This window comes from Psychromonas arctica (assembly GCF_038155225.1).
Taxonomy (GTDB): Bacteria; Pseudomonadota; Gammaproteobacteria; order Enterobacterales; family Psychromonadaceae; genus Psychromonas; species Psychromonas arctica_B.
In genome coordinates, this window is sequence record NZ_JBAKBA010000022.1 from 1 (window position 1) to 57,671 (window position 57,671).

At 36.8% G+C, this 57,671-nt stretch carries 55 protein-coding genes (1 of these 55 running past the window's edge); 23 read left to right on the forward strand and 32 right to left on the reverse strand.

Annotation, left to right across the window (positions count from 1 at the left end):
• Positions 1-384: 384 nt before the first annotated feature.
• Complete coding sequence (gmhB, locus tag V6255_RS10415; protein WP_341628096.1) at positions 385-936, reverse strand: D-glycero-beta-D-manno-heptose 1,7-bisphosphate 7-phosphatase; 552 nt, start codon at positions 934-936, stop codon at positions 385-387.
• An 82-nt stretch (positions 937-1,018) separates the two neighbouring features.
• On the opposite strand from gmhB, the gene rcsF reads away from it, so the two are divergent.
• Together rcsF and tsaA are read left to right on the forward strand one after the other, a co-directional pair.
• Positions 1,019-1,399: an Rcs stress response system protein RcsF gene (rcsF, locus tag V6255_RS10420; protein ID WP_341628097.1), complete on the forward strand. Its 381-nt coding sequence runs from the start codon at positions 1,019-1,021 to the stop codon at positions 1,397-1,399.
• Positions 1,392-2,114 carry a tRNA (N6-threonylcarbamoyladenosine(37)-N6)-methyltransferase TrmO gene (gene tsaA / locus V6255_RS10425; protein ID WP_341628098.1) on the forward strand — a complete coding sequence of 241 codons (723 nt, stop codon included), beginning with the start codon at positions 1,392-1,394 and terminating at the stop codon, positions 2,112-2,114. Before rcsF ends, tsaA begins: the two co-directional genes overlap by 8 nt.
• A gap of 130 nt (positions 2,115-2,244) precedes the next feature.
• On the opposite strand, the gene V6255_RS10430 is transcribed toward tsaA, so the two are convergent.
• Positions 2,245-2,796 (reverse strand): rhomboid family intramembrane serine protease, encoded by a 552-nt coding sequence (locus V6255_RS10430; protein ID WP_341628099.1) that lies wholly within the window; start codon positions 2,794-2,796, stop codon positions 2,245-2,247.
• Positions 2,797-2,959: 163 nt separating this feature from the next.
• Between V6255_RS10430 and V6255_RS10435 the strand changes: the two genes are divergently transcribed.
• The 3 genes from V6255_RS10435 (at position 2,960) to V6255_RS10445 (ending at position 6,798) form a co-directional block, all read left to right on the forward strand.
• Positions 2,960-4,681 carry a proline--tRNA ligase gene (locus V6255_RS10435; RefSeq protein ID WP_341628100.1) on the forward strand — a complete coding sequence of 574 codons (1,722 nt, stop codon included), beginning with the start codon at positions 2,960-2,962 and terminating at the stop codon, positions 4,679-4,681.
• Between the two features lie 195 nt (positions 4,682-4,876).
• Positions 4,877-6,007 (forward strand): alpha/beta fold hydrolase, encoded by a 1,131-nt coding sequence (locus tag V6255_RS10440; protein ID WP_341628101.1) that lies wholly within the window; start codon positions 4,877-4,879, stop codon positions 6,005-6,007.
• A complete protein-coding gene (locus V6255_RS10445; protein WP_341628102.1) occupies positions 5,995-6,798 on the forward strand; it encodes a Cof-type HAD-IIB family hydrolase in 804 nt (267 codons plus the stop codon). Before V6255_RS10440 ends, V6255_RS10445 begins: the two co-directional genes overlap by 13 nt.
• A gap of 145 nt (positions 6,799-6,943) precedes the next feature.
• Here V6255_RS10445 and yaaA read toward each other — a convergent pair whose 3' ends face one another.
• From yaaA to V6255_RS10460, 3 genes are read right to left on the reverse strand one after another with little or no spacing between them, the layout of a single operon-like run.
• A complete protein-coding gene (gene yaaA / locus V6255_RS10450; RefSeq protein ID WP_341628103.1) occupies positions 6,944-7,720 on the reverse strand; it encodes a peroxide stress protein YaaA in 777 nt (258 codons plus the stop codon).
• A 22-nt stretch (positions 7,721-7,742) separates the two neighbouring features.
• Positions 7,743-8,846 (reverse strand): PilT/PilU family type 4a pilus ATPase, encoded by a 1,104-nt coding sequence (locus V6255_RS10455; protein WP_341628104.1) that lies wholly within the window; start codon positions 8,844-8,846, stop codon positions 7,743-7,745.
• A 9-nt stretch (positions 8,847-8,855) separates the two neighbouring features.
• On the reverse strand, positions 8,856-9,890 hold the full coding sequence (locus tag V6255_RS10460; RefSeq protein ID WP_160063966.1) for a type IV pilus twitching motility protein PilT: 1,035 nt from the start codon (positions 9,888-9,890) through the stop codon (positions 8,856-8,858).
• A gap of 19 nt (positions 9,891-9,909) precedes the next feature.
• Between V6255_RS10460 and V6255_RS10465 the strand changes: the two genes are divergently transcribed.
• The 7 genes from V6255_RS10465 to hemW all read left to right on the forward strand — a co-directional run bounded on the left by V6255_RS10465 (position 9,910) and on the right by hemW (position 14,827).
• Positions 9,910-10,602, forward strand: coding sequence for a YggS family pyridoxal phosphate-dependent enzyme (locus tag V6255_RS10465; protein ID WP_341628105.1), 693 nt, complete (start codon positions 9,910-9,912; stop codon positions 10,600-10,602).
• A gap of 24 nt (positions 10,603-10,626) precedes the next feature.
• Entirely contained in the window at positions 10,627-11,451 is an 825-nt protein-coding gene (gene proC, locus V6255_RS10470) for a pyrroline-5-carboxylate reductase (protein ID WP_341628106.1), read from the forward strand.
• 142 nt (positions 11,452-11,593) lie between these two features.
• Positions 11,594-12,139, forward strand: a complete 546-nt coding sequence (locus V6255_RS10475) for a YggT family protein (protein WP_341628107.1) — start codon at positions 11,594-11,596, stop codon at positions 12,137-12,139.
• 101 nt (positions 12,140-12,240) lie between these two features.
• The gene (yggU, locus tag V6255_RS10480) at positions 12,241-12,525 is read left to right on the forward strand and encodes a DUF167 family protein YggU (protein ID WP_341628108.1); all 285 of its coding nucleotides are present in this window, start codon (positions 12,241-12,243) and stop codon (positions 12,523-12,525) included.
• An 8-nt stretch (positions 12,526-12,533) separates the two neighbouring features.
• Positions 12,534-12,974 carry a DUF4426 domain-containing protein gene (locus tag V6255_RS10485; RefSeq protein ID WP_137297524.1) on the forward strand — a complete coding sequence of 147 codons (441 nt, stop codon included), beginning with the start codon at positions 12,534-12,536 and terminating at the stop codon, positions 12,972-12,974.
• Between the two features lie 9 nt (positions 12,975-12,983).
• A complete protein-coding gene (locus V6255_RS10490) occupies positions 12,984-13,589 on the forward strand; it encodes an XTP/dITP diphosphatase (RefSeq protein WP_341628109.1) in 606 nt (201 codons plus the stop codon).
• 95 nt (positions 13,590-13,684) lie between these two features.
• On the forward strand, positions 13,685-14,827 hold the full coding sequence (gene hemW, locus V6255_RS10495) for a radical SAM family heme chaperone HemW (protein ID WP_341628110.1): 1,143 nt from the start codon (positions 13,685-13,687) through the stop codon (positions 14,825-14,827).
• A gap of 169 nt (positions 14,828-14,996) precedes the next feature.
• Here the strand turns inward: hemW and V6255_RS10500 are convergent, their stop codons facing one another.
• Both V6255_RS10500 and V6255_RS10505 read right to left on the reverse strand, forming a co-directional pair.
• Entirely contained in the window at positions 14,997-15,977 is a 981-nt protein-coding gene (locus tag V6255_RS10500; RefSeq protein ID WP_341628111.1) for a glutathione S-transferase family protein, read from the reverse strand.
• A gap of 173 nt (positions 15,978-16,150) precedes the next feature.
• Positions 16,151-17,053, reverse strand: a complete 903-nt coding sequence (locus V6255_RS10505) for a pirin family protein (RefSeq protein ID WP_341628112.1) — start codon at positions 17,051-17,053, stop codon at positions 16,151-16,153.
• 139 nt (positions 17,054-17,192) lie between these two features.
• Between V6255_RS10505 and V6255_RS10510 the strand changes: the two genes are divergently transcribed.
• Positions 17,193-18,101, forward strand: a complete 909-nt coding sequence (locus V6255_RS10510) for a LysR family transcriptional regulator (protein WP_341628113.1) — start codon at positions 17,193-17,195, stop codon at positions 18,099-18,101.
• Between the two features lie 203 nt (positions 18,102-18,304).
• On the opposite strand, the gene V6255_RS10515 is transcribed toward V6255_RS10510, so the two are convergent.
• Entirely contained in the window at positions 18,305-18,556 is a 252-nt protein-coding gene (locus V6255_RS10515) for a putative quinol monooxygenase (RefSeq protein ID WP_341628114.1), read from the reverse strand.
• Positions 18,557-19,152: 596 nt separating this feature from the next.
• Here V6255_RS10515 and V6255_RS10520 point away from each other — a divergent pair.
• Both V6255_RS10520 and V6255_RS10525 read left to right on the forward strand, forming a co-directional pair.
• Complete coding sequence (locus tag V6255_RS10520; protein ID WP_341628115.1) at positions 19,153-19,905, forward strand: AzlC family ABC transporter permease; 753 nt, start codon at positions 19,153-19,155, stop codon at positions 19,903-19,905.
• A complete protein-coding gene (locus V6255_RS10525) occupies positions 19,902-20,219 on the forward strand; it encodes an AzlD domain-containing protein (protein WP_341628116.1) in 318 nt (105 codons plus the stop codon). Before V6255_RS10520 ends, V6255_RS10525 begins: the two co-directional genes overlap by 4 nt.
• Before the next feature lie 251 nt (positions 20,220-20,470).
• Here the strand turns inward: V6255_RS10525 and recA are convergent, their stop codons facing one another.
• Positions 20,471-21,517: a recombinase RecA gene (gene recA / locus V6255_RS10530; RefSeq protein ID WP_341628117.1), complete on the reverse strand. Its 1,047-nt coding sequence runs from the start codon at positions 21,515-21,517 to the stop codon at positions 20,471-20,473.
• 101 nt (positions 21,518-21,618) lie between these two features.
• A complete protein-coding gene (locus V6255_RS10535) occupies positions 21,619-22,119 on the reverse strand; it encodes a nicotinamide-nucleotide amidohydrolase family protein (protein WP_341628154.1) in 501 nt (166 codons plus the stop codon).
• Between the two features lie 43 nt (positions 22,120-22,162).
• Between V6255_RS10535 and mutS the strand changes: the two genes are divergently transcribed.
• Both mutS and V6255_RS10545 read left to right on the forward strand, forming a co-directional pair.
• A complete protein-coding gene (gene mutS / locus V6255_RS10540; RefSeq protein WP_341628118.1) occupies positions 22,163-24,772 on the forward strand; it encodes a DNA mismatch repair protein MutS in 2,610 nt (869 codons plus the stop codon).
• Positions 24,773-25,237: 465 nt separating this feature from the next.
• Positions 25,238-26,377, forward strand: a complete 1,140-nt coding sequence (locus V6255_RS10545) for a Na/Pi cotransporter family protein (protein WP_341628119.1) — start codon at positions 25,238-25,240, stop codon at positions 26,375-26,377.
• 168 nt (positions 26,378-26,545) lie between these two features.
• Here the strand turns inward: V6255_RS10545 and V6255_RS10550 are convergent, their stop codons facing one another.
• Positions 26,546-27,031 (reverse strand): GAF domain-containing protein, encoded by a 486-nt coding sequence (locus tag V6255_RS10550; RefSeq protein ID WP_341628120.1) that lies wholly within the window; start codon positions 27,029-27,031, stop codon positions 26,546-26,548.
• Positions 27,032-27,335: 304 nt separating this feature from the next.
• On the opposite strand from V6255_RS10550, the gene V6255_RS10555 reads away from it, so the two are divergent.
• Both V6255_RS10555 and V6255_RS10560 read left to right on the forward strand, forming a co-directional pair.
• Entirely contained in the window at positions 27,336-28,040 is a 705-nt protein-coding gene (locus V6255_RS10555) for a response regulator transcription factor (protein WP_341628121.1), read from the forward strand.
• Positions 28,041-28,181: 141 nt separating this feature from the next.
• Positions 28,182-29,339 (forward strand): HAMP domain-containing sensor histidine kinase, encoded by a 1,158-nt coding sequence (locus tag V6255_RS10560; RefSeq protein ID WP_341628122.1) that lies wholly within the window; start codon positions 28,182-28,184, stop codon positions 29,337-29,339.
• A 187-nt stretch (positions 29,340-29,526) separates the two neighbouring features.
• Here the strand turns inward: V6255_RS10560 and V6255_RS10565 are convergent, their stop codons facing one another.
• Together V6255_RS10565 and guaD are read right to left on the reverse strand one after the other, a co-directional pair.
• Complete coding sequence (locus V6255_RS10565; protein ID WP_341628123.1) at positions 29,527-30,105, reverse strand: nucleoside triphosphate pyrophosphohydrolase family protein; 579 nt, start codon at positions 30,103-30,105, stop codon at positions 29,527-29,529.
• Between the two features lie 110 nt (positions 30,106-30,215).
• Entirely contained in the window at positions 30,216-31,526 is a 1,311-nt protein-coding gene (guaD, locus tag V6255_RS10570) for a guanine deaminase (RefSeq protein WP_341628124.1), read from the reverse strand.
• 473 nt (positions 31,527-31,999) lie between these two features.
• Between guaD and V6255_RS10575 the strand changes: the two genes are divergently transcribed.
• Positions 32,000-33,460, forward strand: a complete 1,461-nt coding sequence (locus V6255_RS10575; protein ID WP_341628125.1) for a hypothetical protein — start codon at positions 32,000-32,002, stop codon at positions 33,458-33,460.
• A 204-nt stretch (positions 33,461-33,664) separates the two neighbouring features.
• Here V6255_RS10575 and V6255_RS10580 read toward each other — a convergent pair whose 3' ends face one another.
• The 14 genes from V6255_RS10580 to leuA all read right to left on the reverse strand — a co-directional run bounded on the left by V6255_RS10580 (position 33,665) and on the right by leuA (position 49,320).
• A complete protein-coding gene (locus V6255_RS10580; RefSeq protein ID WP_341628126.1) occupies positions 33,665-34,549 on the reverse strand; it encodes an ABC transporter substrate-binding protein in 885 nt (294 codons plus the stop codon).
• Positions 34,549-35,427 (reverse strand): metal ABC transporter permease, encoded by an 879-nt coding sequence (locus V6255_RS10585; protein ID WP_341628127.1) that lies wholly within the window; start codon positions 35,425-35,427, stop codon positions 34,549-34,551. Before V6255_RS10585 ends, V6255_RS10580 begins: the two co-directional genes overlap by 1 nt.
• Positions 35,427-36,179: a metal ABC transporter ATP-binding protein gene (locus V6255_RS10590; RefSeq protein ID WP_341628128.1), complete on the reverse strand. Its 753-nt coding sequence runs from the start codon at positions 36,177-36,179 to the stop codon at positions 35,427-35,429. The genes V6255_RS10585 and V6255_RS10590 overlap by 1 nt, the downstream gene beginning before the upstream one ends.
• A complete protein-coding gene (locus tag V6255_RS10595; protein ID WP_341628129.1) occupies positions 36,179-37,048 on the reverse strand; it encodes a metal ABC transporter solute-binding protein, Zn/Mn family in 870 nt (289 codons plus the stop codon). The genes V6255_RS10590 and V6255_RS10595 overlap by 1 nt, the downstream gene beginning before the upstream one ends.
• Positions 37,049-37,104: 56 nt before the next feature.
• The gene (locus V6255_RS10600) at positions 37,105-37,710 is read right to left on the reverse strand and encodes a DUF6162 family protein (protein WP_341628130.1); all 606 of its coding nucleotides are present in this window, start codon (positions 37,708-37,710) and stop codon (positions 37,105-37,107) included.
• Positions 37,707-38,042, reverse strand: a complete 336-nt coding sequence (locus tag V6255_RS10605) for a hypothetical protein (RefSeq protein WP_341628131.1) — start codon at positions 38,040-38,042, stop codon at positions 37,707-37,709. The genes V6255_RS10600 and V6255_RS10605 overlap by 4 nt, the downstream gene beginning before the upstream one ends.
• Before the next feature lie 14 nt (positions 38,043-38,056).
• Complete coding sequence (locus V6255_RS10610) at positions 38,057-38,890, reverse strand: DUF4198 domain-containing protein (RefSeq protein ID WP_341628132.1); 834 nt, start codon at positions 38,888-38,890, stop codon at positions 38,057-38,059.
• A gap of 90 nt (positions 38,891-38,980) precedes the next feature.
• Positions 38,981-39,493 (reverse strand): DUF2271 domain-containing protein, encoded by a 513-nt coding sequence (locus V6255_RS10615; protein WP_025564830.1) that lies wholly within the window; start codon positions 39,491-39,493, stop codon positions 38,981-38,983.
• Positions 39,494-39,574: 81 nt separating this feature from the next.
• On the reverse strand, positions 39,575-40,222 hold the full coding sequence (locus tag V6255_RS10620; RefSeq protein ID WP_341628133.1) for a PepSY-associated TM helix domain-containing protein: 648 nt from the start codon (positions 40,220-40,222) through the stop codon (positions 39,575-39,577).
• Positions 40,223-40,362: 140 nt separating this feature from the next.
• Positions 40,363-41,034 carry a Fe2+-dependent dioxygenase gene (locus V6255_RS10625; RefSeq protein WP_341628134.1) on the reverse strand — a complete coding sequence of 224 codons (672 nt, stop codon included), beginning with the start codon at positions 41,032-41,034 and terminating at the stop codon, positions 40,363-40,365.
• Between the two features lie 92 nt (positions 41,035-41,126).
• Entirely contained in the window at positions 41,127-43,343 is a 2,217-nt protein-coding gene (locus V6255_RS10630) for a TonB-dependent receptor (RefSeq protein ID WP_341628135.1), read from the reverse strand.
• A 401-nt stretch (positions 43,344-43,744) separates the two neighbouring features.
• Positions 43,745-45,868 carry a TonB-dependent siderophore receptor gene (locus V6255_RS10635; protein ID WP_341628136.1) on the reverse strand — a complete coding sequence of 708 codons (2,124 nt, stop codon included), beginning with the start codon at positions 45,866-45,868 and terminating at the stop codon, positions 43,745-43,747.
• 292 nt (positions 45,869-46,160) lie between these two features.
• A complete protein-coding gene (locus V6255_RS10640; protein ID WP_341628137.1) occupies positions 46,161-47,042 on the reverse strand; it encodes a winged helix-turn-helix domain-containing protein in 882 nt (293 codons plus the stop codon).
• Positions 47,043-47,583: 541 nt separating this feature from the next.
• Positions 47,584-49,320, reverse strand: coding sequence for a 2-isopropylmalate synthase (gene leuA, locus V6255_RS10645; protein WP_341628138.1), 1,737 nt, complete (start codon positions 49,318-49,320; stop codon positions 47,584-47,586).
• Between the two features lie 278 nt (positions 49,321-49,598).
• On the opposite strand from leuA, the gene V6255_RS10650 reads away from it, so the two are divergent.
• Together V6255_RS10650 and V6255_RS10655 are read left to right on the forward strand one after the other, a co-directional pair.
• On the forward strand, positions 49,599-50,075 hold the full coding sequence (locus tag V6255_RS10650; protein ID WP_341628139.1) for an Lrp/AsnC family transcriptional regulator: 477 nt from the start codon (positions 49,599-49,601) through the stop codon (positions 50,073-50,075).
• Between the two features lie 86 nt (positions 50,076-50,161).
• Entirely contained in the window at positions 50,162-50,830 is a 669-nt protein-coding gene (locus V6255_RS10655; RefSeq protein ID WP_341628140.1) for an alpha/beta hydrolase, read from the forward strand.
• 173 nt (positions 50,831-51,003) lie between these two features.
• Here V6255_RS10655 and V6255_RS10660 read toward each other — a convergent pair whose 3' ends face one another.
• The 5 genes from V6255_RS10660 to V6255_RS10680 all read right to left on the reverse strand — a co-directional run bounded on the left by V6255_RS10660 (position 51,004) and on the right by V6255_RS10680 (position 56,888).
• On the reverse strand, positions 51,004-51,696 hold the full coding sequence (locus V6255_RS10660) for a response regulator (protein WP_160064030.1): 693 nt from the start codon (positions 51,694-51,696) through the stop codon (positions 51,004-51,006).
• Entirely contained in the window at positions 51,683-53,341 is a 1,659-nt protein-coding gene (locus V6255_RS10665; RefSeq protein ID WP_341628141.1) for a sensor histidine kinase, read from the reverse strand. Before V6255_RS10665 ends, V6255_RS10660 begins: the two co-directional genes overlap by 14 nt.
• 299 nt (positions 53,342-53,640) lie before the next feature.
• Entirely contained in the window at positions 53,641-55,146 is a 1,506-nt protein-coding gene (locus tag V6255_RS10670) for a tripartite tricarboxylate transporter permease (RefSeq protein WP_341628142.1), read from the reverse strand.
• A 14-nt stretch (positions 55,147-55,160) separates the two neighbouring features.
• Positions 55,161-55,649 carry a tripartite tricarboxylate transporter TctB family protein gene (locus V6255_RS10675; protein ID WP_341628143.1) on the reverse strand — a complete coding sequence of 163 codons (489 nt, stop codon included), beginning with the start codon at positions 55,647-55,649 and terminating at the stop codon, positions 55,161-55,163.
• 252 nt (positions 55,650-55,901) lie between these two features.
• Positions 55,902-56,888, reverse strand: a complete 987-nt coding sequence (locus V6255_RS10680; RefSeq protein WP_341628144.1) for a Bug family tripartite tricarboxylate transporter substrate binding protein — start codon at positions 56,886-56,888, stop codon at positions 55,902-55,904.
• Positions 56,889-57,593: 705 nt separating this feature from the next.
• Here V6255_RS10680 and V6255_RS10685 point away from each other — a divergent pair.
• Positions 57,594-57,671 carry the 5' end (the start) of a methyl-accepting chemotaxis protein gene (locus V6255_RS10685; protein WP_341628145.1) on the forward strand. 1,809 nt of this gene lie beyond the right edge of the window, so only the first 78 of its 1,887 coding nucleotides appear in the window; its start codon is at positions 57,594-57,596; the stop codon falls past the right edge of the window.

Consider the following 57,671-nt stretch of genomic DNA (forward strand, 5'->3'; position numbering starts at 1 on the left):
ATCACATCAACAACAAGTGCTCACACAGATTGTTTGATTAAATTGTTAAAGAGCGAGCCTTTCGGCTAGGCGGCGTATACTACGCGCCTTTCGAACAATGTCAAGGCCTTATATTTAAGGTTTTATAAAAGATTATAAACCTTTTTAAAACATGAAAAACTGCCTTTAGCAAACTTGATTTCAAACCGAAGTTTGAATCGTTAAAGCGCTTCTTTTGTTCTCAGTCTTGGTTAGTGGCTTGCGCCTCAGTCCTTTTCTGTGCGGCGTATTATAGGGATTGAGATCACATTGGCAAGTGTTTTATTGCGATTAATTACAATTAATTTTTATACTTACTTTGGCCACAAGTTACACACAAAAATGACCAAGTTATCCACAGAGTTGTTAGATGGCTTTAGCAATAGCAGCAAGATCATCGAATACAGCTGTTGCTAATGTTTCACCCTGTTCAGTGATATCTTTGCCTGAACGTACTAAATAGTTAGTTTTAATCCCTGCTGCGATACCAGCTTGTAGGTCAGAAACTTTATCGCCGACCAAAATTGATGCTTCTATATCTATATTAAGGTCTTCAATAGCATTCATTAACATCCCAGGTTTTGGCTTACGGCATTCACAGTCAACTTTAAACTCACCTTGGCCTTCTTCACTATGATGAGGACAATAGTAAATACCATCTAAATCGACACCACGATCAGACATAGACCAATCCATCCATTCAGTTAATGTATTAAATTGCTCTTCAGTGAATAAACCACGTGCAATACCTGATTGGTTTGTAATGACAACTAATAGGTAACCTTTTTTCTGCAGTTCAATACAGGCTTCAATAGTGCCTTCAATAAATTCGAAGTCGTCTCTCTGTGAAACATAGCCATTATCTTTGTTAATGACACCATCTCGGTCTAAAAATACTGCGGGTTTTGCATTACTCATTTTACATCTCTATTTCAGCTTGTTTAATGATGTTATTATGCCACCCATTATTATCCCCTACTATCAATAAAGAGAGCTGACTATGAATAGACTTCTTATTATCGTTTTTATCGCCCTAGTTTCAGGCTGTAGCAATTATGAATTTCATTCTAATGTTGATAAAGAAAACTTCGATAATTACTTCAAGCCCTCTCACGTAATTGTTTATGATAAAAAACAATTATTGGATCTCGAATATACTGTTTTAGGTGCAGTAGAAGGGAGTAGTTGTCAGGAAGCTAAAATAGATGTTCCTGCAAGTGAACGAGAAGCGCGTACTAAAGCAAGATTCAATGCCGCTGATATGAATGCTAACGGTATTATATTTCACTCTTGTCTCAATATTGAACGAGATGAAACCTGTGTCAGTAATGTGATTTGTTACGGACGTGCATTAGATGTAGAAATACCTGTTGATGAATAATTTTAATCATCAGGTAATAGCAACGATTCACTCTCCCTATAAAGAGAAGTTTGCTGTACCAAGACAGCCCGGGTTAGTGCCTAGTGCAAAAGCTGAATTAGAGATATTACCGCCCTATAATGATATTAATGCTTTTAATGGGTTAGATGATTTTAGTCATTTGTGGTTAATCTTTGAATTCCATAAAAATATAGCAACCACTGATATTGAAAATGGGTGGTCTCCTACTGTGCGCCCTCCACGCTTAGGGGGTAATAAGCGACTCGGTGTATTTGCGACTCGTAGTCCAAATCGTCCTAATTCAATTGGTTTATCATTAGTAGAGTTTCATGGATTGATTCAACGCGATGGGAAGTTATTTCTTTCATTAAGTAATATAGATTTAGTCGATGGCACTCCTATTGTCGATATTAAACCTTATATTCCTTATGCAGATGCGATACCTGAGGCTAAAGCTGGCTTTGCGCAAAAATCACCAGAACTAACATTAGCAGTGAGTTTTAATGAAAAAGCTTACTTACAACTTCAAGCGTTATCTGAACAATATCAAGATTTACAACAATTCATTATTGAAGTATTACAACAAGATCCACGACCGGCTTATAAAAAACTAAAGCCTGATACAAAAGTTTATGCCATGCATCTTTCTGATTTTAATATTAAGTGGCAATGCACATTAGAGACGATCACTGTTTTATCTATTGAATTGGTTTAACTTAATTTTAAAGGCTGATTTTTAAAGAATTGGTTTTAAAGAATTAACTCTTAAAGATCCAGCGTTTAAAAACTTAGCTTGTATCGACCTAATGGTAAGCACCGTCATTACCATTAGGTCGTTCTGATTTTTATACTCTTATTTTAGACTTTGATAAAAAATAACCAATAACACCACCCGCGAAAGCACCAAATAAATGGCTTTCATAAGAGACGTTTGGCGAACTCGGTAATACACCAAAAACTAACCCTCCATATACTATTAAGACTAATACAGAGATAGTGATATCCCTAAAATGCCTTTGCCTAAATCCGTAAACAATTAAATATCCCCACATGGCATAAACTACCCCACTCATCCCAATATGAATACTGCCACCTCGAGCAAATAACCATACTAAAGTACCAGTGCTTAATATGGACAATATAAAGACAAGCCAAAAGCGCCTTAAGCTATGTAATCCAATTAAACTTGAAAAAATAACAAAAGGAAAAAAGTTACTCATCAGATGCGCCCAACCACCATGTAGAAATGGGGCGAAGAGTATTCCCGATAAATGACTCACTTCTCGCGGAGCAATACCAAAGCGATTAACGGTAAAAATACTATTAATAAGTAATAAAATGGTACAGAACAACATAATCGCTAAACTATGTTTTGCTGGTTTTAGATATCGTTGCATATAGGTTCCTCTTAAAGATTATGTAAAACTAACTAAATTTAGGATAAAAACACAACATTATTTAGATAAAACAGTTAACAGTGCTTTAGTCCATAGCAATCGACTGCTAAAATCAGCCAACTTTATATAAGCAATCGATAGAAAACTATCAACAAGGATCACCATGCGTACTACCAATTATTTATTATCCACTCAAAAAGAAGCACCAAGTGATGCAGTAATTGCCAGCCACCAGCTGATGTTACGCGCAGGTATGATCCGTAAATTAGCATCAGGTCTATACACTTGGTTGCCGACAGGTTTACGCGTTTTACGTAAAGTAGAAAACATTGTACGTGAAGAAATGGAACGTGCAGGTGTTGTTGAAATTTTAATGCCCGTCGTACAACCAGCAGATTTATGGCATGAAACAGGTCGTTGGGACAAATTCGGTGGAGAATTATTACGTATTAAAGATCGTAACAACCGTGATTTCGTTTTAGGTCCAACGCATGAAGAAGTAGTAACAGAATTAGTACGTAAAGAAGTCAATAGTTACAAACAACTACCACTTAACTTATTCCAAATTCAAACTAAATTCCGTGATGAAACTCGACCACGCTTTGGTGTGATGCGTGCACGTGAATTTACGATGAAAGATGCTTACTCTTTTCACCTTGAACAAGAATGTTTAGAAAAAACGTATCAAAATATGTTTGATGCCTATTGCCGAATCTTCGATCGTTTAGGTTTAGAGTATCGCCCAGTAATTGCTGATACAGGTAGTATTGGCGGAAGTGCGTCTCACGAATTCCACGTATTAGCACAAAGCGGTGAAGATGCGATTGTATTCTCTGACCAAAGTGATTACGCCGCAAATATTGAAAAAGCAGAAGCATTAGCACCTGCCTTTGACCGCCCAACAGCAACAGCTGAGTTAACAGTGGTTGATACGCCTAACGCACACACCATTGATGAAGTATGTGATTTACTTAATGTTGAAGCATCAAAGACAGTGAAAACATTATTAGTTGAAGGTGATGCTGAAGAAGGTGAAATGGCTCCAGTCATCGCATTAGTATTACGTGGTGATCACAACTTAAATGAAGTTAAAGTTGAACATATTGAAGGGATTGCAAGTCCATTACGTTTTGCAGGTGCTCAACAAATTTTAGATGCTGCAAATTGTGAAGCAGGTTCTATCGGCCCTAAAGGTTTAACTATTCGTACAATCGTGGATCGCAGTGCTGAAAAATTAGCAGACTTTGTTTGTGGTGCTAACGAAAATGGTAAGCATTTAACAGGCGTTAACTGGGATCGTGATATCACTGATTATGAAATTGCTGATTTACGTGAAGTGGTTGAAGGTGATCCAAGCCCATGTGGACAAGGCACACTATCAATTGCACGCGGTATCGAAGTGGGTCATATTTTCCAATTAGGTGATACATACGCAAAATCAATGAATGCAGCCGTATTAAACCAACAAGGTAAAAACCAAGTAATGACTATGGGTTGTTACGGTATTGGTATTTCACGTATCGTTGCTGCTGCTATTGAACAGAACAATGATCAAAACGGTATTATTTGGAATGATACATTAGCACCTTTCTCTGTTGTGATTGTGCCAATGAATATGAAAAAATCTCATCGTGTTTCAGATTTAGCAGAGCAATATTACGCCGAGTTAACAGCTGCTGGTATTGAAGTATTGTTAGATGACCGTAAAGAGCGCCCAGGTATTATGTTTGCTGATGCTGAACTAATCGGTATTCCACATACCTTAGTTATTGGCGATCGTAGTATTGATAATGGTGTTATTGAATATAAAGATCGTGCTTCAGGTGAAAAACAAGAAGTTAAAATTGAAGAAGTGATTGAGTTTATTAAAGCAAAATTTGCTTAAATAAAATTTAACCTCTCAATATCTATTGATTAAAACCACGCCTTTACCGCGTGGTTTTTTTTCACTAAATTTCCTTCTAGAATCACTCAGCAGCTTCCTCACTCTTTTTATTCAACTTTATTCATAGTAGATTAGCTTAATATTAATACTCTCTTAGTTAAAGCCTAGTGACCACTTAATCAAAACAGGGTTTATATGACATACTTTTTAAGGGTTTTATTATTACCTTTTCTTTTCACTTTATTACCTATAGCAGGTCAGGCTGATACCCCAATGTTAGAGAGCAAACTAAACAGTAAATTAAATAGCAGCTTAGATAATAAGTATCAACTCAATACAGAAGCGAACCTTGATAATCATTTCTCTCCTGCTATTAATACTTTTTGGGATGAACATGCTCAAATAAAAACATTCGACAGTGAAGTTGGAGGCACTATTAATACTGTTCAAATTAAAACAGGCAGTGCTAATGCGGTTGTTATCAGCCAAGGACGTAACGAGTCCGTATTAAAGTATAAAGAATTAGCTTTTGATTTAAGTAATCAAGGTTATGACGTTTTTTTAATCGATCATCGAGGGCAAGGGTTTTCTAGCCGTTTAGGTGGAGATGCTTATCGTGGGCATGTGCAAGAGTTTAATGATTATATAATAGACTTAACAACATTTATTAATTCACTACAGTTAGAAAAAAATTACCAGTCTCGCTTTATCTTAAGCCACTCGATGGGCAGTGCAATCAGTGCTTTGTATCTAGAAGAACAAACACACCCTTTTACTGCAGCTATTTTTTTTAGTCCTATGTTTTCTATTAACCTAGGAAGTATGCCTCCTTTTATTGCTAAAGCAGTCAGTTACATTAGTGATTTAGTATGTAGTTGGTTTAGTGATTTAGCCTGTTATGCACCAGGCGTAGGTCCTTACATACAAACAGCTTTTGAGCATAATATTTTAACGAGTAGCGTTAAGCGCTACCAATCTAGCTCGAGTACTTTTAACGATGCCCCTGTAACTCAATTAGGTGGTCCGACTATGCGCTGGGTAAATAAAAGCTTATTTGCAACAGAAAAAGCAATTCAACAGGCTTCGAAAATAAATATTCCTATTATGGTTATTAAAGCAGGTAGAGATACTGTTGTAACAGAACAAGGCCAAGATGCTTTTTTTGCCAATACAAAACATTATTGCAAGGGTAATAAATTGATACGTATTGAAGGTGCTAGACATGAATTACTGTTAGAGCAAGATCAATACAGAATACTAGCAATAAACGAAGCACTCGATTTCTTTCAACAATCTCAACAAGGTAAACTGTCATGTATAAAATAGCCATCTCAGATCTTGATGGAACCTTACTTGGACCTGATCATAAGGTTTCAAATAAAACTAAAGAAAGTATTCAACAATGGAAAGACACTGGTAGAAAATTCGTTATCGCCACTGGACGCCATTACATAGAGGCCAAAAAAATACAAGATGAGTTAGGAGAGTCTATTTCTCTAATTACCTCAAACGGTGCTCGCGTACATGATCAACATGGCAATATTATATTAAAACAAAACTTATCGACTGATATTGCAATAGCTATCTGTGAAAGCAGCTTCGATCCATCAGTACAAATAAACTTATTTACTGATCAAAAATGGTTCGCTAACTTTTCAATGCAAGAGCTAATTGGTATGAGCATAGATACCGACTTTTATTGTCAAACAACAGACTTAAAAGTCATTGATAAATCTAACACCATTAAAATTTTCTTTTGGGGTGATAGAGAAAAACTAGATGTAATTTATGAAACGCTAGATAAACGATTTGCCGATAGAGTTAATCTCACTTTCTCATTAGATAGATGTTTAGAAGTGATGGAAGCCAATACTAATAAAGGTGCGGCAGTGGATGCTGTATTGAAAAGAATGGGCTTAACTGCACAACAAGCTATTGCCTTTGGTGATGGAATGAATGATGTTGAAATGTTACGCGGCGTTGGTAAACCTATATTAATGGCTAACTCACAAAAAGATCTTTTAAGTGCATTACCTTATGCTGAAATCACCCAATCTTCACAAGAACACGGCGTCGCAGTTAAAATGGATGCCATTTTAAACGAGGTATTAAGTTAATGAGTAAATTTTAGAAAATACCGACTTAAAACATTAAAGCCGCATTCCATATAAATTATAGAATGGGGCTTTATATTCGTTAAACCTAAGTGAGTATAAATTAAATATACAGAACTACATGTAACCTCGATAAAATCAATCTATCTTATTGCTCATCACGCTGAAAAACTAAGTCAGTTGCTGTTGAAGCAGCTTCAACAAAGTAATAACCACCAATAGTGAAACCTTTTAATTGCTCAATATCAGTTATTTCATTTTCCATAATATAACGCGCCATTAAACCACGCGCTTTCTTCGCATAGAAACTAATCACTTTATATTGCCCATTCTTTTGGTCTTTAAAAATAGGTGTAATGACTGTCGCTTTTAATGCTTTGGTTTTAACGGCTTTAAAGTATTCATTAGAAGCAAGGTTAACTAAATACGCTGAACTTTGAGCAGCAAGTTGTTTATTTAATTGTTCGGTAATTAAATCGCCCCAGAATTGATAAAGGTTTGTACCACGCTCATTATCTAAACGAGTCCCCATTTCAAGTCTGTACGCTAGCATTAAATCTAAAGGACGTAATAAACCATACAAACCAGATAGAATGCGTAAGTTCTGTTGTGCATATTGCAATGCAGTTTCACTTAATGTTTCAGCTTCTAATCCAGTATAAACATCACCTTTAAAAGCGAATAAACATTGTTTAGCATCATTATCTAATGAAAAAGGTGTTTGCCATTGTGTAAAACGAGCCACATTTAAACCTGCAATTTTATCACTAACTTTCATTAATGAAGCGATATCTTGCATTGATAATTCTTGGCAACGGTTTATTAATAACTGACTTTGTTCTAATAAATTGGCTTCTGTAAACTCAGAAGTGGTCGCCGGTGTTTCAAAATCTAACGTTTTAGCTGGAGAAATAACAACTATCATATGTTTTCCTAATCTATCAATATCAGTTAATGGTTAAATTGCTTAAGCTGTTAAGCTTTGATTCAGTACCGATTTCTAATTTAATCATTAAACGTAAATCATTTTCTGAATCTGCATGTGCTAATGCTTCAATATAACTAATTCTACCATCTGCGTATAATTTAAATAAAGCTTGGTCGAAGGTTTGCATACCATGCTCTGTAGATGCAGCCATAATTCGCTTGAGTTCATATAATTCACCCTTACGCATTGCATTTGCAATAGTCGGTGTATTAAACAAAATTTCAAAGGCTGCTCTGCTTCCTTTACCATCAGGTGTAGGAATTAACTGTTGAGCAACAATAGCATTTAAGTTAACAGACAGATCGTATAAAAATTGTCGATGACGATCTTTAGGCACAAGATGTAAAATACGGTCTAACGCCTGGTTAGCATTATTTGCATGTAAAGTTGCCATACACAGGTGCCCTGTTCCTGCGAAGTTTAGTGCAAATTCCATTGTTTCACGCGTTCTGATTTCACCCTGTACAATAACATCAGGTGCTTGTCGTAATGAATTACGTAACGCTTCTTCGAAAGAATCGGTATCTAAACCCACTTCTCTTTGTGTAATCACTGAACGAGCATGTTCATGTATAAATTCAATAGGATCTTCAACGGTAAAAATATGACCTGAGGCATGATTATTACGATAACCAATCATTGCAGCCTGAGTGGTCGATTTACCTGCACCTGTTGCTCCAACAAATAAGATTAAACCACGTTTAGCCATACAGACTTCTTTCAGCTTTTCAGGTAATAGTAACTCATCAAATGTTGGTATTTTCTCTTGAATACGACGTATAACCATACCAGGGCTGTCTTTTTGCATGAAAGCACTAATACGAAAACGTCCAATTTCTGGACGGTGGAAAGCGAAATTAGCTTCTTTTTTACGTTTAAATTCAATGAAGCTTTCTTCATTCAACGCACTTTCTAATAAGCTATAAATATCTTCATCAATCAAATCATCTTCAGATAACGATTCTAATCGGCCATTTAATTTAATCGTCGGAGGTAGACCAACAGAAATATATAAATCAGAACCTTTATACTTATCTAAATAACCTAGTAACCTATCTAACATAACGACCTCTTAAAATGTTTTAGGATCCATCGCTTTTGATGCTGCATCTTCATAAGATGCAATTCCCTGAGCGACTAAATCTCGAAGACATTGATCAAGTGTTTGCATACCATGTATCTTACCGGTTTGAATAACCGAGTACATTTGTGCCACTTTGTCTTCACGAATTAAGTTACGGATAGCCGGAATACCGATCATTATTTCATGAGCGGCAACTCGGCCACCACCATTCTTTTTCAATAATGTTTGTGAAATTACAGCACGCAATGATTCTGATAACATCGAACGTACCATTGCTTTTTCTGCAGCAGGAAATACATCAACAATACGGCTAATTGTTTTAGCAGCAGAGGTAGTATGCAAAGTACCAAATACTAAATGTCCGGTTTCAGCGGCAGTTAATGCTAAACGAATCGTTTCGAGATCACGCATTTCACCAATTAGAATAACATCGGGATCTTCACGTAACGCACTACGTAACGCCATATCAAAACTTAAGGTATCTTTATGAATTTCACGTTGGTTAATGAGTGATTTTTTAGTGGTGTGAACAAATTCGATAGGATCTTCAATGGTTAAGATATGTTCGTTTCGAGATTCGTTAATGTAATCAACCATTGCTGCTAGTGTTGTCGATTTACCTGAACCTGTAGGTCCAGTTACCAACACTAAACCACGAGGGTAATCTGAGATATCTTTAAAGATAGCTGGGGCATTAATATCATCTAATGTTAATACTTCACTAGGGATGGTACGAAATACAGCAGCTGCACCACGGTTTTGATTAAAAGCATTAACACGAAAACGAGCTAGCTCTTTAATTTCAAAAGAAAAATCTGTTTCAAGCTCCTCTTCAAAATCCTTGCGTTGCTTATCATTCATGATGTCATATATTAAATTATGTACTTCTTTATGTTCTAATGCAGGCATATTTATTTTACGCACTTCACCATCTACACGAATCATTGGAGGAACACCCGCAGAAAGGTGTAGATCTGATGCTTTATGCTTTACACTAAAGGCTAATAATTCCGTTATATCCATAATTTAAAATCCTAATAATATGACTAATATACCTAACAATATCGTAGCTGTTGAACAAAAAATAGCTCAAGCTAGTATAAATGCACAACGCCAAGACAAAGTGCGGTTATTAGCTGTCAGTAAAACCAAACCGGTTTCATCAATTAAACAAGCATTTGCACAAGGTTTATCTCACTTTGGAGAAAACTATGTGCAAGAAAGTATAGAAAAAATTCAACACATCAAAACAGATAGTTATTTTGATAGACCAATTCATTGGTATTTTATTGGTCCACTGCAATCCAACAAGACTCGCCCAGTGGCGGAAAATTTTGATTGGGTGCAAAGTGTAGACCGTTTAAAGATAGCACAAAGACTCAATGAACAGCGCCCTGAAAACATGCCCAAGCTCAATATTTGCTTACAAGTTAATATTAGCGGAGAAGAAAGCAAATCGGGTACTACTTTATCACAAGTAATTGAATTAGCATCACAAGTGCAAGATCTTCCACGGTTAAAACTTCGTGGTATTATGGCGATTCCACAAAAGAGCGATGACCCAAAAGTTGTCGAACAACAATTTTTAGCATTACATAAAATATATCAAACATTACAACAGCAGTATCCCGATATTGATACCTTATCCATGGGTATGAGCGGCGACTTAGAAAGTGCAATTAAATGCGGCAGTACGATGGTTCGTATTGGTACTGATATTTTTGGTTCAAGATAAAAATTAATAGTAAGGAATAATAAAATGCAACATAAAAACATCACCTTCATTGGTGCAGGTAATATGGCAGGTAGCATCATTAACGGTTTAGTTAAGAGCGGTTACCCAGCAAAGCAAATTTGTGCTTCTGCGCCAAGCCTCACTAATACACAAAAACTAGCAGACGATCTTTCCATTCTAAACAGCCAAGATAATAACCAATCAGCACAATGGGCTGATGTTGTTGTATTAGGTGTTAAACCACAAATGATGGCAGCGGTTTGCCAAACTTTAGTAGATGCAGGCGTTGATTTTTCTGACAAGTTAGTTATTTCAATTGCCGCTGGTGTTTCTGTTGCACGATTACAATCAATACTAGGTGAAAATACGGCGGTGATCCGCACCATGCCAAATACACCGTCATTATTGCAAAAGGGTATGACAGGCTTATTCGCCTCACAGCAAGTATCACCAAAAGATAAAGTATTTTCAGGTGATCTTATGGCAGCAGTAGGCGAGATAGTTTGGGTAGAAGAAGAAGCTCAAATCAATGCTGTTATTGCAGCAGCAGGTTCAGCTCCTGCTTATTTCTTCTTATTTATGGAAGCAATGCAAACTAAAGCAATGGAAATGGGTTTTAGTGAAGAGGATGCACGCTTACTAGTACAACAAGCTGCTATTGGTAGTGCTGAAATGGTAAAACAAAACCCACAATTGGATTTAGCAACACTGCGTAATAACGTCATTTCAAAAGGCGGCACAACAGCAGAAGCGGTGCGTACTTTTAACGAATTAGCTTTGCCTGAGATTGTAGGGAAAGCAATGCAAGCTGCGTCAGATCGTGGCGCTGAAATGGAAAAATTGTTTTAATAGCTGTATTTAGTGGTTCTATATTTAATGGTTCTGTATTTTAAAGTCAGTATTGTAAAAACTTGAGTTTAATAACGCGGTATTTAAAGTACCGAACTTGATAAATCAAATATGTAATAGTCGTATAAAAGGTAGTAAATAAATGAATGCTGTTAATTTTTTAATCGATACTGTGTTTGACCTGTATTTAATGATTGTATTGTTACGAGTTTGGTTACAACTAGCTCGTGCGGATTTTTATAATCCATTTAGCCAATTTATCGTAAAAGCAACTCAACCGATTGTCGCGCCATTACGTCGTTTCATTCCAGGTTATGGTGGTTTAGATATTGCGACTATATTGTTTGCATTTATTGTCGCTGCGGCCAAAATATTAGTATTAAGTGCCGTACTCAATTACACAATTGATCCGATGGTCATATTGATATCAGCCTTGTTTATTTTGATCACAGCGGTGTTTAAATTATTATTCTGGGTATTAGTAATACGCGCAATATTAAGCTGGGTCAGTAAAGGTCAAAACCCGATTGAAGCAGTGATGATTCAATTAACTGAACCATTATTAAGTCCTGTTCGTCGCATTATTCCTTCAATGGGTGGTTTAGACTTATCAATGCTTGTTGTATTACTGGGGCTTCAGTTTGTAGAAAAACTAGTCACTGACTTGCTTGCACAGTTATTAGGTTAAATGACGATTAATATTCAAAGTATTAATGGTCAAAATACTAATGCTCTAAGTACTAATATTCCAGCTATTAACAAGCAAAGAATAATAATGAGCACAATTTAATGAGCGACTATTATTCATATCAAGGCGAAGATTTATTGCTTCGCCTTTATCTACAACCTAAAGCTAGCCGAGATCAATTTGTTGGCCAGCATGGTGAAGAATTGAAAATAGCGATTACAGCACCACCTGTTGATGGTAAAGCTAATGCGCATTTAGTGAAGTTTTTAAGTAAACAATTTAACGTAGCAAAAAGTGCAATTAGTGTAGAAAAAGGCTTACAAAGTCGACACAAATTAGTACGAATTAAACAGCCTAAAAAACTACCTTCACTTTTTTCACAATAAGGGATTATATGTTTCGCTCAATGATTATATTTAAAACGTTGTTTTTAAGTTTACTGTTATTAACCAGTTCAATGGTAACAGCTGAACAATTTAAAAAGTTTGCTAACCTTGAGGTTCATTACATCGCCATTCCAAGCACCTTTATTCAGCCTGAAGTTGCAACACAATACAAAATCATACGAAGTAAAAATAATGGTTTATTAAATATTTCGATACTTGATACGAGACAAAATAACCAAGCGGTAGCTGCCACGTTGAAAGGCACAGGCAAAAATTTAATTGGTCAAACTCATCAACTAACATTTACACAAATAAAAGAAGGTAAGGCGATTTATTATATTGCTGAATACCCTTTTACTAATGAAGAAATCGTTAATTTTGAAATTAACCTAAAAACAGAAACAAAATCGAATACGCTTAAATTTCAACATAAATTCTATGTTGATTAAGGAAAACACATGAAACAAAAATGGGTACTTGCCACCGGCAATCAAGGCAAAGTAAAAGAGATGAGTGAGCTATTAAACAGCTTTTCAATTGAAGTATTACCACAAAGCCAATTTAATGTGCCAGATGTCCCTGAAACAGGTACTACTTTTATAGAGAATGCGATTATCAAAGCTCGCCATGCATCAAAACTAACGGGCTTACCAGCTATTGCTGATGATTCAGGGTTAGAGGTGGATTTTCTAAATGGCCAACCGGGCATTTATTCTGCTCGTTATGCAGGTGAAACAGCAACAGACCAAGACAATATTGATAAGCTGCTTAATAAGCTTGAAGGTATTAACCCAGAACAGCGTAAAGCACGCTTCCAATGTGTTCTAGTGTACCTACGTCACGCGTTAGATCCTACGCCGATTATATGCCAAGGTACTTGGGAAGGTAGTATTACTGAAAGTGTTGAAGGTAAAAATGGGTTTGGTTATGACCCTGTGTTTTGGGTTGAAAGCGAGCAATCGACTTCAGCACAATTAGACAAGCAACGTAAAAGTGAATTAAGTCATCGCGGTAAAGCATTAACGCAATTAGTTAATTTGTTAAAAGAGCAGTTATCAGCTTAGCGTTATTGTTTTTTCTTTACACTTTGCAGTTTACATTATTAATTGCATTACATTTTGAAGCGACCATTTAGGTCGCTTTTTAGATTGGATAAATCATGTTACAGCTACCCCCTCTCAGTTTATATATTCATATTCCATGGTGCATTGAAAAATGTCCTTATTGCGACTTCAACTCTCATAAACTACGCGGTGAAATCCCAGAGAAAGAATATTTAACCGCGCTTATTGACGACCTGAGACAAGACCTCAGTTTTGTTCAAGGACGTGATTTATTCAGTATTTTTATTGGAGGAGGCACGCCTAGCTTAATATCTGCTGCGGGTATTAAATGGTTGCTAGAAAACGTTCAAAACTTGATTCCCTTTAAGGCCGATATTGAAATAACGCTAGAAGCAAATCCAGGTGCGATTGAGAATCAAAAAATTGCTGATTTTAAAGAAGCCGGTGTTAATCGTTTTTCATTTGGAGTACAAAGTTTTCAGCAAGAAAAGTTGACTAAACTAGGCCGAATACATGGTGTAGAAGAAGCAAAAACAGCGGCTAAACAAGCACATCATGTCGGCATGAAAACATTCAATCTTGATTTGATGCATGGCTTGCCAGACCAAAGTTTAGCAGATGCGATGAGCGATTTAGAAACGGCAATTGCCTTAAAACCCACTCACCTTTCATGGTACCAACTGACCATTGAACCGAATACCCAATATTTTTCACACCCTCCTACATTGCCTGATGATGAAACACTGTGGGCTATACAACTGGAAGGGGTAAAACTATTAGCTGAGCATGGTTATCAACAATATGAAATTTCTGGTTATAGCCAAGAGAACTGGGAATGTCAGCATAATTTAAATTATTGGCGCTTTGGTGATTATTTAGGTATTGGTTGTGGTGCACACGGCAAAATATCATTACCACTAGAAAACAAGATATTACGAACGACAAAGATAAAGCACCCTAAAGGATACTTAGATCCACAACGCGCTTATATGGATGATTATAATACCGTGCAAAAAGAGGATCTTGTCTTTGAATATATGATGAATCGATTGCGTTTGATGGAAGCCATTCCATTTTCAGAGTTTGAAGATTACACCGGTTTGCAACGCAGTGTATTAGACAAACAATTACAAGAAGCGATCAATAAAAATTTAATAACCGTTGCAGAGGATACCTGCCAAGTAACTCCTTTCGGACATCGATACTTAAATGAATTGTTAACCATTTTTATGGAGTAATTAGCCCTCACTAAAGAGCTTATTCTTAAACTTCCATGAGTTTTTCAGAAAAATAACCGTTACTATTTCATTCCGACCTAGTAACGGTTTTAATGATTAACGCAATGCATACTGTAAAATGACATATAAAATGTGATGCAAAATGTAATGCAAAATGTAATGCAAAACATTAAGCAAAACGAGACCGATCATGCGCTTGCATAAAGTCAACTTCAGGACCAACAGGAATAATACGAGTTGGGTTAATGGTTTCATGTGAACCATAATAATGCGCTTTGATATAATCAATATCGACGGTGCTCGCAATGCCTTCATGTTGGTATAAATCACGAACATAATTCGACAGAAAGGGATAATCAGCAATTCGCTTTTTATTACATTTAAAGTGCCCAACATAGGCAGCATCAAAACGTATTAAAGTAGTAAATAAACGCCAATCAGCTTCTGTTAACTGCTTACCCAACAAATAACGCTGTGTACTTAAACGCAACTCTACTTTATCTAACGCCTCAAATACGGCATCAACAGCTCCTTCATAAGCCGCTTGAGTGGTAGCAAAACCTGCACGGTAAACCCCATTATTAATATCTCGGTATATCCAATCGTTTACTTCATTAATCTCATCTTGAGCATGTTCAGGATAATAATCTCCTTCAGAGGCGCCAACACTATCAAATGCATTATTAAACATACGAATAATATCTGCCGACTCGTTGCTGACGATCGTTTGTTGCTGTTTATCCCATAAAATGGGTACCGTGACACGCCCTGAATAAGTTGGATCTGCCAAGGTATATAACTCATGAACCAATGAAACATGATTAACAGTATCTTTAATAACACCCGGTCCCGGCTTGAAGGTCCAACCCTGCTCAGCCATTAGAGAATTCACGACAGAGATATCAATCATTGATTGCAAACCTTTTAGCTCTCTAAAGATCAAAGTGCGATGCGCCCATGGACATGCTAACGAAACATATAAATGGTAACGCCCTGCTTCTGCTTTAAAGCCGGCTTTACCCGTTGGCCCTGCTTGACCATCTGCTGTGATCCAATTTCTAAATTGTGCTTCACTCCTCACAAACTTACCATTACTTGATTTGGTATCGTACCATTGGTTATGCCACTGCCCATCTACTAATAATCCCATGATTTACTCCTCATTATCTGTTTTTTTTCATAACACTTCAGCGACCATTTAAAGCTTCTGACCATTTAAAATCACTCGATCATTTAAAGTTTATGAGCATTTAAACTAAAAAATACACACTGAGTTTTATATTTTATATACATGCCAATTCATTGGCTTTTTATTAAATTAACTTAAGTAAATTTACCTTGATTAAAATCGTCAAAAGCCTGCAATAGTTGCTCCCTTGTATTCATAACAAAAGGGCCATGACGCGCAATAGGTTCATTGAAAGGTTTGCCAGCAATTAATAAAAATCGACTCCCCTCTACTCCGCTTTGCAAAGAAACTTGCTCTCCGTTAGTTAAAACAGCTAACTTCTGTGCTTCTATAGCAGTGTTGCTTGGTTCACTTTGAACAGTCACTTCACCTTCGATAACATAGATGAATGCATTATGATCTAGCGTAATCAATTGTGTTAACACTTGCCCTGCAGATAAATGAACATCCAAATATAAAGGTTCGCTATGAACATTGGTTACAGCGCCTATCGTGCCTTGATTGGTTGTCCCTGCAATAACATTTATTTGACCGCCATTCGTTAATTGTTCACGCGCCATCGAATGTGGTAAAAATTCTTGGTATTGAGGTTCATTCATTTTTGCATGACTCGGTAGATTCACCCATAACTGAAAACCTTTTAACAAACCATTTTCTTGCTCTGGCATTTCTGAATGCAAAATACCTTTACCTGCCGTCATCCATTGCACACCGCCTGGTTCAATGACACCTTCATTGCCAGCACTGTCTTTATGACGCATTCTTCCGTTCAGTAAATAAGTCACGGTTTCAAACCCTCGATGAGGGTGCGTTGGAAAACCACCAATATAATCTTCAGCTTGGTCACTTTCAAAACAGTCTAATAACAGAAAGGGATCCAATATCTCCAGCTGTGAAGAGCCTATAATACGCGTTAACTTAACGCCGTCACCATCAGAGGTTTTAACACCAGAAACAATTTTTTTAACACTACGCTCACTCGGTTTTACTGAGTTTTGTTGGGCGTTATGCATCACGGTATTTGTCATATGATTCATATTTCACCTCTGTTACTGTTCTTAGTTATTTATCTCAGGTATTGCTCTCAGTTATTGAGATGAACAAATCATAGCTGTTGAACTATGGAGAATAAACAGCAATAATTTCAATTTATAATTGCCAAATGGAGAACAATAGATGGGGCAAATGGAAAATATGGCGCTCTTTGTTAGGATCGTAGAGGCTGGCGGTATCGGTAAAGCAGCAGCACAATTAGACATTGCTAAATCTGCGGTAAGTAGGCGCTTAGTCGAACTAGAAAAACAACTTGATACCCAACTCCTCTCTCGTACAACTCGTCAGTCTCATCTCACTGATGCAGGCCGTATTTATTATCAAAAAGCCTTAACCATTTTAAATGATGTCGCAGAGTTAAATGCGCAAACAAGTGGTATTAGCACCAATATAGAAGGCACTTTAAAGCTAACTGCACCTTTGTCTTTTGGATTAACACACCTGGCACCAATTATTGATGAATTTAGTCAACGACACACAAACCTTTGTATTGATATCGACTTCTCTGATCGCCATATTGATTTGGTTGAAGAGGGTTATGAATTAGCCATTCGTATTTCAAACTTAAAAGACTCGACGTTAAAAGCCAAGCGTCTGACCAGCATTCGTCATTTTTTATGTGCGAGTCCAGATTATTTAAAGCAACATGGTCAACCTACCAATCTCGACCAATTGAGCCAACACCGTATATTGCAATACACACAAAATGATCATCATAAATTACACATTACAGACCCTCAGCAAAAACAACATCAACTTGATGTGAGTGCAAAAATTAAAGCTAACAATGGCGATTTTTTAAAAATGGTCGCAATTAATGGACAGGGTATTGTCGCTTTACCGTTATTTATTACTCATCAAGCCATTACTCAAGGGCAATTAGTGCCGATATTAACGGATCATCAATTACCGACTCTTCATGCTTATGCGGTGTATCCTCAGACTCGTTTCTTATCACAACGCTGTCGCTTATTGATCGATTTTATCAGTGAGAAATTTGCACAAAAACCGCTGTGGGATAACCTACAATAAAAATGACAATGCAGTAAACGAAGGGGCAATTATATTTGGTCGAAGGTTTAACAAAATTCAACCAAAAAAATTATTAATGCTTAACCGAAAGATTATTAATAAATAATGGTAGTAATGTATTCCTCCTGAGAAGAATACAACTGATATAGATAAGTTTAACTCAGTTTAGCTTAATTCGGTCATTTCGCTGACATCAAAGGATTCTATAGCCCCTTCAACCATCGCTCGATAGCAACCATATGTGTATTTTCTCTGTGTATTTGCCATAACTCACGAGACTCCCAGCATTCATAAAATAGAAAGTGAGCTGGATTGTTATTATCTTGGTGCAAACGATATTTTACACACCCTTTTTCTACTAAGGTTTTATTGATTAACTTAATCATTTCATCTTTTACAAAGTCGATCTTATCTTGTTTAACATTAATGCTCGCTACAATAGTCAGGTTTGTCATTTATGTTCCTTTTTAAAGTGTAAGACTATCTGCCACTATCTCATTTAATTTATTTATTTTTTTAATTCGCAGATTCAAATTAGCATCATAAATTATTATTTAGACAAGATTCGTTAACTGCTTATGATTTATGTCACTTATCTCTAACAACAGGTCGATATAAATATTCCAATCGCACCAATTTTCAATGGGAAAAATTAACACTAATAATACCAATCACACTAATTAAGTTATCTATTTTACTTGTTAAAATAACTTATTTCTTCGTTGTAAATTTCGTAAAGGGAACAAACATTTAGCTCAATTTTCGCCTTGAACTAACTCATTTTTTCTGCGCAAAATTTAGATCACTTATTTAATGTAATCGGTATAAGGCGTGAGTTGTAGAAGATAGTTGTTCTCACTTCAAAACTCAGAATACAGTTAGGGGTGATTTTAACCAGCAAGAATGATCACCTTATTAATTCTTTTGGTATTAGTATCGATAGGTCAATGTCATTAATCAAAACGAATTAAATTGATAATTTATTCAAAAAGTTTTATTAAATCATTCAGCTGTGGTCAAATACTGCCATTATTTTATCAACTTAAAGAAGGTGAGTATTATCGATCATCAACAGCTTAAAAAGGCCGAATTTAAAGCGGGTTGCAAAGCCGCCATTCCATTGATAATAGGTGCTATCCCTTTTGGTATTTTATTTGGAACATTAGCGCCCACCAGTGGACTTTCGGTATGGGCAACGATGGCAATGTCATTATTTGTTTTTGCTGGATCGGCTCAATTTATTGTACTTGCATTAATTGCTGTTCAAGCACCATTAGAAATTATTTTATTAACTACATTTGTTGTTAATTTACGCCACCTGTTATACGCAACGGCATTGGTGCCTAGGGTTGCACATTTACCGATAGCTTTACGTGCTTTTTTAGCCTTTGGCTTAACTGACGAAACCTTTGCTAATATGAGTCAACGTTATCAACCTGACTCGCCATTAGGTAATGATCATCAATACGCTCATTATTTTTATATTGGTTCTATATTCAGTTTTTATACAACATGGTCTTCTGCCACTGCTCTCGGTTTAATACTTGGTAACATCATTCCTGATATGACAAGTTGGGGGCTAGAGTTTGCTATGTCCGTTACTTTTATCGGTATGGTAGTGCCTTATGTAAATAGTAAAGCAATGTTAAGTGCAACGTTCAGTGCTGCGATAGCCTCTTTATACTTTTTTTATTTACCTAATAAGCTTGGACTCATTATTAGTGCATTAATAGGCGTTGCTGCAGGCTTATCAGTGATTCGTATGCAAAAAATGTCTATTAATAATCAGGAGAAGAAAGTATGAATGAAGTCTGGTTAATTTTAGGTATGTTTGCCATTACATTTGGCATTCGTTTTGTCATGTTTGCTTTTGCAGGGAAAATCACTTTTCCAGTTTGGATGCAACAATCATTAAAGTTTGTGCCTCCCGCAGTATTAACAGCAATTATAGTGCCCGCAGTCGTTATGCCCTATGGGGATATGGATATAAGCTTTACTAATGTTTATTTATTAGCGGCAATTATTAGTGTCATGATCAGCCTGGTAACTAAGAGTTTATTAAAAACGATCTTCTTTGGTATGTTAGTTTTTTTACTGTTGAAGTTATTAATTGCTTAAGAGACTTCAATCTTTTCGTGCAGACTAACTCAAAAAAACAGACAAAAAAACCGATGCTTGTAGACATCGGTTTTTATCTTAGCTAACTATATCAATCGCACTATTTAACTTATCTATTTTACTGGTTAAAATAGCTTCTTTAACATAGCCTCTTTAACACAGCTTATTTAACATAGCTTATTTAACATAGCTTATTTAAAATAGCTGATATTATCATTAGTACAAAGGCACTTTTAACTTTATAGATTAACTTACTCAGGCGCTTCAGTTTCTACATCTTTAGTTTCAGGTGCAACTTCTGGTTTTGTTAATAATATTTCACGCAGCTTTTCATCTAACTCTTTAGCAGCAGCTGGGTTTTCTTGCAAGAACTTACAAGCGTTACTCTTACCTTGGCCAATTTTGCTACCGTTGTATGAGTACCAAGAACCAGATTTTTCCACTAACTCTTGTTTAACACCTAAATCAATTAACTCGCCATAGTTATTAATACCTTCGCCGTACAAGATTTGGAATTCAGCTTGTTTAAACGGTGGTGATACTTTGTTTTTAACTACTTTAACGCGTGTTTCATTACCCATGATTTCGTCACCGTTTTTAACAGCGCCAATACGACGAATGTCTAAACGAACTGATGCATAGAATTTTAATGCATTACCACCAGTAGTTGTTTCAGGGTTACCAAACATAACACCAATTTTCATACGGATTTGGTTAATAAAGATAACCATCGTATTAGTTTGTTTAATGTTACCGGTTAGTTTACGTAATGCTTGAGACATTAAACGTGCTTGAAGACCCATGTGTGAATCACCCATGTCTCCTTCAATTTCCGCTTTGGGTGTTAAGGCAGCAACAGAATCGACAATCACTACACCAACAGCACCTGAACGTACTAACATGTCACAGATTTCTAATGCTTGCTCACCAGTATCAGGTTGCGAGATAAGAAGATCATCAACATTAACACCTAATTTTTTTGCGTAGCTAGGGTCTAACGCATGCTCAGCATCGATAAACGCACAAGTTTTACCTTGTTTTTGTGCTTCAGCAATAACTTGTAATGTTAGCGTCGTTTTACCAGAACTTTCTGGACCGTATATTTCAACAACACGACCGTACGGTAAACCACCTATTCCAAGAGCAACATCTAAACCTAATGAGCCAGTTGAAACAGATTCAATTTCCATTGCTGCAGCACCGTCTCCTAGACGCATAATTGAACCTTTACCAAATTGTTTCTCAATTTGGCCTAATGCAGCTGCTAATGCTTTATCTTTATTTGCGTCCTGACTCATGTATTCTCCAGTGTTTTTTTTATGTTTTACTGTATATGCATGCAGTATACTGCTCATTTATACAGTATCAAGTTTTTTATTAAAAATATGATGATATTTATCTAGTTTAGCATATCAACGTTATCTATCAGTCCTAAAAGTGCCAAACGAATTGCTTGTGTTCTCACTTCAGAACGATCACCTACAAATAAATAGGTTTCAGTTTTATGCCCACTATGTGCGTTATACCAAGCAATACAAACAGTGCCAACTGGTTTTTCTTCGCTGCCGCCATCAGGCCCTGCAATCCCGCTTATCGCAACAGCAATATCGGCATCTGAATTTTTTATGGCGCCAATAGCCATGGCATTAACCACTTCTTTGGAGACCGCCCCAAACTCTTGAATCAACAGCTCTTCAACACCTAACATCTGTGTTTTAGCACCATTACTATAAGTAACAAAACTACGGTCAAACCACAGCGAACTTCCAGAAATTTCTGTAATAGCGTATGCTACACCACCTCCGGTACAGGATTCAGCGGTTGTAGCAACCAAGCCAGCATTAGTCAGTTTTTCGCCTAATACTTGCGCCAATTCTTTAACGGTTTTTTCAGTAAACATCATTTTCCGCCTTTTTTAGAAATAGTTATTAAGTGTATTCATTATGAAGCCAACAGCGCAAGAATTAAAACAACATACTCCGATGATGCAACAGTTTTTAACCTTAAAAAGTGAAGTGCCAGACACCTTACTCTTTTATCGTATGGGTGATTTCTACGAACTGTTTTTTGATGACGCCCGTAAAGCGTCACAATTATTAGGTATTTCCCTTACTCAACGTGGAAAAACTGGCGGTAATGCAATTCCAATGGCCGGTGTCCCCTACCATAGTGTTGAAGGCTACTTGGCAAAATTGATTGCCCTTGGTGAATCGATTGCGATTTGTGAGCAAATTGGCGATCCTGCCACGAGCAAAGGCCCTGTTGAACGTAAGATAGTACGTATCATTACCCCTGGCACGATCACTGATGAAGCGTTATTAGATGATAAACAAGATAACTTATTGTGTTCAGTTTACCAACAGGGTGACACCTTTGGTATTGCTTCACTAGATATTGGCAGTGGTCGTTTTATTGTTAATGAGTTAAACAAAGCTGAATCTTTACAAGCAGAAATACAACGCTTAAATCCAGCTGAACTCTTATACCCAGATAACTTTGAATGTTTGGAGCTAATTGAACATTTACCTACGATTCGTCGTCGCCCTGAATGGGAATTTGAATTAGGTACCTGTAAAAAACTATTAACTCAGCAATTAGGTACTAAAGATCTCGTTGGTTTTGGTATTGAAAAAGCCCACTTTGCAATTTGTGCTGCTGGTGCGTTATTACAATATTTAAAAGATACTCAACGTACAGTGCTTACCCATATTCAATCAATTACATTAGAGCAAAGCACTGATACGGTTATTTTAGATGCGGCCACACGCCGTAACTTAGAGTTAACCTTTAATTTGGCAGGCGGGACCGATAATACGCTAGCGCAAATATTAGATACCACGGTAACCCCAATGGGTAGCCGTCTATTAAAACGTTGGATACATCAGCCGATTCGTAATTTAACGGTCTTAAATTACCGTCAAACCATGATCCAAACGTTAATGGATTTTGATTTAACTGATGCACTTTCTCTACCACTGAAACAGATTGGTGATATTGAGCGCGTGATTGCACGTTTAGCATTACGTTCTGCACGCCCTCGTGATTTAACGCGTTTACGCTGTGCTTTTTCTTTGTTACCTGAATTACAGCATTTAATTGCAGAACTACCTTCTGAACTCGTGTCGACATTGAGCCAAGAAATGGGCAACTACCCAGAGCTATTAACCTTATTAGAAACAGCAGTGATCGATAACCCACCTGTATTAATACGTGACGGTGGCGTGATCAAAGCGGGTTATAACGAAGAGTTAGATCATTGGCGTAACCTTTCAAAAGGTGCAACGGACTATTTAGATGCGCTTGAAAAACGTGAGCGTGAAAGTACTGGCATTAGCACTTTAAAAGTCGGTTATAACCGAGTGCACGGTTACTTCATTGAGATAAGCCGAAATCAATCTGAACATGTGCCAGAGCATTATGTACGTCGCCAAACACTTAAAGGGGCAGAGCGTTACATCATTGCAGAACTAAAAGAACACGAAGAGAAAGTATTATCTAGCCAAGGTAAAGCACTCGCATTAGAGAAGAAACTCTACGAGCAATTAATTGATTTATTATTGCCACATTTAAAAAGCTTACAATTCACGGCAAAAGCATTAGCAGAATTGGATGTATTAAATACGTTAACAGAGCGCGCATTAACCTTAAATTATGTTCGTCCGGTGTTACAACAAGAAAACGGTATCGAGATTGAAGAAGGTCGACACCCTGTTGTTGAGCAAGTGAGTAAAACGCCTTTTATTGCGAACCCTGTTAACTTACATAACCAACGTCGTATGCTGATTATCACTGGCCCTAACATGGGTGGTAAATCGACCTATATGCGTCAAGTTGCGTTAATAGTATTGATGGCACACATTGGTAGTTTCATTCCTGCTCAAAGTGCAAAAATAGGGCCTATTGATCGTATTTTCACTCGTATCGGTGCATCAGACGATCTCGCCAGTGGCCGTTCAACCTTCATGGTAGAAATGACTGAGACAGCGAATATATTACATAATGCAACGCCTAACTCATTGGTGCTAATGGATGAAATTGGCCGAGGTACCAGTACTTTTGATGGTTTATCATTAGCTTGGGCCTGTGCAGAGCAATTGGCTGAAAAAATTCAAGCCTATACTTTATTTGCAACACACTACTTTGAATTAACACGTTTACCTGAAACGATTCCAGAATTAGTGAATGTGCATTTAGATGCCGTAGAGCATGGCGATACCATTGCCTTTTTACACGCATTACAAGAAGGTGCTGCGAATAAAAGCTATGGATTACAGGTTGCTGCATTAGCAGGTGTTCCTAAATCAGTGTTAGATAACGCAAAGCAAAAACTTGCGCAATTAGAAGCGTCCTCTAAACAGTCTCAATCTTTTGAAAACCAAACAAATAACCAGCAAACGATAGACAATATTGCCGAAGTTCAAGTTCAAAGTAGCTTAAACTTCTCAGAGCCTGAAAAACATAAAGCGGTGACTTTACTTGAAGGAGTCGATCCAGACGAGTTAACGCCTAAGCAAGCATTAGCAATGCTTTATCAACTAAAAGAACAGTTATAAATAACCGACGATACTTATTTAACTTGGCTCAACGAGTAAATATATAAAGGGACATTTTGTCCCTTTTTTGTTGTGCTAATTTCTACTCTTACCGATTACTTTACTCTATTAGCCTAATTGACCAATATCGCGTATTAACCTTGCTTATGAACACTGCTTATGAACATCACTCATTAATATTACTGATAAATATTACCAATCAATATGCCGACTCTGGCGACTAAACCTTCATTAATTAAAACTAAGTTAATTAAAACTAAGTTGATTAAAACTAAGTTGATTAAAACTAAGTTAATTTTTTCGATTGAAAATTCAGTGCACAAACTTAATAAAACAAAAATTATTTCAATTTAACGAATCTTTTATGACAATTGAAATATTTCTGTAACAAAACTCTGTTTTAATCACCGCACTTAAATAATTAACATCATTGCGTAATAGTCGCTTAATTGAATAGGCTTTAAAATGAATACTACAAATAACAATACAACAATGAATCAGTTCTTTAATTGGACTGCTGTCGTTTTTTTAGTGTATTGCATGTTAGTCGCTGTCAGTAGTGTGAGCAGTGGCTTTAAATTATTCTCTGGTGGTGCTGCTGGTGCCGCTGAAATATTCCAGTTTGCAAGTAATCCATTAGTTGCATTGATTTTGGGCACATTAGCAACGGCGTTAGTACAATCTTCTTCGACTGTAACAGCAGTAACAGTCGGCTTAGTCGCTGGCGGTTTACCTGTTTCAATTGCCATTCCATTAATTATGGGTGCAAATATTGGTACTACTATTACAAACTCGATTGTTTCAATTGGTCACGTTCGTAACAATGAAGACTTTAAACGTGCTTTCAGTGCTGCAACAGTTCATGACTTCTTTAACTTAATTGCGGTATTTATTTTCCTACCATTAGAATTGATGTTTGGCTTATTAGAAAAAATGGCTGGCGCAGCTTCACACTTGCTTGTAGGTAGTGCAGATATGTCGATGAAAGGTTTTAACTTTATGAAACCGTTAACTAAGCCAGGCGTCAACATTATTTCTGATATGGCATCAATTGTCCCAGGTAAAATGGCGGGTATTGCGATGGTTGTAGCCGGTGTTGTGCTTATTTTATTCTCTGTGACTTTCTTAGGTAAAGTATTAAAAAAAGTATTAGTCGGTCGTGCTAAAGCGATATTACATAATGCGTTAGGTAAAGGTCCAATCGCTGGTATTACCTCTGGTGCATTAATGACCGTGATGGTGCAATCTTCATCAACAACAACCAGCTTAATGATTCCATTAGCGGGTAGCGGCATGTTTACAACACGTCAAATATACCCTTTCACACTGGGTGCAAATATTGGAACAACAATAACAGCATTGCTAGCAGCAACAGCAATTTCAGGTCCAATGGCTGAAGCCGCATTAACCATTGCTTTAGTTCACTTTTTGTTTAACTTCTTAGCAGTCGTCGTTATTTACGGTATTCCTTTCTTACGTGAATTACCGTTAAAAGGAGCAGAGAAGTTAGCAGACGTAGGTACAAAAAATAAATTATTAGCTTTAGGTTATGTTGTTGGTACTTTCTTCATATTACCTGGGTTAATCTTAGTGGGTGTACGTTAATAAAAATAAAAGCTAGATTATAACTAGCTTAAACAATCTGCATATATTAAAAAAGCGATTCATTGAATCGCTTTTTTTTATTCTTTATTTCTTGTTTATAGAGCTACAAATCACCTTTAAACATCCTACCTAAAGGCTATCTTTTTAAGCTATATATTGAGTAATAAATCAAATTTTACTTTCAATATCACCTTTCACTTTTTGTAGCTGCGCTAATACGTTGTATTGTTCATTTTCAAAATCGATAGATTCATTGTTTAAAGCACATACGGTGCCCACCACTTTGCCATCTTTTTCGATAGGTACACCTAAATAGGTTCCTAACCCGAACTCAGTTAAGTCTTCATTATCTTTCCAGCTAGGATCTTTAGCTGCATCCTGCACTTCTAAGACCTCATTGGTATTAACCACTCGCTCACAATATAACGCGTGTTGACCTTCAGAATGAGTGCTTTTTTTCCCTTTATCTCGAGCATGATAAATTTCTTTACCTGCCTCGCCACCACTTAATACCACTTCCATTTCATTATCATGAGACTTCATAACTAAGATTGAACTCATACCTGATTTTTTAGCAATCTCGTCAATTTTTTGCTGTGTTTGTCTATCTTCAAAAATACCTTCAAAAACATTATCTGTAGCATTATCAATCATGTCATCTCCTTTAAAGTTTACTTTTTACACATAGCTCATCACTAATGTGGTTATTTAGCAGTCAATTTATTCTAACATAGCATATAAATGTGTGATTTTACTCTCGCGATTAGATTAGCAAATTTAATCACAATACGAATTAAACAAGGTGGTTACATTTAGAAGAAAGGAACAACGACTAAAATATTTCAACAGGTATTAGAAACTACGAATATAACTAAAATAACTTAACCTCTTGTTAACCGAACTATTGTTAATTTATTACGCTAAAATAAAACACCTATAAAAGAAGCGAGATTTAACCATGGATTTAGATAAGTTGCAGTTACTATTAGTTGAAGATGATATTGACTTAGCGACTGCTGTTATTGATTATTTTGAACTTGAAAAAATCAAATGTGATCATGCTGCAAATGGTTTATCTGGTTTTAATCTAATCAAATCAAATAACTATGATGTGGTTATTTTAGATTTAAATATGCCAAAAATGAATGGTTTAGAAGTATGTGAAACATTACGTTCACAAGGTATTGCTGTGCCTATTTTAATGCTAACAGCTAAAGACACACTCGACGATAAGTTACAGGGTTTTTCAAAGGGTGCTGATGATTACTTAGTTAAACCTTTTGCGATGGAAGAATTGATTGCTCGTGTGCAGGTTTTATCGCGCAGACGCAGCGGAGAAACAAAAAAGGTCAGTGCATGCGGTCTTGAATTAGATTGTGAACAACAAATGATTACGCGTGATTCAATACCTTTAAAATTATCCCCAACCAGCTTTAAAATTTTAGAAACCTTAATATTAGCCAGTCCAAATCCAGTCAGTCGAGACAAGCTAATACGCAGTGTTTGGGGAGATCAACAACCTGATAGTAATAGCTTAAAAGTACACATGTTTAATTTAAGAAAAGTCGTGGATGGTAATTCAGATAATACTTATAAACCAAGCAATCAAAAATTAGTCCATACCTTAATAGGTCATGGTTTTGTATTAAAAACGAGCAGCTAGTATGAAAATAAGACCAAGTTTAAAAGTCTATTTTTTGATCATGATAATTATTACTGGCGTGACGACTATTTCGATCATGTCAGCAGTGAGTTTCAATTACTTTTTAACGGGTATCGACTTTTCTATGCGCAATGCAATGCGATGCGTTCACAAGCTTATAAAGTGCCAGTATCAGATGGACACCCTGTAGAGATTCATGATTTTATTGTCGCCTCTCGCTGGGAAGACTTACCACCGAAAATAAAGGAGAGACTGAATCAAGAGGATCTTATCGATAATTTGTTACTTAAAAGTATTGATGGTAATCCAATATTTTCAGCGCCTGAAGCTGGCTACTTTGTATTGAAAGTAACACGAGAAGATAAAGTACGTTATGTTTCTTCTATGTTTACTTCCCCAAAGTGGAAAGATATTGAACAGACTAAACAAGAGCAAATACCACCATTTTTATATCTCTCTTTAATTGCTTTAGTGCTAATGGCATTGTTTGCATTAGTCCCCTATTTAATGATACGAAAAGTGGCTAATCCCATTGAAAAATTAATGGCGTGGACTAAAAATTTAAATAAAGAGCAACTAATGCAGCCAATACCAGACTTCCACTTTAGTGAGCTCAATAGTTTAGCTAATATTGTTCAATCTAGTTTACGTTCGGTACAAGAAAGTTTAGATAGAGAGCATCGCTTTTTAGGTTATGCGAGCCATGAATTACGCACACCAATTGCGGTTACTCGTACGAATACTGAGTTGTTACGTAAAATGATAGAGAAAGATATCAGTGTAGGTAAGCAGCTACAGGTATTAGAACGTATTGAACGTGCTAGTTTTAATATGACAGATCTCACTGAGACTCTATTATGGTTAAACAGAAAAACAGATAAATCTATCCCATTAATAAGTATTTCTATTGGTGGATTCACAGAACAATTATTAGAAGAACTGTCTTATTTACTCAATGGCAAAAGTGTAGAAGTAAAGATTACAACAGATGAAACTATGTTGCTATTACCTCAAGCTTTATGTCGTATTGTCATTAGTAATTTAATTCGTAACGCCCTGCAGCATACTACAGAAGGTAAAATTTGTATTATTCAAGCAGGCAGTAACTTGATCATTAATAATCGAGAGTTTGATTCTCAAGAAATTAATGACATTCCAAAAATAGAACATCAACTCAAAAATGAGCTAGGATTTGGTTTAGGTTTAGAGTTAACAGAACGTTTAATACAACACTATGATTGGAAATATAAGAATGTAGCAACAGACGATGGGCATTATGTAGAGATTGATTTTTCGTAGTAATGATTGATCATTAAAAACACGATTCAAATACGTTTATTTTTATAGAAGATAGCTGATATAGAAAATAACTTAGTAGCAGTTAACAAAAAAGCGCTCCGTTAAACTTAGACATCACTTAAGCATAACTTAAAGGTAGTTGTTTTAGGTTTAGCTAAACGCTTAATAACATATTTTTACTAACGGCTTATAAGTTAACTAAAGGCGCTAAGTCAGCAGGTCGATAATAAACAGATTTTAATACCTTACCTTTACGCACTAATTTACTTTCCATTTGCACGTCTTCAGCACATTTAGCGATGATAAACTCACCTTTTATACTTTCAGTTAGCGTCACGCCTTGCTTTGCATAAAACGCAACAGTATCTGTGTATTCTTGTTGGTTGCGACATACTTTGCTCATATTGCTTGAATGTACTTCATTCCAACAAGTGATAAAATCAATCTTGCGTTGTTTCGCTACATTTAAGAACAAATCTATCAGGTAACTAATGGCAAGGTTATCTTCAACTTTAGTATCGCCTAAATGCACTAAACGCCCCATTAACACGTAAACACTATCAACAATCGCATCGGCCTGCTCAACCTTACAAGGCGCTTCTGCTAACTCAGTGAGTTCTTCGATAATTAATGAAGTATGTAACTCATCAGCTTTATCATCTAACGTTTCTGGCGCGGCGCAAGCTAGATCAAAGGTTTCTCTGAACTGAGTGATATCGGCATACAATTTTTCGTAAATAGCAGTCGATAATTGAGTTAATTTCATGAAATTTCCTACCTGTAACAAAGTTGATTATAAAATTAGTTATAACATCTGAATCTAATTATAGCTAAATTCTTCACGCGATTATAGGCAGGAAAGCGGAGCAAATAGACTTAATCAGCGACGCTATAAACTAATTTCCCTGCAACATAAGTTGAATGAATATTTCGTTCATCACCTAACATCATTAAGGCAAATAATTTATCTTGTAAACTGTTTGAATTTTCAAGGCGTAATGTTTGTAATTCCGTTGCAGCCCAATCTAATACAATAAAGTCTGCTTCTTTTCCTTTTTCAAAGTTACCCACTTTATGGTCTAAGCTAAGTGATTGTGCACTGCCTAATGTCGCTAAATATAACCCTTTAAAAACAGATAATTTTTTACCTTGCAGCTGCATTATTTTATAAGCTTCACTTAATGAACGTAATTGTGAAAAACTCGTACCGCCGCCCACATCAGTCGCAAGACCAACAGGTACATGATGCTCATCTGCTTTATCTAAATTGAATAAGCCACTGCCTAAAAACAAATTAGAAGTTGGGCAAAATGCAATCACTGATTTAGTTCTCGCTAATGTATCCCATTCTTTATCGGTCAAGTGAATGCAATGTGCAAACACTGATTTTTCACCTGTTAGCCCATAATGCTCATACACATCTAGGTAACCTTCACGTTCAGGGAAAAGTGATTTAACCCATTCAATCTCATCTATGTTTTCAGATAAGTGTGTTTGTACATACACATCCGGGTATTCTGCTTTTAATTTGCCAGCTAATGTTAACTGCTCTGGTGTTGAGGTGGGTGCAAATCGTGGGGTAATAGCGTATTGTAAACGCCCTTTATTATGCCATTTTTCAATCAATGCTTTAGATTGGTCATAGCTTGATTGCGCAGTATCTAATAAGTAATCCGGTGCATTGCGATCCATCATCACTTTACCGGCGATCATGCACATATCTATTTTTTCAGCTTCTTCAAATAACGCATCAACAGATTCAGGATGAACCGTCCCGAAAACTAATGCGCTAGTGGTGCCATTTTTTAATAGTTCGTTAATAAAAAACTGCGATATTTTTTGTGCATATAATTTATCTTTAAACTGTTTCTCGGTTGGAAATGTATAAGTCTCTAACCATTCTAAAAGTTGCTCACCGTAGGCTGCAATCATTTCTGTTTGAGGATAATGGATATGCGTATCGATAAAGCCAGGCATAATTAATTGCCCGCGTTTATCTTCAAGGTGAGGGTATAAGTCTGCACTTTTATCATTAAATGGTGTCAATGACTTTACTTTGCCATTTTCAATAACCAGTAAACCATCAGAAATATATTGATAAGCATCAGCAATATTTTCTACTTTGGCTGGATCGTTAATAAAATGTAAAAAGCTGGCGCGAATAACTGTATTTGATTGTTGAATCATAAAGAATGCCCATAGTTAGATTTATTCAGGTTGCGTTAAATAACGTCAAATTAAATGACAACTATGATTTTTGACTCACAATAACTGAGTCCTTGTTTCAAGCGTTTTATTATTAACAACCGAAAATCACCAAAAGCATCGGTAATATAGCCAAAATCATGCCAACCTTAAAGTACTAATTTCCTATAGGGATCATTAAAAGGTAATTGCTTTTATGTTAAGAAAGATGCAAGAAGGCGGTGCATTTAATATTTATCAAGCACCAATATAATGCAGTGAAGTGATAAATACGATAATGGTTAAAGTAAGACGATTAAAAAGAATAAAATCAATGACAAAGGTTTAATTATCAGCTCTATTTAAAATAATAAAAAACTAATAAATTAGTATCTGAAAACTTTAAAAAATTACGTTCTTGATCATTACAACGCTTTATAATACAGATATACTTCAACCAACTAAGGAGGAAAAAATTGCCCAACTTCACTTTAAAGCAAGACGAAAAATTATCAATTAAACTGACCCATCACATGAAACAAGGGACGTTTAGGCGTATTGATTTATATTTTTCATTACCAAAAGAGATGGGCATAAATAAAGACACCTTATCGGAAACAGATTATTTCAATGCGGGTATCAATGGGCGTCGTGCTTACCATACCAAAGGCTTGCACTTACCTTTATTACATCGTCGTTTTGCAACTAGAATGAAACGCTCTGCATCAGAATATAAAAGTAATTTAAACTTATTTGCTTACCAATATATCTCAGCATTAGATACAGATGCGAATGAAGTCTTAGCGATTAATGATAGCGAGAGTTTAGCTGACTTTTATGATGCAGCGGTTGAATTGATAGAGCACTGCTTAGATATACTAAAAAAACATCGTAGCCATCAACCTAAAAGTGCCAAACTCACTTCTATCTATGAAAATGTAGATAACTATTTATCATGGTATACCGAACAAACCATCATGCGCATGTTGGTTAAAAAGCCACGCCCAAGTGAATTTTCTGAAACACGTTTAGCGTTATTAACTATTTGTGATGAAGAGAATCAATACCGTAAGAAAAAAGGCTATAACTCTGAAGCTACTTTAAAGGAACCTAACCGTATTGCCAACAAAATGCGTTTATTACGCCGTTTGATTGAATATGGGGTGATTTTTAAAAGTAAAACACTCGTACTCGGCAATCACACTAAGAAAATGGTGACAGGTGTTGCGACTGCTTTGTTAATGAGTGTGGTATTAGTGTTAATCATTAAAACTCAAGGTGCATTCAGCCAATTAACCACTTTAATGATCTTCTTATTAGCGATCATTTATGGGGTACGTGAAGTCTTTAAAGATGAATTTAAAAACATATTATGGCGATGGATACGACGAGGGAAACCTAAATGGGCGCGTACTTTATATGATTCAACTAGCCAAGTAGAAATAGCAAAGCAGAAAGTTTGGTTAGATTACAGCATCAGTAAAAAACTACCACAGCAGAGTAAAGACTTACTAGCAGAGCGTCACTCTCAAAACAAACAAAGTGCGCAGCTATTGCATTACCGTATTGAAACGCGAGTCAGTAAACAAGGCTTTCAAGCCGGTTACGATACCATGGAAGAAAATATATTCTTTAGCTTACGTCCGCTAACGCGTTATGCAGAAGGTGGTACAGGTAAAGTCTATGAACGTTTAGATACAACAGCGAATAGAGAAAAGATCCAAACGACGTCGATTGAACGACGTTACCAAATTAACGTGATTGTTGCCTTAGACCAAGGTCAGTATCAAGCACAATTTGAACGTTACCGGATCACTTTAAACCGCTCAGGGATTATAGAAATAGAAAAAGCAGGCGAAGCGAAAATTAAAGATAAAGCAGATAAGAAATTACAATCGAAACTGTACTCTTTAATGCACATTAAACGCCGCCTTTAATGTTTAATACTTAATGTTTTCTGAGCCTATAAAAATGCCGTTTAACTTATTAAAGCTAAACGGCATTTTTGTTTCATCATGGCCAGATTAATAAATACTTAAGTTAATAAGTGCTTAGTTTAATAAGGACTTAGCTTAATAAGGGCTTAGTTTAATTTTAACGCGCTCATAATTAATGTCACTTTAAAGCCATCAATGCCACTTTTAAAACAACCAACGTTGTAATGGCTTTTCTAGTTTAATGCCTGAACCACCCCAACGATCGATACTATCAATCACTAATATATTTGAGAAATCAGGTAATAATTGCTTAAGTTGTTGAGATACTTTCTTCGTGGTTAATAACCACAAATACGGTGACTCTTGTAATAACGCTTTTAGTGCAGACTTATCTTGTTCAGTCCATTCTAACTCTGCTTTGAATAAGCGCTGCACAACAAACAGTTGATTAGCTGAAGCAAAGTCTTCCAATTGGGCGGATAATAGCACCACTGAATCAATCTCTTTATCGAATAAAGCTTGCTGTTGTTGATTGATAAGCAAACGAGTATCAACTAATAACTGCTGCTGATTCTTCTCAATTAAACCATTATATTCAGGCCAAATTCGTTTTAGATCTTCACTCACAATACTAAGCATAGTGCCGATATTATTCGGGTTAAGCCAAGCATAAATAGAGCTACTACCATCACTTAACTGCACACTTGCAATACCGCGTGCAAGTGGTGAAATAGATTGTGATGCATCGATTTCAATTAAATTAATATTGCCCTGTCGCGCATAAACAAAAAGAGGATCCTGTGGCCATAATGCCTTTAGCGTAATCGCAACCATTGCTGTTTTACCGGCCTCTAATGCCTTCGCCTCTCCTTTAGTCGCATACCAATTATTTAATCGTTCCAAGCCATAACGCTTTGGTGCAAGGTAAGTTGTTGTGATGGGTGAGCCTTTCATTAATTGTGTGGCTAACATGTACGTAACAGGTGTTGTGGTTAAAATATCTTTTGCCATTAATTGAGTTGGCAACAATGCTAGCAGCACAGAAAAAATGACCGAATAGCGAAATAGCTTATTAAAGACTTTATTCATTATGAACGTCCACCAACAATGCGATAAATAGTCGCGATTAAAAAGAAACTAGCAGCGACTAAAATGATCGATGCGCCAGAGGGAATAGGCAGCTTTAACTCCATTGGTAATAACGTACCAATCAAGCAACTCAGAGTTGCTAATAACGAAGATAGCAGCACAAAACTACCCATATTTTTCGTCATTAAACGCGCCGTAGCGCCCGGAATAAGCAATAATGCCCCCACTAATACGGCCCCTACAATTTTAACCGCAGCAATGGTCACTAAGGTAATCATCATCACAAATAAGTAATCATAAAAATGCGTGTTATAACCGCGCACCTTCGCAATATCAGGGCTGATTGATGCTAATAAAATACGATTAAACGTAAACATGAGACCAACAATAATCAGTAAACAACTGATACCTAACACTAATAAATCAAAATCAGTAATGGTTAAAATAGAACCAAATAAAACATTCTCTAACATGTGAATATTAATTTTACGGGCAACGTACATCAGTAATGCCGCCCCGCCAGCTAATGCAACGGCAAGAAAAACGCCGACTAATGTATCGTAAGGAACCGCCGTTCGGTTGCGCACAAAATGTAATAACAACGCAAAAATCATGCAAAAACAAAACAAACCAATAATTGGGTTTTCAGGTGGCTCACCTAATAACACACCAATCGCAATACCCGTTAAAGCCGCATGACCAACCGCTTCTGAAAAGAACGCTAAGCGTTTGGCAATCACTAATGTGCCTAAACCACCTAATAGCGGTCCCACTAATAATGCCGCCACCAATGCATTTACCATAAACGCATAGGAGAAGCTTTCACTTAACCAACCCGCTTCAGCGCCTTGGCTTGCTAATAAACGTAACGTATCCACTATGCCACCTCACTATTAACCGTTGAGTCATTAACAACATCGGACACTGGCGTACTACGATAATGATTAAAGAGTTGCTCTATCTTATTGGTTTGCAATACCTCACTCGCATCACCACTTTCAATTAACACACCATTTACCACGTGCACAGTTGCCTCTAAACGGCGCACGGCACTGATATCATGATGTACCACAAGAATTGTTTTTTGCTCTTTCACTAAATCACTGATCAAAGACTCAAAGTAACGTACTCCTTGATCGTCCATGCCATTGGTGGGTTCATCTAAAATAAGTAAGTCGGGGTTGTCTAATAATGCTTGAGCAAACAGAACACGTTGCTGTTCACCGCCTGACAATTGCCCCATGCGAAACATAGCGCGATCCGCCATACCCAAACGTGCTAATTGTGCTAATGCTTTCACTTTGTGTTTTTTATTAAAGTTAAAAAATAGCGGAGAACGACTTTGGTTGAGTAGAATAAAATCGAGGACAGTTAACGGTAAGCTAGGCTCAAAAGTCGCCTTTTGTGGCACGTAACCGATCTTCCCTTTACTATCGGTCCAATTAACATTTATCTCACCTTTAAAAGGCGTTAACCCTAAGATTGAGCGTAATAAAGAGGTTTTACCACCGCCGTTTGGCCCCATGATCACGTGACATTTTCCCGCATCAAGTGAGACAGAAATGTCCTGTAATACGATGTTATTTTCATAACGTAAACCAACATCGTTTAATGAAATTGAAGGTCCCACTACGCACCGCCTTTTTGCTGCGCAGTAAACTTCATCGCTTCCACTAAGGTATTTAAATTCTTACGCATTTCGACTTCTACTTTATCTTCCTCATAAGCACCATGAGTCATGTGAGAAAAACGGTACAGCTTTATACCTGTTTCTTTCTCAATCGTATCAACATAACGATTCGGCATATTAAGCTCGTAGAACAATACATCAATGCCTGAGGCGCGGATTTTTTCAATGGTTTCTTGTAGTTGGCTCGCACTCGGTTCAACACCATGCGCAGGTTCAATAACCGCACTGACTTCAACACCAAATTCTTGCAAGATATAGCCGTAAGCATTATGTGTGGTTGCCACTTTCATGCCTGCAGTATCAATATCGCTTAATGCCAGCATTGCTTGGTGCTTCATTTTTCTAAACTTTAACGCATATTGACGTGCATTCGCTCGGTATTGCTTCGCGTTATCAGGGTCTATTTTTGCCATCTCATTAGCAATCGTATAAACCTTTTGAATGGTGGTTGAAACACCAACAAAAGTATGTGGATTCACTACGCCACTGCCAACTGACTGCCCCATTGCAGGTAATAACGGCACGTCTTTATTGGCTTTTATAATAATCAAATCATCGCGGTTAGCCGCTTTAATCACTTTTAATGCAAAGTCATCGTGCCCAATACCATTAATAACAATGACATCCATCATATTTAAACGGCGTAAATCATTTGCTTGTGGTTGATAGTTATGAGGATTAAAACCTTCATCAACTAACGGTAATACCTCAACGAGGTCTCCAACTACGGCTTTTACGTAACTGTAATAAGGTTGTAATGTGATACCAACGGTTAATTTTTCTGCCTGACTTAAGCTGCTGCTTAACATCAATAGTAAACCTAAAAAGAATGTTTTAAACATGATAGAGAGTCTCGCGAATGATGTTAATGACCGTGTTCGGATGCGTTTTGTTCTGATTCAAAAACCACTTGAGTCCAACCTGCTTTAATTAATGATGTTGTATCAAGCGTGTTAAGTCGTGCTTTAACATCGCTATTAACTTGTGCATTAACATTTACTTTAATGATGCTTGCTTGTGGCGTTGTGTTTTTAAAATCAATCCAAATATCGAGTGCCTGATCTTGGCTATTTAATAAATAACGAGGACCGCCTTGTGCTGGGTTACTTTGATAAATACCAGGGGCTATTTGCGACCATTGATGTTCACCTTGGTGCGCCCAACTTTTATCTCTTACAAAAGGTGCAATCCAGTCTGCTTCTAACTGCTGTACCGATAACCAAGCTTGATTCGCTTCATGAAAGTAATGTATCTCTTCATAGGCAAGGCGTAATTCTGCAATCATTGATAAAGGAGGGGGTGTTAATTCTGTAATCAACACTTGATGTGCTTGAAGGTTATTATGTTGGTGGTTAACGCTGTTATAAGGCAATAACAGCGCACCAATCATTAAAATAAGGGCACATAAAAAAGCAATCCAATAGCCTTCATGTCCCCTATTTTCACTTACAACGGTCTGTTGTATTATCATTTTTCTGTTATCTCAACACTGTCAACTTCAACAGGGCTTTCATGTCCAGAATCAAAGACAATATAAAACTCTTCCGCTGTTTTTTTAAACGTTGCCACAGAGCGTTTATCGGTTTTTTCTTTAGCAATTAAGTTGTCATCGTAATCAAACATAATGACTCGAGAATCAATCGCTTTACTGCCGTCACTGTAACCTGCTTCACATTCAATAGCCTCTCCAACAGATACGCAATGCATCAAAGGAAAGTGAGCGAAAGCTGCGCTGCTTGAGAATAATAACGCAGCGCCACTTAAGGCTTTAAAAGAGGTTTTAAAAGACTTTTTAAAGGTCATTGCTAAGTCCCCCACTACGGAAGTATTGCTTCGAAAGTAAGGTGTACATTTGCATTCATTTTATCGGCTAATGGGCTGTCAGCTAACTTATCAGTATGAGACGCTTTTAGAATGTAACGACCAGCAATCTCCGGTGTAAACTCAATAAAACCTTGCTCATCACTGACTACGTCAATTTGATCTTGTTGGTTACGGTATAAAGTACCGTCACGTGTAATTTCAGCTTTTACGCCAGTTTGTGCTTTACCATTAAAGAAAAATTGAAAACGAACAGGTTCAGTAGCCACAATATCAGCAGGTTTAGTAATAGGTTGTAACTCTAAGAATTTACCTTCTAACGGGAATGCTTTCTCACTTGGTTTACCGACTGTGATATACGTTTCTGCACGAGTGAACATAACCGTTGTGCTGATATCTCGAGATGCTTCAGGTAATAAGTTTGAACGTTCCACTTTGTTCGCTCGTATTCTTTTTACCGTGTCTCGTTTACCCGCTTTATAATGTGTTACATAACCCGGTACGTTATTGATTTGCACTCGATGTGTCCCTTCTTCAGAAAAGAAGAAATCAAACACTGAGCGGCGTTTGCCACGTAATACAAAATCAGGACGCTCTTGACGACCATCAGGCATGATAATTTGTGCCGTTTCACTACCCGCTGGTTTATCCATTACAAAAGTACCGTGAGATGCCGTTACATCAAAGGTCAACCAATCACCACCTTCTTTAGAAATAGTAAAGTGCGAGGGCAATACCCATCGAGGATGTGCGTTAGCAACACTAGACAACATGCTTCCAGCTAGAATAGAACAAAGGACAACCAGTGTGTTTATTTTTTTATTCAACATTTCTCTCTCTCTTAATAACTAATTTAAAAATAAAATTGGGTAATCAAAATAACTTCATCGTACATTTCAAAAACAGTATTTCAGCAACGTCTACAGGTGGTAATCTAAAGTGATTAATCCTGTTTCTTCAGTAGGCTCTAACTGCATGTTAAAGCCCTCTTCTGCTAGCTGTATTTTTTGACGTATATAATTACGTCCACCGTGCTCTCGTACCACTTCCACATAAAAAGTGTAATCACCTTGTTCTACACGTTTACCTTGTTGATCTAACCCATCCCAACTAAAGCGATATTGGCCGACAGGTCTTGTTGCAGAAGTAACAGCATCAACCACCGCACGATCGTTACGCCCCACCTTTCTCCACCAGCTGCGAAGGTCTTTTAACCATTCATCTTCGCCGACCCACAGTTGTATGGTGCGGACAGGTTTACGTTGCTTGTCTTCAATCCAAACGGCAACGTAAGGGCGAGCATAAATACTCGCTTCGATATTCGGTATAACAAACTCAATATCCATGGTTGCAGTTTCTGGAATGCTTTTAGCCCAGCTTGGTAAAGCGATACATAAACTAAACAGTAAACACGTTAAATTTTTAACTTTCATTGGTAGACTCTCGTTTTTAGGTTCTTGTTTTTAGGCTCTTTTTTTTATTATTTTTTCGGTTTTTGTTTTAAATCGGTCAAGCTAAGGCACAGCAAACAGGTAAATCAATAGCGTGACCATCGAACCAAAAGCCGTCCATTTTAGACCCAAGCTAAAACTCTTCTTTTTAGGCACTAATAAACACACACCCGTTAAGACAAAAAACACCATAAGTAAGGCGCTAATATCAATAAACCAAGCCCAAACTTCACCACTGTTTCGCCCTTTATGCAGATCATTTAAGACTGCGATTGCACCGTAATGTGTTATTTCAATTTCAGCTTCTTGAGTCACCATATCGATGAAAACAGTGCTGTTATAACCTGGTCCTTTATAATCTAAGGAAAGCTCTCCTTCGACTAGCTCGCCTTCTTCAACTTCACTGAACATCTGCATCGCTGAAGGTTTTCCTGACAACTTTCCTTCAGCAGCTAAATAATTTAATAATGGTGTTTTATCAACACTGAACTTCCCTTGTTCTAATACAAAGAATCGGGCTGGTATTGATAAAATATTACGATCAACATTCGGAGAGTCACTCACATAAAGATGTGGACGATTTAAGGTGATTCCTGTGAGTGAAAAGAACAACACCACCAGTAATAACGCCATCGAAACATAAATATGTAAACGGCGGGCCCATAACTGTACTTTCTTATTTTTGAGCGAATTGGTAACGGTATTAGACATATTCATAACGAGGTTGACAATAAAGATGCAAATGTAATTCATTCTCATTTAAAAAATAATGAAACTTACATTCTTTACATTTGCTTTAGCTTGAATAGATTTATATAGCGAGGCTAATAATTAGAGAGATTGCTTAATGGTTAGGTTTCAGCCCAAAGTCGTAACAGGTTTGCATGAGAGCGGCTCACTTGGTCGAAGGCTGAATTTTTACCTTGTGTCGTCATGATATTTCGTCGGGCTAAGTCAAGGTCACCAAGAATCCCTCGTTTCTCAGTATCACGCACATAGCTTTCTAACCAAGTAACGGCAACACTTCTTACTCCCTCTGTCACAGGTTCTACGCGGTGCAGTGTGGTAGATGGATAAATAATAGCTTGGCCTGCAGACAATTTATAACTTAACGCTTGCGCTCCAATAGAAAACACCAACTCTCCGCCACTGTAATCTTTTGGATCAGACAGAAAGATAGTACAAGAGATATCAGAGCGAATAATAGAATCAGCCCCCATTAGCGCATCATCAACATGATTTCCATAACCGCCAGAATCTTTACTCTCGCTAAATAAGAAGGGTGCAATTTTTTTAGCGTAAGTTGTCGTTGCAAAATCAGGATGTGTGACTAATTTAGTGGCCATCGTGTTAGAAAGATCAGTTTCTAACTCAGGATCGGCATACCATTGAAGATTCTTTTTGACTGACTTAGCAGCCCAACCAGCCGTTTCATCGCCAGCGTGAAACTTCCCACGACTCAAAGTCTGATGTATTTGTTTTAGTTCATCTTCAGAAAGAACATTTTCAAGAATAGTGATCATTAACGAATAACCTTTCTATAAAAAAGCGGACACTAATATGTCCGCTTTATCGTTATTTAAAAATACTATTTAGTGTGTTTATAACAGGACACTTATAAACGGTATTTAAAGTTTAAGTTAAGAGAGCGAGGGTCATTCCCTTCTGCCAACACCCAGTTTGGTGTTGAAGCAACGCGACTTTTATCAAACATATTACGAACCACTAATGAGATATCCCAGTTTTCTAGTTCATAGTAAGTTCCGAAGTCAAATTCAGCATATCCAGGTACTTTATAATCACCATCATTACTACCTGATTCAGCTCTCATACCTAATGCAAAACGAACTGGCTCGCTATCCATCTTATAACTATTCCAAATAGAAAGAGAGTTATAAGGTGTGTAATCTGCTTGTACGCCTTTATCGTCACCCGAAGTATCAGACGCGTCAGTGTATGCGTAACTTATACGGCTAGAAATTTGGTCTGTGATATGAACTAACGCGTTAACTTCAACCCCTGTCGATCTGAACGCTTCACCTGAACGTTGCACTAACGCTCTATCACCATCAATCGTTTCATACTCTGTTTGATTTTTAGTATTGATATAAAATAGCGTCACACTAGTACTTAACTTATCATCGAAAAAGTCACCTTTAAAGCCTAGTTCATAGTTATCACTTTCTTCTGGATCGTAGCTAACACCATCTTGGCCATATTGTACCAACGTCGACGTATCAATCGGTTCATAAGCTTGGCTGTAAGACGCAAATAGATTCACATCTGGAGTTAGTTTATAAACAATACCTGCATCATAGATAAAGTTAGAAGTGCTTTGATCATAAGCTGAATCATCTGAACTCGTTTCTTCACCTTCGAACCTTGTGTACCCCAACCCTAACGCTAACGTGAAATCACCAAGACTAATACGATCTTTTAAATATAAATTGATTTCATTATCAGTTGTTGTTGAATAATTACCGTCTTTTAAAGAGTCGGGCATTTGAGTATAAATTTGATCATCTGGGTTATATACATTGATTGTATTATTACCTATCGCATCTTCATTACCTTGGAAGTTACGCATAAATTTAACTTCTTTATTACGGACATTCACGCCCGTTAATAAGTGATGTTTAAAAATACCTGTTTCAAATTTCCCTTCAGCATTGGTATCAAGTAAAAAGTATTGGTCTTCGCCTTGAGCATAAACCCACTTTCTTTCTAATGTTGAATCACCAATGGCATTACCTAAACCACTGCTATTACTGGCATAGAGATCTTGCGCGCTTGACTTAGTATTGACCGCTGCAGCCGTTGCATTTAACGTCCAGTTTTGTAGCTTATGTTCAGCACTTAATTCAAAAGTAGTTGATTTATTAGCCCCTTTATCTAGCGGACTACCATAATAGAAACTACGATTAAGAATACGACCAAAACTATCTGTTGTATCACCTAATGTGCCATTAGCAAGATTAGTGGTGTAAACACCATCACCATAACTACTACCACCCGTCGTCTCACGATTAATATATTCAAAACGAGGTGTAATACGTGTGTTATCACCGACTATAAAGGTTAAAGAGGCATCAATAGCTTGCTCATCTGTTGAGCGCCCTTCTTGAAACTCTTCTCCATCAGGTGTTAATTCTGCATTAACTCGATATAAAACTTTATCGTCAACTAACTGACCGGTTGAATCAATGCTGACTGATACTTGGTTTCTTTTAAAGTTAGCCGTATCTCCAGATACATAAGATCGTGTTTTTAAACCTAATGTCGTTTCTGATTCTTCTTGAGGTTTTTTAGTAATGATATTAACTATACCGCCACCAACACCTGAACCATATAAAATAGCATCAGAACCGTTAAGTATTGTTACAGACTCTACGTTATAAGTACTAGGAGAACGAGAACCTGAACCTGCTTCACCACCTTGAAGTGAACGTAAGCCATTCACCATGAAGTTATCAAGATTTGTTGATATGCCGCGAATAATCACATTACGATCAGCAGAACTACTGGTATTGATACTAGTCGCGTACTCAGCAATATCTTTAACATCTTCTGCAGACATATCCTCGATTTGCTCTTTTGTTACTTTTACAACAGAACGACCAGTGTCTTTCAAAGATAAATTCATTTTTGTAGCGGTATTATCGACGGCATTAATTCCTTGTTCTGACTTCCCAGTCACCGTCACTACATCCATATTAGTTACTTCAGGCTCTATATCCGCAGCAAATGAAGCAGGCGATAAAGCAGTAATTAATGCAGATCCAATCGCCAAGTTAGTGATTGGCTTTGATTTTTTAAAAAACTTTTTAGACATTTTCTAATTTTTCCTTTTAGATAAGTTTGCACAACAAACTTAAGTACATAGCGCTATTTATTTTCAACACATCAAAAACGACAAATATATATTTGCTGATTTAAGTATTCACAGATAATTTGTTGGAACCTCATTAAAATATTTATAAAAAGTGAGGTAGAAAATCTGAAAAGGATTTTAGTGATAATAATTATCAATACTAATTAAATTACATTCTTTACATTTGCAGTATGAATAGCACTCAGGTAAGTAAAGAAAATCAATAAATGGCATAATGATTATAAAAAAGAAAATGAGATAAAATGGAATTAATAAAAGAAGAGGAAGTGTAGGGAATAAAAAACGGCTAGTTTCCTAGCCGTTATATTATTTATAAATAGCAGTTAATAAATCAAACGACTTTAATAACGAACTTGAACTGTTGCCATAAAGTTACGACCTTCACCAACAACAACGTTTTGTGCACCATTTGTTGCGTAGTCATCACCTGTTGAACCACCGCCAGCGTAGTAATCAGTATCCAATAAGTTTTCTACGTTGAAACGAAAGACCATTTCTAGGTTTTGATCATATTGGAAGTGATGAGCAAGCCCTAAATCAAAACGAGTATAACCGTCTTTCTTGAAGGTATTTGCTGCATCGCCATAACGAGACCCCACATAAGTAGCTCCTAAATTAAGGTCAGTATTATGAGTCACTTGGTAACGAGACCAAAGACTAGCAGCAAACTTCGGCACGTCAGCAGGACGATTACCTTGGTAATTAGCATCTGTTGTGTATTCAGCATCAAGGTAAGTACCTGTACCACTTAATGAAAAATCATCAGTAATGTTACCTTGGAATGCTAATTCAACACCACGATGAACACGTTCACCTGTTTGTGTGACTTCATAAGAATCTGCACTACCCACATTAATCGTTGAATTTTCTTCAGTAATTTCAAAAACGGCACCAGAAGCAAATAATTGTTTATCAAACAATTCCCATTTAGTGCCTAACTCATAAAGTTTACCGTTCACTGGGTCAAGTGATGCGCCATCATTTGTAGCATTACTATCAGATACATCAGACTGAGGTTCAAAGCTTTCAGAGTAAGTTAAGTAAATAGAACCGTTACTTGTTGGGTGGTAAATTAAAGCAACTTTAGGCACTATTGCATCTAATCTTTCATCTGATTCGCCATCATCACCAGGCGTTACTTTTAAATCATAACGTAGGCCAGCAAGTGCTTGCCATTGGTCATTAAAAGTCACCATATCTTGTATATAAAAACCATAACTGTTGTACTTACTATCAGTTGTTCTAACGCTGGCGGTGGCATCAATAGTTGCCGATGAGTTTGGCTCACCAACCGTCGTTGTAGACCCAACTAATGAATACTGTTCTCGTTCGTAGCTATAACCCAACCAGTTACTTCCGATTAAAACTTTATGGCCAATATCACCCGTTTTGAATTCACCGACTAAATCAGCACTAGCTGTTTGGAAGATCCAGTTATCACTGCGGTCACTACCTGCTTGTGTATACGTTGTGCCATCAAAAGTTGTTTCAACAGGATAACTTTCAACATCATGACGTTTAAAATCTTGATAGTTATAACTTACATTTAATGACCAATTATCATTTAATTGAGCATCAATACCAACACCGACATTCTCAACTTCGTTATCGATATTTGACCATTGTGTATCCCAAATATATTTATCGCCTAAAACTGACTTACCAGCAACAACATAAGCACCAGAGTCAACGCCACCGTCATCTGTTGTACGGTCGTAATGTGCAGAAATAGTTACTGCATCATTGAGATCGTAATCAACAAATAGACCACCTACAAAACGATCCGTTGAAGGTGATGAGCCATCACTATAACTGCGCCATGAGTCATAATTTTGTTGTGATAACACTAAACGACTACGTAAGGTTTTTTCTTTATTTAAAGCACCACTAATATCCAATGTACTACGAGTTGAATTGTTTGAGCCTAAGTCTTGGCTGAATACAACATGTGTCTCTGCCGTTGGCTTTTTAGACACCATATTGATAAGACCACCCGGTGCTGATTGACCGTATAACAACCCGGCAGGACCTTTTAATACTTCAACAGATTGTAATAATTCAACAGGTTGACGGTAATGAGACCAATGCTGTTTACCATCTCGTAAGTAACCGGAGCTACTGCTTAGCTCAAAACCGCGTAAAGCGAAACGTTCACGATTACGACTATCGCCTAATGCTGAAACACTTGAATCATTTTTTAATACATCGCTTAATTTCGTTGCACGTTGTTCATCGATAATTTGCTCATCAATCACCGTGACTTGCCCCGGTGTTTCAAGTTGAGTCATCTCCATGCGCATAGAGCCAGTATTGCTGTCCGCTTTATAGTTAGCCCGCTCACCAGTCACTACCATTAACTTTTCAGGATCGGCTTCGATACCTGTATTTTCAGCTGCATTGACATAAATTATAGATGAGGCAAGCGTCGCACCTATTAACATAGACAACTGACTTCTTTTAAACATTTCCCATTTCTCCCTTGTATTAATGATTGTTTATTATCAATTCCATTTGAGTGATGATTCACTAACTGATGGAAACAATCGCCAAAAATACGTGATAATAATTATCAATAACAACAAAATTACATTCTTTACATTTATTAAAGGAAAATAAAATAGCGCTATTAACAAACAAAAAATAAGGAAAATTTGAGGTATTTAAAAGAAAGAGGATTAAAAAAATAGCTTCATTAAGGTAAATTATTGATTAAATTACCTTAATAGAACCTTTAAAAGTATGGAGGTATTAGATAGATTATAAAAAATACATAAGCATGCAAGACAATTGTGCAACTTTCTCACTAAAAGCGTAGCCTTTACCATGTACTGTTTTTATGTGTAATTTAGATAAACCCGCATTACACATTTTACGACGAATATTACTAATATGAACATCTAAATTCCGATCAAAAGCGGATAGTTCTCGTTTTAACACTTCTTTTTGCAATGTCGCTTTAGAGATAATATCACCATCATTTTTACTTAAATATTGCACTAACTGCACTTCAGTATCAGTTAATGGCAGACGCGATATTTTAAATGAAAAACGTTCAGTGCAATTATCAAATGTAGCGCGTTGTTTTTCTAATGCTACACGCCGTAATAACACTTCAATATGCACTAACAAAGCTTGTTCTGAATAAGGTTTATTAAGATATTGATCAGCGCCAGCCTTTAATTTATCAAGTAAATTAGCTTGGTCATTAGTTTCGCTCAATAACAAAATAGGAACGGCAAAACGCTTACAAATGGTTGAAATAACTGTCTGAGTTTCTTTAGCAACTAAACTACTATCGGATTGCTTATTACCCGACAGGTTACTACTGGACAGATCACGACTCGATAAATTACTGGCAGAAAACTGAGTATTAGAAAGCATTGAAGACAACTCACTAGAGGATTCTTGACTAAAAACCACTTTGTTAGCAGCACAAGTACTCGCAGAAAAATTATCGGTAAGTAAGTCATTCGAAAACTCGTTGTCTAATATCACAACATCAGCACTTTGCTGCTGCAAATGAACCAAAGTACTTTTAACATCATTAAAACAAGTCACTTGATGTGTAGCTTTAGTTAAGATTTGTGTTAATAAATTTTTGCTTTGCAAATTATTACTAACCACTACGATATAAGACATAACAACCTCAATAAACGATAATGAGTCGCATTCTACTTTTAAGAACTTACTTTATCAATATCTCTTTGGTAACAATAAGATAAATCTTTTATTTATTTCTGCTTTATCTAATGAAAATCTTCAATTTAAAAGTAATAGCGCTCTATTGAATCTTTATTTAATTATTTATATAGGGGAAATAAGAATAAAAAATAACGTAATAATTTGTTATTTAACCTCAATTCTGGTCAATGAAAGCGGAATTAAATTTAAAATCATAAGGTTATATTTTTACTCTACAGTGCCGTTAGTTTTGCGTAGTTCAAGGCGAATTATTGAAGCAATAACGGATTATTGAGAGATAATTTAACGCAGAAATCCGCGGAAATAGCGGTGTTGTATCGCTTTGCTTATCCAGAACTGAGGTTATGTAATATAAATTTAATGGTGTAGTTATTTATTTGAAGCAGTAATATTAATTAGCTATAGAATGATGAAGATGACTTCATGGATATGCTAATCCATGAAGTCATTAAAAATTATTGTAAGCTACTCATTGTTATTAAGCAGATAATGAAATAGATGATGCAACATTCACGTTACTGCGACCTAAAGCATTCAATACCGCTTGCATAGAAGCCGTTAAAATATCGTGACAATTAGAGGCTGCACAATAGCGACTTCCTTGAATACTAATTTGCACATAAGCCATTGCTTCAGCTTGTTCATTTTCAGCACCTAACTTGCTTGGTAACGCATGCTCAGTGTAATCAATTAATACAATGTCATGACCAATAGCTGCACTTAAGCCTTTCACAAAAGCATCCAATACACCTTTACCTTTACCCTTTAATTCAAGTGTTTGGTTCTGTGTTGTCAACTGTGCTTGTAACGTATCAACGCTACCTTCGCGGTTAAGCTGGTAACTCTCAATGTTGACAGCATGTTGTGGATTTAAGTAAGTACTTGAGAAAATATCATGTATTACTTGAGGCCCTACTTCTGCTTCACTTTTCTCAGCGAACGCTTGAATATGCGGGCTGAAATCAACCTGCATCCAACGCGGCATTTGAATGCCATAATCCTGTTCAAGTACATAAGCGACACCGCCTTTACCTGATTGACTATTAATACGGATCACTTGCTGATAGCTACGACCTAAATCACGAGGATCAATCGGTAAGTAAGCCACTTGCCAATGTGCATCTGAGTCTGTTTTACGCTGTTCTGCATCAATGCTCATACACTTGTTAATGGCATCTTGGTGGCTACCAGAGAAAGCAGCAAAGACTAATTCACCAGCATAAGCATGACGTGGGTGAACAGCTAACTGAGTACAACGTTCAACCGTTGAAATAATACGGTCCATATCAGATAAGTTTAATTCAGGGTCAATACCTTGGCTATAAATGTTCATCGCCATTGTCACGATATCCATATTACCCGTGCGTTCACCATTGCCTAATAATGTACCTTCAATACGGTCAGCACCAGCTAACACACCTAGCTCAGCAGCAGCAACACCACAACCACGGTCATTATGAGTATGTAAACTAATTCTAACGGCTTCACGATGACTGATATTGTCATTAATCCATTCAATTTGATCTGCATAAACGTTCGGAGTAGACACTTCGACTGTTGCGGGTAGATTGATGATCACTTTATTATCTGGCGTTGGTTGCCATACATTAATCACGGCATCACACACTTCTAATGCGTAATCCATTTCCGTTCCCGTAAAGCTCTCAGGGGAATACTGGAAAGACCAATACGTTTCAGGCTGTTGAGAAGCCATCTCTTTTACCCATTGCGCACCTTGAATGGCAATGGCTTTAATTTCTTCACATGATTTTTTGAAAACTTGTTCACGCTGTACTGTAGACGTTGAATTATATAAATGAACAATCGCTTTCTTAGCGCCTTTTAATGACTCAAAGCTACGTGCAATCAACGGCTCTCTTGCTTGTGTTAATACTTGAATCGTTACATCGTCAGGGATTAGATCTTCTTCAATCAATTGGCGAACAAAATCAAAGTCAGGGGCAGAGGCTGCAGGGAAACCTACTTCGATTTCTTTAAAACCAACATCAACTAATAGCTTAAACATTTCTAGTTTTTGGCTTGGGCTCATTGGCTCAATAAGTGCTTGGTTACCATCTCTTAAATCAACACTGCACCAATCAGGTGCAACACTAATAACATGGTTAGGCCAACGTCTATCGTTTTTTTGAATAGGCGCAAAAGCACGATATTTTTTATGATTAAAACTAGATGGTTGATTGCTATTCACTGGCATAAGAGATTCCCTAAAACTATTTTTTGATATGATTGTTATCATTATAACGATAAAGCAACAGTAAAGCGTAGTATAAACGAATTAGCGAGTTGGCTCAGCATGGTAAGGTTATTGCCACCCATTTCCGGTAAGAAACTTCGCTCGCTATCCATAGTGAAACTATAAAGGTTTTTATGTAGTGAATGATTGCAAAGTCACCTTATAAAATGCAATATATTGCAACAAATCTCTACTTAAAGTTAAATATGTAGTGATTAAAATCAAAGTGAGATATAAGCATGCATTCAACCATTAAATTAGACCGAATAGACAAGCAAATATTGCAACTGATGCAAGCTAACGCGCGTATTAGTAATTTAGAATTAGCTGACAGTGTTGGTTTATCACCAACCCCCTGCTCTCGTCGTGTTAAACGCTTAGAAGAATCAGGCATTATCGATAAACATGTCACGCTATTAAAACCTTCTGCTTTAGGTTTAAACCTAACAGCCATGATAGGTATTAGTATGGACAGACATACGCCAGAGCGTTTTGAAAACTTCCAAACATCAGTTAGCCTATTACCAGAAGTATTAGAGTGCTTAATTGTGACAGGTCAATCGGCTGACTTTTTATTAAAAGTGATCGTACGAGATATGCAACATTATGAACAATTCCTATTGGGCTATATCACCAAACTAGAAGGCGTAACAGGCGTACATTCTAGTTTTGTTTTACGTGAAGTCATTAAGAAAACAGCACTACCACTCGATTAATAAAATAAGAATAAGATCACTTAATTATTAGGGTAACTCACTTAAAAAGTAACTTATTTACAGAGCAATTTATAAAGGATAGGAACATGTCAGCAGCATTAGAAAAAATCATTATTAATCCATCTTCAGACGCAACAAGCTGTGTTATTTGGCTACACGGATTAGGTGATTCAGGGGCAGGCTTTTCACCTGTAGTACCCGCATTAAATCTACCAAAAGATCATCAGATCCGTTTTATATTTCCGCATGCGCCAGAGCAAGAAGTCACTATCAACCAAGGTGCAGTAATGCGCTCGTGGTATGATATTAAAAGTATGGATCTACATAATCGCGCAGATCTTAATGGTGTCATGGCATCAGAAAAAAGACTACATGCATTGATTCAAGAGCAAATTAACAGTGGCATTCCAGCGGACAAAATTGTGTTAGCCGGTTTTAGCCAAGGTGGCGTAATTAGCTTATTTTCAGGATTAAGGTACCCACAAAAATTAGCCGGTATTTTAGCCATGTCTTGTTACCTACCAAACCCAGATGCACTGCCTACAGATCTATCATCAGAAAATCAAAAAACGCCGATTTTACAACATCACGGAGAGCAAGATGAAGTGGTTCCAATCAGTGCAGGTAAAATGGCTAACTCGCTATTAATTGATGCAGGTTATGCCGCTAAATGGACGTCATATAGCATGCCGCATTCAGTCATAGCAGAACAGCTAGCCGATATTTCAGCTTGGATTCAAAGCGTATTAAAATAAGACTGATTCAAACATAATTTTGTAGTTTAAACTTATGCTTCATAGAGTATAAATTTAAAGAATATGGATTTATAGAATATCAATTGATATAAATTGAAGGAGTAGACTTGGCTCTGCTCTTTTAATCTTTGTTGATTCGACTCTTAATCATTGAATTGTTAACTACTGATTTTTTAACTACTCTGCTTTAAATACACTCTTTCTGGTCGTCCGACTTTCCCATATTCATTTTCTGCAGTTAATAAACCATTGGCAGAGCAGTACTCTAAATAGCGACGAGCGGTGGTTTTACTAATACCCGTTTCTTGAACTAAGCGTTCAACGGTAAATTTTACGCCAACATTTTGAGAAAATACCCGTTTGATTGTTTCTAACGTAATGCTTTCTATTCCTTTCGGTAATAATTGTTGGTATTTGTCACGTAATTGGATATTGAAGAGTTCGTCAATTTGACGTTGTTCAAGGTTATCGTATGCATCCATTGCTGTGTTTAATGTTAAATAGCGATTGAGTGTTTCTTGCAAGCGTTCGTATGACACAGGTTTAAGTAAATAATCAAAACAACCTAGCTTCATTGCCGTTTTAACCGTATCAATATCATCTGAAGCAGTAATTAACACCACACTGGTTTTATGAGTCGTTTTATCGGCAATGATCTCACGAAATAAATCGATGCCAGTACCGTCAGGTAAATAGTTATCTAAGATAATGACATTCGGTTTATGTATTTTTACCATCGTTCTTGCCATTTGTAGATTTTCAGCAATCCCTATAGGGTTAAAACGAGGGGTTTGACGTAAAATTTGACTGTGAATTTGTGCAATTCTTGCATCATCTTCCACGATTAATACATCAATGAGATCCATTTAATTTACCTTCTATATTGATTGGGTCATTTTTACAGTGATTGGGGATAAAGACAGAAAAGATACAACCTTTTGGCTCAGCATTATCAACGAGTATAAAACCATTAGCATGAGTGACATAGCGGTGAACTAAATATAAACCAATGCCATGGTTATAACAGTCTTGTTTATTAGAGACGCCCTTCTTCCAGATTTCATCCATTAAATCAGCCGCTAAGCCAGTACCGTTGTCGCTTATTTCAATCACCAAATCGTCCCCTGCATCAGTGATTAAAACGTTAACAATACAGTTACTATCAGGGTTAAGTTGGGTAGCATCGAAGGCATTATCAATTAAGTTACCGAGGATGGCACACAGTTCAGTTTCGCTTAATGTAGAATTAAGCGGGTGGAGTTGACAAGTCGAGTCAAACATCAATGAAATGTTCAGCTCTTTTGCGCGTAATGACTTCCCTAATAGTAAACCTGCGACTTGTGGCAAATGAATATGCTGATGAATGAAATCTAGCAATTTTTGTTTACTGGTATTTTCCTGTGCAATCAGTTGCTGTACTTCATCCAATCTCCCCATTTGAATCAAACCAGAAATGGTCGCCAAACGATTAGAAAACTCATGTCGTAATACTCGTAACGTATCAGTGTGTTGTTGAACTTGAGTAAGTTCATTGGTCAGAGAATCAATATCACTTTTTTCACGAAAACTAACGACCCAACCAATCAATTCATTTTTTTTAAAAATGGCAACACGGTTGACAATTAAACTGTGTTCATTCAAACGGATCATTTCATCTTTTAGGCTTTCATTCAGAGGCTGGCGAAAAAAGAATTCTGAGTTTGAAACATATTCAAAAATTTTCCGTTTTTTTAAGTAGTTAATATCATACTCAGCACCCAATAACTTACGGGCTGACTTGTTCATAGTGAGAAAATAACCTTCACGATCGATGGCAATGACACCTTCATATACTGAACTTAAAATTGTATTTTGTAAGTTCAATGCAAGTGCAATTTCTTCTGGTTCCATCATATTCATTTTCTTTTGAATATGATGAGAAAACCCCCAAGCAGCGGCTAAAGTCAGCGCAAAAAGACTAAACACTTCGATGAGTAAGGGGGTCATATACACATCAATCCATTGGTCAAAACGGTTCAGTAAATAGCCAACAGAAATAATCCCGATGATATTATGCTCACTATCAAAAATAGGTGCCTTTCCTCGTACACCATAACCTAAACTGCCTTCCCTTAAGGAGATATAAGACTCACCGCGTTCTAGTGCACCGGCATTATCACCCCCTCTCATTGGAAAACCGATACGCTCTTCTACTGGGTGTGATAAGCGAATGCCATTTTCATCACCAATAACAATAAAACTGGCATCTGATATCGCTGATAATCGATTGATATTGATATTTAGAGCGACCAGATCTTTCGATTTAATCTGTTTAATGAGCACGGGATCACTGGAAATTTCTTTAGCTTGGATAAGTGCGCGAGTGCCCACTTGATGTTTGATAGATTTATATAATGTACTTTCAAAATGCCATACCATCACTGGCATTTGCAGCATAAGTAGACCAAATAGTAATAAAAATATTTTGATACGAAAGGTCAATTTACAGAAAGAAGAAAAAGTGTTTTTCATAAAGTCTAACCGAAATGAATACTGAGTAATGAATTAGAAGTAGTGAGTTTAATTTGTAACTGATTTGAAACGTAAATGTTAAATTAAAATAACAATAAAGACAGTGACGCTTTACTCGCTTTAGAGTTTATTTATTACCTAGCAATGATTTTTTCAATTAAAACAGTGTTTTATGTGTACAACGTAGTTGTTCACTTTTAGACATAAAAAAGACCCCAAATAACGCATCGTCATTACAACTTACGTTATTTGGGTAACTTGGGTAATCGATTAATTTAGCAACTTGAGCAATTGATATTTTAAGCTGCTACCTTTCTTTCAGCGGCTTTCGCTCGAATAGCGCTAATAATAGGTAACAATATTGAAAGTAATATCACGACTAGTAAGCCTTTAGCAATTCCAGAGTTCATGAAAACACTTAAGTCTTGGTTCGAGATTCTATAACCCTGACGGAACGATTGTTCCATTTGCCCACCGACAATAGCAGCTAAAATCATTGGAGAAGTAGGTATATCAAGACGTCCCATGATAACCCCTGCCACACCTAAAATGATTAAGATGTAGAAATCGACAACAGAAGCACTGATCGCATAACAACCCACAAAAGCTAAGCTGAGTACGATTGGATAAAGTACTTTTGGCGGAATCGCTAGCAAACGTACCAATACACCAGCAAGTGGAATATTCACAATGGCCAGAATCACATTAGCAACAAACATACTCGCGATTAAGCCCCAAGCTGTATCAGGATGCTGAGCGAACAAGAGTGGCCCAGGTTGAATCCCAAGCATTAATAACGCGCCCATCATTACCGCAGTGGTTCCCGATCCCGGAACACCCAGTGATAACATTGGAATCATCGCTCCAATAGAAGCGGCATTGTTAGCTGACTCTGGTGCTGCTAATCCTTCAATTGCGCCATGCCCAAATTCTTCTTTATTTTTAGATAATTGCTTTTCGTTGTTGTAACACATCAGCGATGCCATCGTGCCGCCCGCACCAGGGAGTGCACCAATAATAAAGCCAACAGGTGCACTACGAAGAATAGGCCACTTTGAACGTTTCCATTCTTCTTTGCTTATCCAAATTCTTTTAAACTTAGTTTGGGCTTTTTTGCCTCCTTCGCTCAAGGTCCGGAAGCTTTTAAAAACTTCACCTAAAGCATAAATACCAATAATAACCACTAAGAAATCGATACCCGTTTGCAGCTCTAACACTCCAAAAGTAAAACGTTGTAAGCCTGATTGTCCGTCAATTCCTACCGTCGATATCGCGAGTCCAATGCACATCGATAAAAAGCCTTTCAGCATGTTCCCTTTCGACATAGAGACCGTCATAGAAAGTGCGGCGACCATTAATAAAAAGTATTCAGCAGGGCCAAATTTAACAGCTAAACCAGCAACAGGCTCTGCCATTAATGTCATTAATACTGCCGCAATAGTACCGCCAATTAATGACGCAATAGCAGATATAGCAAGTGCGGACTCTGCTTTGCCTTTCATTGCCATGGGGTACCCATCGAAAGTTGCAGCCAGTGCTGCACCATCGCCGGGGGTATTAATTAAAATTGAGCTTCGAGACCCGCCAAACATGGCACCAATATAAACGCCCATCATAGTGATAAGTGAAGCCGTTGGCCCCATTGAAAATGTCATTGGTAATAAAATAGCCACACCAGTTGCAGGCCCAAGCCCCGGAAGCATACCAATCACAGTCCCTAAAATACCGCCAACTAAGATTAAAAATAAGTAATAAGGCTGAAGAGCAACGCTAAAGCCATTCATTAAATTCGTTAAAATATCCATTATGCTCAGCTCTATTAATTAAAAAATGGAAATGGAGGGAGGTTAACTGACAGCAATTCATTAAAAGTAATAAAAATACCACCAGCAAAAATAATTGAAATTAAAGCGCTTTTTTTCCAAAAATCTTTACCGCAAGTCACCGTCAACGTTGAAAACATAAATAAAGAGGTACTTATCACGTAACCAACATGTTCAAATAACATCGCGTAAAAAATGCAAATAACACAAGTAATAGCTATTTTTCTGCGATCCTCTTTTCGTTGTGAGCTTTCATTCAATAATGCTTTGATAGCCATTATTGAAGGTGAGATTCCACCAGTAAAGATCAGTAAGACACCAATAAAAATAGCAATGGCCGACACCGCAAGTGGTAAGAAAATAGCTTCTAATGGATTGCCAAACATTGGCTGGGGTAAGCTATACGCATACCCTCCGTAAGCAAGGCCAAATGTGATACTAAATAGCCCTGTCAGGCCATCCCAATTGGATTTTATATTTGACACGTTACACCTCTACCAAATAATCGAGTTTATTAAATTATGCTTTTTTAATATGGAAACGGTGGCTAAAACGACTTTGTTTCTTGGCATAATCATAAGGAAGTAAGCTTTGCTTTTTACACAAAGCTTTATTGTATTTTTAAAATAGAATCGTTATTGATTTATAAAAATTCAGTACTGATATCAAACCTGTTTAATGAAAGAGCACTTACTTGTTTACATAAATCATCTCTTTCATTTAATTAATATCGAGGCTTATCGACCAAATACTTCTTTAATCAATCCTTTATATTGTTCATTCGTTTTACCTAAGAACGTGGTGAAGTCTTGGTCATTTTGGTAAGCATTGTCCCAACCATTACGTTTCAATGCTTCTTTCCATTCAGTTGTTTCAACCATTTTCTGTAAAGCATCACGCCAATACGCAACCGCTTCTTCCGGCATATCTTTCGGGCCAAATAAACCACGCCAGTTTTCAAATGTAACGTTAATGCCTTCTTCTTTTACTGTTGGAATTTCCGCGATTAAGCCACTACCAATACGCTTGTCCGCCGTTTGTGCTAACGCGTATAATTTCCCACTTTCAACCAGTCCCGCAACATCGCCTAAACCAGTAGAAATAAGATCAACATGACCGCCTAGCGCTTGTGCGATTAAGCTACCGTTTTGAAAAGAGATATAATCAATATTACGAAGATTCTCAACACCCGCAGCTTTAGCCACTAATAAGAATTGAATATGATCCATCGATCCTGCGGAAGATGTTCCACCAATTTTGACCGATTTAGGATCTTTTTTAAGCGCATCCATGACTTCTTTGATAGTTTTGTATTTTGAATTTTCTGGTACCACAAAAGCAGCATAGTCAGTGATAAGACGTGCAATAGGTGTTGTATCTTTATAACTGTATTGAGTCAGACCCGTTAGGTTCGTTAGCAAAATAGGCGGAGAATATACTGAAATAAGATCGCCTTTGCCTTTTTGAGTTTGCATATAAGCTAAGTTAACAGCACCACCACCACCGGGACGATTCACCACAGGCATATTCGCATCAACAATACCTGTATCCTTTAACACTTTACCTACGGTACGAATGGTTAAATCCCAACCGCCACCAGCCCCTGAAGGCGCAACCATATTAATAGTATGAGGAGGATAATCTGCTGCCATCGCAGAGTTAACCGAGAGAAGTGTAGTGGTTGCAATCACGGCACTTGTTAAAAGCTGTTTTAATTTAATCATCAACTTACATCCTTTGCTTATTTCCTAAATATAAAAAGTATTGAGCGAATAGCTCTTACCCTCGTTTTATTTTTATTCTCAGAATAGATCCTTTGTAAAAACCTAATATTCATTTGACGCGTTAAATAAATGTATTTTATTTGTTAAATAAATGAACTGATTTTGTAAGCATACTGATAGGCTAAGAATGGAAATGTGAGGCGAGACAATTAAACGTTATGAATCAATGGTGCTTATGGTTTTTATGGTGTTAATTAATGATTTAGAAAATAAAAGGATATTTTTTATAATTTAAAACAATTAGTTAGAGTTACATTAGAGGGGATTCAACAAAAATAGAGACCTATTAAAGGACGGTTTAATATATGCAATATTGTCGTAACTTATGATCAGGTTAACGTCTTGGGTATTTCCGAAAAAGTAATTAAAGCGATAAATGATAGATAATTAGCATAAATAACCTAAATGAGATCAGAGTTAACATTATCTATTAGCTTAGCTGTAGATCGTTTATAAAAATTCAAAAATCACTTTCAATTTATCCAATAATATTAAGTAATTTCCATTCAGTTGATATAAGACCGTAAATTACTCATAAATAAATAGTTAAATATTGATCGGGCTAGCATATTTATTTCGTTTATCTACAAAAATACGACTATAGTATTGACACTTCTTATCAATTTTTTACAAGGAAAATGCCTAATGAGTGTTAAGTTAAAGATGATGTTATTAATGGGCTCACTAATAACCATAGTTGTTTTAGTGATATCCATTGTTGGA

Bases quoted from the DNA above. Each gene is read 5' to 3' on its own strand.
- gmhB (WP_341628096.1), bottom strand. From the start codon at position 936: ATGAGTAATGCAAAACCCGCAGTATTTTTAGACCGAGATGGTGTCATT.
- rcsF (WP_341628097.1), top strand. From the start codon at position 1,019: ATGAATAGACTTCTTATTATCGTTTTTATCGCCCTAGTTTCAGGCTGT.
- tsaA (WP_341628098.1), top strand. From the start codon at position 1,392: ATGAATAATTTTAATCATCAGGTAATAGCAACGATTCACTCTCCCTAT.
- V6255_RS10430 (WP_341628099.1), bottom strand. From the start codon at position 2,796: ATGCAACGATATCTAAAACCAGCAAAACATAGTTTAGCGATTATGTTG.
- V6255_RS10435 (WP_341628100.1), top strand. From the start codon at position 2,960: ATGCGTACTACCAATTATTTATTATCCACTCAAAAAGAAGCACCAAGT.
- V6255_RS10440 (WP_341628101.1), top strand. From the start codon at position 4,877: ATGACATACTTTTTAAGGGTTTTATTATTACCTTTTCTTTTCACTTTA.
- V6255_RS10445 (WP_341628102.1), top strand. From the start codon at position 5,995: ATGTATAAAATAGCCATCTCAGATCTTGATGGAACCTTACTTGGACCT.
- yaaA (WP_341628103.1), bottom strand. From the start codon at position 7,720: ATGATAGTTGTTATTTCTCCAGCTAAAACGTTAGATTTTGAAACACCG.
- V6255_RS10455 (WP_341628104.1), bottom strand. From the start codon at position 8,846: ATGTTAGATAGGTTACTAGGTTATTTAGATAAGTATAAAGGTTCTGAT.
- V6255_RS10460 (WP_160063966.1), bottom strand. From the start codon at position 9,890: ATGGATATAACGGAATTATTAGCCTTTAGTGTAAAGCATAAAGCATCA.
- V6255_RS10465 (WP_341628105.1), top strand. From the start codon at position 9,910: ATGACTAATATACCTAACAATATCGTAGCTGTTGAACAAAAAATAGCT.
- proC (WP_341628106.1), top strand. From the start codon at position 10,627: ATGCAACATAAAAACATCACCTTCATTGGTGCAGGTAATATGGCAGGT.
- V6255_RS10475 (WP_341628107.1), top strand. From the start codon at position 11,594: ATGAATGCTGTTAATTTTTTAATCGATACTGTGTTTGACCTGTATTTA.
- yggU (WP_341628108.1), top strand. From the start codon at position 12,241: ATGAGCGACTATTATTCATATCAAGGCGAAGATTTATTGCTTCGCCTT.
- V6255_RS10485 (WP_137297524.1), top strand. From the start codon at position 12,534: ATGTTTCGCTCAATGATTATATTTAAAACGTTGTTTTTAAGTTTACTG.
- V6255_RS10490 (WP_341628109.1), top strand. From the start codon at position 12,984: ATGAAACAAAAATGGGTACTTGCCACCGGCAATCAAGGCAAAGTAAAA.
- hemW (WP_341628110.1), top strand. From the start codon at position 13,685: ATGTTACAGCTACCCCCTCTCAGTTTATATATTCATATTCCATGGTGC.
- V6255_RS10500 (WP_341628111.1), bottom strand. From the start codon at position 15,977: ATGGGATTATTAGTAGATGGGCAGTGGCATAACCAATGGTACGATACC.
- V6255_RS10505 (WP_341628112.1), bottom strand. From the start codon at position 17,053: ATGAATCATATGACAAATACCGTGATGCATAACGCCCAACAAAACTCA.
- V6255_RS10510 (WP_341628113.1), top strand. From the start codon at position 17,193: ATGGGGCAAATGGAAAATATGGCGCTCTTTGTTAGGATCGTAGAGGCT.
- V6255_RS10515 (WP_341628114.1), bottom strand. From the start codon at position 18,556: ATGACAAACCTGACTATTGTAGCGAGCATTAATGTTAAACAAGATAAG.
- V6255_RS10525 (WP_341628116.1), top strand. From the start codon at position 19,902: ATGAATGAAGTCTGGTTAATTTTAGGTATGTTTGCCATTACATTTGGC.
- recA (WP_341628117.1), bottom strand. From the start codon at position 21,517: ATGAGTCAGGACGCAAATAAAGATAAAGCATTAGCAGCTGCATTAGGC.
- V6255_RS10535 (WP_341628154.1), bottom strand. From the start codon at position 22,119: ATGTTTACTGAAAAAACCGTTAAAGAATTGGCGCAAGTATTAGGCGAA.
- mutS (WP_341628118.1), top strand. From the start codon at position 22,163: ATGAAGCCAACAGCGCAAGAATTAAAACAACATACTCCGATGATGCAA.
- V6255_RS10545 (WP_341628119.1), top strand. From the start codon at position 25,238: ATGAATACTACAAATAACAATACAACAATGAATCAGTTCTTTAATTGG.
- V6255_RS10550 (WP_341628120.1), bottom strand. From the start codon at position 27,031: ATGATTGATAATGCTACAGATAATGTTTTTGAAGGTATTTTTGAAGAT.
- V6255_RS10555 (WP_341628121.1), top strand. From the start codon at position 27,336: ATGGATTTAGATAAGTTGCAGTTACTATTAGTTGAAGATGATATTGAC.
- V6255_RS10560 (WP_341628122.1), top strand. From the start codon at position 28,182: ATGCGTTCACAAGCTTATAAAGTGCCAGTATCAGATGGACACCCTGTA.
- V6255_RS10565 (WP_341628123.1), bottom strand. From the start codon at position 30,105: ATGAAATTAACTCAATTATCGACTGCTATTTACGAAAAATTGTATGCC.
- guaD (WP_341628124.1), bottom strand. From the start codon at position 31,526: ATGATTCAACAATCAAATACAGTTATTCGCGCCAGCTTTTTACATTTT.
- V6255_RS10580 (WP_341628126.1), bottom strand. From the start codon at position 34,549: ATGAATAAAGTCTTTAATAAGCTATTTCGCTATTCGGTCATTTTTTCT.
- V6255_RS10595 (WP_341628129.1), bottom strand. From the start codon at position 37,048: ATGTTAAGCAGCAGCTTAAGTCAGGCAGAAAAATTAACCGTTGGTATC.
- V6255_RS10600 (WP_341628130.1), bottom strand. From the start codon at position 37,710: ATGATAATACAACAGACCGTTGTAAGTGAAAATAGGGGACATGAAGGC.
- V6255_RS10605 (WP_341628131.1), bottom strand. From the start codon at position 38,042: ATGACCTTTAAAAAGTCTTTTAAAACCTCTTTTAAAGCCTTAAGTGGC.
- V6255_RS10610 (WP_341628132.1), bottom strand. From the start codon at position 38,890: ATGTTGAATAAAAAAATAAACACACTGGTTGTCCTTTGTTCTATTCTA.
- V6255_RS10615 (WP_025564830.1), bottom strand. From the start codon at position 39,493: ATGAAAGTTAAAAATTTAACGTGTTTACTGTTTAGTTTATGTATCGCT.
- V6255_RS10620 (WP_341628133.1), bottom strand. From the start codon at position 40,222: ATGTCTAATACCGTTACCAATTCGCTCAAAAATAAGAAAGTACAGTTA.
- V6255_RS10625 (WP_341628134.1), bottom strand. From the start codon at position 41,034: ATGATCACTATTCTTGAAAATGTTCTTTCTGAAGATGAACTAAAACAA.
- V6255_RS10630 (WP_341628135.1), bottom strand. From the start codon at position 43,343: ATGTCTAAAAAGTTTTTTAAAAAATCAAAGCCAATCACTAACTTGGCG.
- V6255_RS10635 (WP_341628136.1), bottom strand. From the start codon at position 45,868: ATGTTTAAAAGAAGTCAGTTGTCTATGTTAATAGGTGCGACGCTTGCC.
- V6255_RS10640 (WP_341628137.1), bottom strand. From the start codon at position 47,042: ATGTCTTATATCGTAGTGGTTAGTAATAATTTGCAAAGCAAAAATTTA.
- leuA (WP_341628138.1), bottom strand. From the start codon at position 49,320: ATGCCAGTGAATAGCAATCAACCATCTAGTTTTAATCATAAAAAATAT.
- V6255_RS10650 (WP_341628139.1), top strand. From the start codon at position 49,599: ATGCATTCAACCATTAAATTAGACCGAATAGACAAGCAAATATTGCAA.
- V6255_RS10655 (WP_341628140.1), top strand. From the start codon at position 50,162: ATGTCAGCAGCATTAGAAAAAATCATTATTAATCCATCTTCAGACGCA.
- V6255_RS10660 (WP_160064030.1), bottom strand. From the start codon at position 51,696: ATGGATCTCATTGATGTATTAATCGTGGAAGATGATGCAAGAATTGCA.
- V6255_RS10665 (WP_341628141.1), bottom strand. From the start codon at position 53,341: ATGAAAAACACTTTTTCTTCTTTCTGTAAATTGACCTTTCGTATCAAA.
- V6255_RS10670 (WP_341628142.1), bottom strand. From the start codon at position 55,146: ATGGATATTTTAACGAATTTAATGAATGGCTTTAGCGTTGCTCTTCAG.
- V6255_RS10680 (WP_341628144.1), bottom strand. From the start codon at position 56,888: ATGATTAAATTAAAACAGCTTTTAACAAGTGCCGTGATTGCAACCACT.